The 55,389-nt window shown below is 69.0% G+C and carries 52 protein-coding genes and 4 pseudogenes; 35 read left to right on the top strand and 21 right to left on the bottom strand.

Features of this window, described 5'->3' with window-relative positions:
- The first annotated feature begins 136 nt into the window (after positions 1–136).
- Positions 137–838 carry a response regulator transcription factor CtrA gene (gene ctrA / locus ACWPV3_RS00280; RefSeq protein ID WP_292086794.1) on the top strand — a complete coding sequence of 234 codons (702 nt, stop codon included), beginning with the start codon at positions 137–139 and terminating at the stop codon, positions 836–838.
- A 58-nt stretch (positions 839–896) separates the two neighbouring features.
- Here the strand turns inward: ctrA and ACWPV3_RS00275 are convergent, their stop codons facing one another.
- The 3 genes and pseudogenes from ACWPV3_RS00275 to fliI all read right to left on the bottom strand — a co-directional run bounded on the left by ACWPV3_RS00275 (position 897) and on the right by fliI (position 3,765).
- Entirely contained in the window at positions 897–1,961 is a 1,065-nt protein-coding gene (locus ACWPV3_RS00275; protein ID WP_453976402.1) for an endo-1,4-beta-xylanase, read from the bottom strand.
- 43 nt (positions 1,962–2,004) lie between these two features.
- On the bottom strand, positions 2,005–2,415 hold the full coding sequence (locus ACWPV3_RS00270; protein ID WP_292086796.1) for a flagellar export protein FliJ: 411 nt from the start codon (positions 2,413–2,415) through the stop codon (positions 2,005–2,007).
- Positions 2,416–2,422: 7 nt separating this feature from the next.
- Positions 2,423–3,765 (bottom strand): annotated as a pseudogene (gene fliI, locus ACWPV3_RS00265) (flagellar protein export ATPase FliI).
- 208 nt (positions 3,766–3,973) lie between these two features.
- Here fliI and ACWPV3_RS00260 point away from each other — a divergent pair.
- Positions 3,974–5,460 (top strand): annotated as a pseudogene (locus ACWPV3_RS00260) (methyl-accepting chemotaxis protein).
- Between the two features lie 25 nt (positions 5,461–5,485).
- On the opposite strand, the gene ACWPV3_RS00255 reads toward ACWPV3_RS00260, so the two are convergent.
- Positions 5,486–6,388, bottom strand: a complete 903-nt coding sequence (locus ACWPV3_RS00255; protein ID WP_453976400.1) for an EamA family transporter — start codon at positions 6,386–6,388, stop codon at positions 5,486–5,488.
- An 84-nt stretch (positions 6,389–6,472) separates the two neighbouring features.
- Between ACWPV3_RS00255 and ACWPV3_RS00250 the strand changes: the two genes are divergently transcribed.
- From ACWPV3_RS00250 to ACWPV3_RS00220, 7 genes are all read left to right on the top strand, one after another.
- The gene (locus ACWPV3_RS00250) at positions 6,473–6,955 is read left to right on the top strand and encodes an Lrp/AsnC family transcriptional regulator (protein WP_292086801.1); all 483 of its coding nucleotides are present in this window, start codon (positions 6,473–6,475) and stop codon (positions 6,953–6,955) included.
- 138 nt (positions 6,956–7,093) lie between these two features.
- A complete protein-coding gene (cysK, locus tag ACWPV3_RS00245) occupies positions 7,094–8,074 on the top strand; it encodes a cysteine synthase A (RefSeq protein WP_453976399.1) in 981 nt (326 codons plus the stop codon).
- A 105-nt stretch (positions 8,075–8,179) separates the two neighbouring features.
- The gene (locus tag ACWPV3_RS00240; protein WP_453976397.1) at positions 8,180–8,737 is read left to right on the top strand and encodes a hypothetical protein; all 558 of its coding nucleotides are present in this window, start codon (positions 8,180–8,182) and stop codon (positions 8,735–8,737) included.
- Positions 8,734–9,402, top strand: coding sequence for an OmpA family protein (locus tag ACWPV3_RS00235; RefSeq protein WP_453976396.1), 669 nt, complete (start codon positions 8,734–8,736; stop codon positions 9,400–9,402). The genes ACWPV3_RS00240 and ACWPV3_RS00235 overlap by 4 nt, the downstream gene beginning before the upstream one ends.
- A 2-nt stretch (positions 9,403–9,404) precedes the next feature.
- Positions 9,405–9,665 carry a zinc ribbon domain-containing protein gene (locus tag ACWPV3_RS00230; RefSeq protein ID WP_292086805.1) on the top strand — a complete coding sequence of 87 codons (261 nt, stop codon included), beginning with the start codon at positions 9,405–9,407 and terminating at the stop codon, positions 9,663–9,665.
- A 46-nt stretch (positions 9,666–9,711) separates the two neighbouring features.
- The gene (locus tag ACWPV3_RS00225) at positions 9,712–10,932 is read left to right on the top strand and encodes a DUF2336 domain-containing protein (protein ID WP_453976395.1); all 1,221 of its coding nucleotides are present in this window, start codon (positions 9,712–9,714) and stop codon (positions 10,930–10,932) included.
- A 150-nt stretch (positions 10,933–11,082) separates the two neighbouring features.
- Positions 11,083–11,511: a MucR family transcriptional regulator gene (locus ACWPV3_RS00220; protein WP_292181494.1), complete on the top strand. Its 429-nt coding sequence runs from the start codon at positions 11,083–11,085 to the stop codon at positions 11,509–11,511.
- Positions 11,512–11,721: 210 nt separating this feature from the next.
- Here the strand turns inward: ACWPV3_RS00220 and ACWPV3_RS00215 are convergent, their stop codons facing one another.
- The 3 genes from ACWPV3_RS00215 to ACWPV3_RS00205 all read right to left on the bottom strand — a co-directional run bounded on the left by ACWPV3_RS00215 (position 11,722) and on the right by ACWPV3_RS00205 (position 14,703).
- Positions 11,722–12,837, bottom strand: a complete 1,116-nt coding sequence (locus tag ACWPV3_RS00215; RefSeq protein ID WP_453976394.1) for a DUF2336 domain-containing protein — start codon at positions 12,835–12,837, stop codon at positions 11,722–11,724.
- Positions 12,834–13,544 (bottom strand): hypothetical protein, encoded by a 711-nt coding sequence (locus tag ACWPV3_RS00210; protein ID WP_453976393.1) that lies wholly within the window; start codon positions 13,542–13,544, stop codon positions 12,834–12,836. The genes ACWPV3_RS00215 and ACWPV3_RS00210 overlap by 4 nt, the downstream gene beginning before the upstream one ends.
- Positions 13,545–13,656: 112 nt before the next feature.
- Positions 13,657–14,703, bottom strand: coding sequence for an ABC transporter substrate-binding protein (locus ACWPV3_RS00205; protein WP_453976392.1), 1,047 nt, complete (start codon positions 14,701–14,703; stop codon positions 13,657–13,659).
- Between the two features lie 707 nt (positions 14,704–15,410).
- Between ACWPV3_RS00205 and ACWPV3_RS00200 the strand changes: the two genes are divergently transcribed.
- Positions 15,411–18,308, top strand: coding sequence for a PAS domain S-box protein (locus ACWPV3_RS00200; RefSeq protein ID WP_453976390.1), 2,898 nt, complete (start codon positions 15,411–15,413; stop codon positions 18,306–18,308).
- A gap of 21 nt (positions 18,309–18,329) precedes the next feature.
- Here ACWPV3_RS00200 and ACWPV3_RS00195 read toward each other — a convergent pair whose 3' ends face one another.
- Entirely contained in the window at positions 18,330–19,310 is a 981-nt protein-coding gene (locus ACWPV3_RS00195; protein ID WP_453976389.1) for an alpha/beta hydrolase, read from the bottom strand.
- 66 nt (positions 19,311–19,376) lie between these two features.
- Here ACWPV3_RS00195 and ACWPV3_RS00190 point away from each other — a divergent pair, with 66 nt between their 5' ends.
- Entirely contained in the window at positions 19,377–19,550 is a 174-nt protein-coding gene (locus tag ACWPV3_RS00190; protein WP_292086815.1) for a hypothetical protein, read from the top strand.
- Positions 19,551–19,559: 9 nt separating this feature from the next.
- On the opposite strand, the gene ACWPV3_RS00185 is transcribed toward ACWPV3_RS00190, so the two are convergent.
- Positions 19,560–21,383 carry an ABC-F family ATP-binding cassette domain-containing protein gene (locus ACWPV3_RS00185; RefSeq protein WP_453976388.1) on the bottom strand — a complete coding sequence of 608 codons (1,824 nt, stop codon included), beginning with the start codon at positions 21,381–21,383 and terminating at the stop codon, positions 19,560–19,562.
- Positions 21,384–21,579: 196 nt separating this feature from the next.
- Between ACWPV3_RS00185 and ACWPV3_RS00180 the strand changes: the two genes are divergently transcribed.
- From ACWPV3_RS00180 to ACWPV3_RS00150, 7 genes and pseudogenes are all read left to right on the top strand, one after another.
- A complete protein-coding gene (locus tag ACWPV3_RS00180) occupies positions 21,580–23,973 on the top strand; it encodes an ATP-binding protein (RefSeq protein ID WP_453976387.1) in 2,394 nt (797 codons plus the stop codon).
- Between the two features lie 9 nt (positions 23,974–23,982).
- Entirely contained in the window at positions 23,983–24,444 is a 462-nt protein-coding gene (locus tag ACWPV3_RS00175) for a YcgN family cysteine cluster protein (RefSeq protein WP_453976385.1), read from the top strand.
- Positions 24,445–24,577: 133 nt separating this feature from the next.
- Positions 24,578–24,991 (top strand): hypothetical protein, encoded by a 414-nt coding sequence (locus ACWPV3_RS00170; RefSeq protein ID WP_453976384.1) that lies wholly within the window; start codon positions 24,578–24,580, stop codon positions 24,989–24,991.
- Positions 24,933–26,132, top strand: a complete 1,200-nt coding sequence (locus tag ACWPV3_RS00165; protein ID WP_453976383.1) for a DNA-packaging protein — start codon at positions 24,933–24,935, stop codon at positions 26,130–26,132. Before ACWPV3_RS00170 ends, ACWPV3_RS00165 begins: the two co-directional genes overlap by 59 nt.
- A 26-nt stretch (positions 26,133–26,158) precedes the next feature.
- The gene (locus ACWPV3_RS00160; protein WP_453976382.1) at positions 26,159–27,331 is read left to right on the top strand and encodes a phage portal protein; all 1,173 of its coding nucleotides are present in this window, start codon (positions 26,159–26,161) and stop codon (positions 27,329–27,331) included.
- Positions 27,328–27,561: a hypothetical protein gene (locus ACWPV3_RS00155; protein WP_292086822.1), complete on the top strand. Its 234-nt coding sequence runs from the start codon at positions 27,328–27,330 to the stop codon at positions 27,559–27,561. The genes ACWPV3_RS00160 and ACWPV3_RS00155 overlap by 4 nt, the downstream gene beginning before the upstream one ends.
- A gap of 191 nt (positions 27,562–27,752) precedes the next feature.
- Positions 27,753–28,151, top strand: a pseudogene (locus ACWPV3_RS00150) (HK97 family phage prohead protease); the annotation flags it as partial.
- A gap of 870 nt (positions 28,152–29,021) precedes the next feature.
- On the opposite strand, the gene ACWPV3_RS00145 reads toward ACWPV3_RS00150, so the two are convergent.
- Together ACWPV3_RS00145 and ACWPV3_RS00140 are read right to left on the bottom strand one after the other, a co-directional pair.
- Positions 29,022–29,825 (bottom strand): hypothetical protein, encoded by an 804-nt coding sequence (locus ACWPV3_RS00145; protein WP_453976381.1) that lies wholly within the window; start codon positions 29,823–29,825, stop codon positions 29,022–29,024.
- 10 nt (positions 29,826–29,835) lie between these two features.
- Entirely contained in the window at positions 29,836–30,474 is a 639-nt protein-coding gene (locus tag ACWPV3_RS00140; protein WP_453976380.1) for a hypothetical protein, read from the bottom strand.
- 45 nt (positions 30,475–30,519) lie between these two features.
- Here ACWPV3_RS00140 and ACWPV3_RS00135 point away from each other — a divergent pair, with 45 nt between their 5' ends.
- The 8 genes from ACWPV3_RS00135 to ACWPV3_RS00100 all read left to right on the top strand — a co-directional run bounded on the left by ACWPV3_RS00135 (position 30,520) and on the right by ACWPV3_RS00100 (position 34,178).
- Positions 30,520–31,746, top strand: coding sequence for a phage major capsid protein (locus ACWPV3_RS00135; protein ID WP_453976379.1), 1,227 nt, complete (start codon positions 30,520–30,522; stop codon positions 31,744–31,746).
- Between the two features lie 69 nt (positions 31,747–31,815).
- The gene (locus ACWPV3_RS00130) at positions 31,816–32,082 is read left to right on the top strand and encodes a head-tail connector protein (protein WP_312735862.1); all 267 of its coding nucleotides are present in this window, start codon (positions 31,816–31,818) and stop codon (positions 32,080–32,082) included.
- Positions 32,079–32,387 carry a head-tail adaptor protein gene (locus ACWPV3_RS00125; protein ID WP_312735864.1) on the top strand — a complete coding sequence of 103 codons (309 nt, stop codon included), beginning with the start codon at positions 32,079–32,081 and terminating at the stop codon, positions 32,385–32,387. The genes ACWPV3_RS00130 and ACWPV3_RS00125 overlap by 4 nt, the downstream gene beginning before the upstream one ends.
- Positions 32,384–32,797, top strand: a complete 414-nt coding sequence (locus tag ACWPV3_RS00120; RefSeq protein WP_313453218.1) for a DUF3168 domain-containing protein — start codon at positions 32,384–32,386, stop codon at positions 32,795–32,797. Before ACWPV3_RS00125 ends, ACWPV3_RS00120 begins: the two co-directional genes overlap by 4 nt.
- Positions 32,794–33,216, top strand: a complete 423-nt coding sequence (locus ACWPV3_RS00115) for a phage major tail protein, TP901-1 family (protein WP_292086829.1) — start codon at positions 32,794–32,796, stop codon at positions 33,214–33,216. The genes ACWPV3_RS00120 and ACWPV3_RS00115 overlap by 4 nt, the downstream gene beginning before the upstream one ends.
- The gene (locus ACWPV3_RS00110) at positions 33,213–33,500 is read left to right on the top strand and encodes a GTA-gp10 family protein (RefSeq protein WP_312735869.1); all 288 of its coding nucleotides are present in this window, start codon (positions 33,213–33,215) and stop codon (positions 33,498–33,500) included. The genes ACWPV3_RS00115 and ACWPV3_RS00110 overlap by 4 nt, the downstream gene beginning before the upstream one ends.
- Complete coding sequence (locus tag ACWPV3_RS00105) at positions 33,497–33,673, top strand: phage tail assembly chaperone (RefSeq protein ID WP_292086831.1); 177 nt, start codon at positions 33,497–33,499, stop codon at positions 33,671–33,673. The genes ACWPV3_RS00110 and ACWPV3_RS00105 overlap by 4 nt, the downstream gene beginning before the upstream one ends.
- Positions 33,663–34,178 (top strand): phage tail tape measure protein, encoded by a 516-nt coding sequence (locus tag ACWPV3_RS00100; protein ID WP_292086832.1) that lies wholly within the window; start codon positions 33,663–33,665, stop codon positions 34,176–34,178. The genes ACWPV3_RS00105 and ACWPV3_RS00100 overlap by 11 nt, the downstream gene beginning before the upstream one ends.
- Before the next feature lie 54 nt (positions 34,179–34,232).
- Here the strand turns inward: ACWPV3_RS00100 and ACWPV3_RS00095 are convergent, their stop codons facing one another.
- A complete protein-coding gene (locus ACWPV3_RS00095) occupies positions 34,233–34,934 on the bottom strand; it encodes a DUF805 domain-containing protein (protein WP_313453221.1) in 702 nt (233 codons plus the stop codon).
- Between the two features lie 95 nt (positions 34,935–35,029).
- Here ACWPV3_RS00095 and ACWPV3_RS00090 point away from each other — a divergent pair, with 95 nt between their 5' ends.
- From ACWPV3_RS00090 to ACWPV3_RS00055, 8 genes and pseudogenes are all read left to right on the top strand, one after another.
- Positions 35,030–35,641, top strand: a complete 612-nt coding sequence (locus ACWPV3_RS00090; protein ID WP_453976378.1) for a phage distal tail protein, Rcc01695 family — start codon at positions 35,030–35,032, stop codon at positions 35,639–35,641.
- A 3-nt stretch (positions 35,642–35,644) separates the two neighbouring features.
- On the top strand, positions 35,645–36,292 hold the full coding sequence (locus tag ACWPV3_RS00085; protein ID WP_453976377.1) for a baseplate hub domain-containing protein: 648 nt from the start codon (positions 35,645–35,647) through the stop codon (positions 36,290–36,292).
- 408 nt (positions 36,293–36,700) lie between these two features.
- Positions 36,701–36,883 (top strand): hypothetical protein, encoded by a 183-nt coding sequence (locus ACWPV3_RS00080; protein WP_453976376.1) that lies wholly within the window; start codon positions 36,701–36,703, stop codon positions 36,881–36,883.
- Positions 36,884–40,565 (top strand): annotated as a pseudogene (locus ACWPV3_RS00075) (baseplate multidomain protein megatron).
- Positions 40,566–40,662: 97 nt separating this feature from the next.
- Complete coding sequence (locus ACWPV3_RS00070) at positions 40,663–41,601, top strand: DnaJ C-terminal domain-containing protein (protein ID WP_453976375.1); 939 nt, start codon at positions 40,663–40,665, stop codon at positions 41,599–41,601.
- A gap of 44 nt (positions 41,602–41,645) precedes the next feature.
- Entirely contained in the window at positions 41,646–42,803 is a 1,158-nt protein-coding gene (locus ACWPV3_RS00065) for a phosphoserine transaminase (RefSeq protein ID WP_453976374.1), read from the top strand.
- 72 nt (positions 42,804–42,875) lie between these two features.
- Positions 42,876–44,171, top strand: a complete 1,296-nt coding sequence (locus ACWPV3_RS00060; RefSeq protein ID WP_453976373.1) for an adenylosuccinate synthase — start codon at positions 42,876–42,878, stop codon at positions 44,169–44,171.
- A gap of 69 nt (positions 44,172–44,240) precedes the next feature.
- On the top strand, positions 44,241–45,044 hold the full coding sequence (locus ACWPV3_RS00055) for a response regulator (RefSeq protein ID WP_453976372.1): 804 nt from the start codon (positions 44,241–44,243) through the stop codon (positions 45,042–45,044).
- Positions 45,045–45,066: 22 nt separating this feature from the next.
- On the opposite strand, the gene rpoH is transcribed toward ACWPV3_RS00055, so the two are convergent.
- From rpoH to ACWPV3_RS00040, 3 genes are all read right to left on the bottom strand, one after another.
- Complete coding sequence (gene rpoH / locus ACWPV3_RS00050) at positions 45,067–45,954, bottom strand: RNA polymerase sigma factor RpoH (RefSeq protein ID WP_292086844.1); 888 nt, start codon at positions 45,952–45,954, stop codon at positions 45,067–45,069.
- A gap of 213 nt (positions 45,955–46,167) precedes the next feature.
- Positions 46,168–46,473, bottom strand: coding sequence for a GNAT family N-acetyltransferase (locus ACWPV3_RS00045; RefSeq protein ID WP_292086845.1), 306 nt, complete (start codon positions 46,471–46,473; stop codon positions 46,168–46,170).
- Between the two features lie 8 nt (positions 46,474–46,481).
- Positions 46,482–47,513: an RluA family pseudouridine synthase gene (locus ACWPV3_RS00040; RefSeq protein WP_453976371.1), complete on the bottom strand. Its 1,032-nt coding sequence runs from the start codon at positions 47,511–47,513 to the stop codon at positions 46,482–46,484.
- 79 nt (positions 47,514–47,592) lie between these two features.
- Between ACWPV3_RS00040 and ACWPV3_RS00035 the strand changes: the two genes are divergently transcribed.
- Entirely contained in the window at positions 47,593–48,228 is a 636-nt protein-coding gene (locus tag ACWPV3_RS00035) for a DUF2799 domain-containing protein (RefSeq protein ID WP_453976370.1), read from the top strand.
- Positions 48,229–48,345: 117 nt separating this feature from the next.
- Here ACWPV3_RS00035 and gyrB read toward each other — a convergent pair whose 3' ends face one another.
- From gyrB to dnaA, 6 genes are all read right to left on the bottom strand, one after another.
- On the bottom strand, positions 48,346–50,781 hold the full coding sequence (gyrB, locus tag ACWPV3_RS00030; RefSeq protein ID WP_453976369.1) for a DNA topoisomerase (ATP-hydrolyzing) subunit B: 2,436 nt from the start codon (positions 50,779–50,781) through the stop codon (positions 48,346–48,348).
- Between the two features lie 156 nt (positions 50,782–50,937).
- Complete coding sequence (gene recF / locus ACWPV3_RS00025; protein WP_453976368.1) at positions 50,938–52,074, bottom strand: DNA replication/repair protein RecF; 1,137 nt, start codon at positions 52,072–52,074, stop codon at positions 50,938–50,940.
- A gap of 54 nt (positions 52,075–52,128) precedes the next feature.
- On the bottom strand, positions 52,129–52,416 hold the full coding sequence (locus ACWPV3_RS00020) for a GIY-YIG nuclease family protein (protein WP_453976367.1): 288 nt from the start codon (positions 52,414–52,416) through the stop codon (positions 52,129–52,131).
- A 59-nt stretch (positions 52,417–52,475) separates the two neighbouring features.
- Positions 52,476–52,682, bottom strand: coding sequence for a hypothetical protein (locus ACWPV3_RS00015; protein ID WP_453976366.1), 207 nt, complete (start codon positions 52,680–52,682; stop codon positions 52,476–52,478).
- A 17-nt stretch (positions 52,683–52,699) separates the two neighbouring features.
- The gene (gene dnaN / locus ACWPV3_RS00010; RefSeq protein ID WP_087120757.1) at positions 52,700–53,818 is read right to left on the bottom strand and encodes a DNA polymerase III subunit beta; all 1,119 of its coding nucleotides are present in this window, start codon (positions 53,816–53,818) and stop codon (positions 52,700–52,702) included.
- Positions 53,819–53,961: 143 nt separating this feature from the next.
- A partial coding sequence (dnaA, locus tag ACWPV3_RS00005; protein ID WP_453976365.1) for a chromosomal replication initiator protein DnaA occupies positions 53,962–55,389 on the bottom strand: 1,428 nt, incomplete at its 5' end.

The following is a 55,389-nucleotide window of genomic DNA, read 5'->3' as shown; positions in this document are numbered from 1 at the left end:
CGCAAATCAGCCTAGGATTCGACTCAATCGAATGGCGTTAACCCTTCTTAAGGTTTTCACCTCTTAACCTGCGAACAAGGTTACTCGGCCGTGTGCCTGGGTGCTTAACGCAAAGCTATGGCCTGGAGGGGCACGAATGCGCGTCCTGTTGATTGAAGACGATCACGCAACTGCCCAAAGCATCGAGCTGATGCTGAAGTCCGAAGGCTTCAACGTCTACACGACCGACCTGGGCGAAGAAGGCATCGATCTGGGCAAGATCTATGACTACGACCTTATTCTGCTGGACCTGAACCTGCCGGACATGAGCGGCCTGGAAGTGCTGCGTCAGCTGCGCGTGGGCAAGATCAACACCCCGGTCATGATCCTGTCGGGCAGCCACGAGATCGAAACCAAGGTCAAGACCTTCGGCGGCGGCGCCGACGACTATCTGACCAAGCCCTTCCACAAGGACGAGCTGATCGCCCGCACCCATGCGGTGGTCCGTCGCTCCAAGGGTCACGCACAGGCCATCATCCACACCGGCGACATCGCGGTGAACCTGGACGCCAAGACGGTGGAGGTGCACGGCCACCGCGTCCACCTGACCGGCAAGGAATACCAGATGCTGGAGCTGCTCTCGCTCCGCAAGGGCACGACCCTGACCAAGGAAATGTTCCTGAACCACCTTTACGGCGGCATGGACGAGCCCGAGCTGAAGATCATCGACGTCTTCATCTGCAAGCTGCGCAAGAAGCTGGCCACCGCCGCCGACGGCAAACACTATATCGAAACCGTCTGGGGCCGCGGCTACGTCCTGCGCGACCCGGCCGAGGCGGGGCAGAGCGTCGCCGCCTGATCGGTCTTTCGATCCAAGGATCACGAAACAAACGCCCGCCGGAAACGGCGGGCGTTTTTTATTGGCCTTCGAACCCCGCCGCCAGGGCCGCCGCCATCGGATTGGGGCGGCCGAAGCTGTCGAAGGGCAGGGGCTTGTCCTTGCCGTCGTCCTTGTCGCCCTGGCGATACGAGCTGTCGGTGTCGCGCAGGCCCCAGACGGTGAAGGCGAACTGCTGGGCCCTGGGCAGGGCGGCGAAGGCCTGGGCCAGTTCCGTCACGCGCGCGGACTGGGCGGTCAGGCGCTGGGCCTGGCTGCGGAAATCCAGCCGGTCTTCGGTGCGCAGGGTGCAGTCCAGTTCGGACACATGGATCGGCAGGCCGAACTGGGCGGCCTCGCGCATGAAGGCGGCGATGACGCCGGGCTGGATGTCGATCCACAGGTGGGATTGCAGCCCCAGCCCCTGTAGCGGACAGCCGGCCTTCAGCAGCCGTTCGACCAGTTTCAGGAACTGGGCGCCCTTGGCCGGCACGCTTTCCTGATTGTATTCGTTCAGGAACAGGACGGCCTCGGGATCGGCGGCGCGCGCCTGTTCGAAGGCGCGCAGGATGTAGCCGTCCTGGCCGTAGCGGGCGCTCCAGTGGCAGTCGCGCATCCCCGACCCGTCGTCCAGGATCGGTTCGTTGACCACGTCCCAGCTGCGGACCTTGCCGCGATAACGGCCGGCGACCGTGGCGATATAGCCGTCGAAGGCGCGGTCGAAGGCGGCGCCGGACAGGCCGGCGAACGCCTCTTTCCCCTGCGAATACCAGATCAGGGTGTGGCCGTGCATCGCCATGTCGTTCGCCTGGCCGAAGGCGGCGATGCGGTCCGAACGGTCGAAGTTGGGGCGGTCCAGGCCGTCGGCCAGGATGTATTCCATCTTCATCTCCCACTCGGGCGTCAGCTGGGAGACGTTGGCGCGGGCTAGGGCGACCCAGTCGGGATCGTCGATCTGGAGCGCCTTGATCGCCGTGCCGAAGGGGGCGGGCGAGACGGATTTCAGCGGTGGCGCATCCGGCGGCGTCGGCTCGGCCGAGGCGAAACGGTCGCAGGCGGCGAGGGCGAGGGGCGCGGCGAGGAGGGCGCGGCGGGTCGGCGTCAAAGGTCTCCCTGCCTCGCAGGGGGAGGGAGGCGTCTGTCGGTCGTCAGACTGCACGTTTCCGCAGGCCCAGTTCGTCGAAGGCGGCGGTTTCGCGCTTGGCGAGGGCGATCAACTGGTTCAGGCGGGTGGTCTCGGCGACGTGTTCGAACTTCTTCAGCTCTTCGAAGGCGCCGGTCAGGGCGTCGCGGGCGCCGGCCTCCTCGGCGTCCAGCACCGACAGGTCGCCCTCGGCCTGGGCCTTCCTGGCCTTCCAGCCGTTCAGATAGGCGCCCAGCATCATGCCGGCCTCGGCGTCCAGACGGGCGCGGTCGCGTTCGGCCTCGGCCTCGGCGTCCAGAACGGCGATGCGGACCTGGGCGCCGGCGCGGCGTTCGGCGATCTCGGCCAGACGCTTCTGCAGCGTCTCGACCTCGTAGTTGGAGATGCGGATCAGGGATTGAGCCCAAGCGGTCATTTCGTCGTCACTCTCTGATCATGCCTTGGTTCAGGATTGCTTCCAGCCGGGTAAAGGAATCGGAAAGACGCGTCGCATCGTCCTTGTCCTGACCCAGAAAATCTTCCAGCGCCGGGTTCAGGGCGATGGCCCGGTCCACGATGGGGTCGGCGCCGGTGCGGTAGGCGCCGATCTTGATCAGCTCTTCCATGTTGGCGTAGGCGCTCAGGCACTGGCGGGCGCGCTTGTTCAGCTCGCGCTCGGGCGGGGTCTGGCAGCCGGGCAGGGTGCGGCTGACGGATTTCAGCACGTCGATGGCGGGGAAGCGTCCGCGCTCGGCGATCTTGCGGTCCATGACGATGTGCCCGTCCAGAATACCGCGCACGGCGTCGGCGATCGGCTCGTCATGGTCGCCGCCGTCCACCAGCACGGTGAACAGGGCGGTGATGGGCGCCGCCGTCGTGCCGTCGGGGCGGATCGGGCCGGGTAAGCGCGCTCCAGCAGTTTGGGCAGTTCGGTGAAGACGGTGGGGGTATAGCCCTTGGTCGTCGGCGGTTCGCCCGCCGCCAGCCCGATCTCGCGCTGGGCCATCGCAAAGCGGGTGACGCTGTCCATCAGGCACAGGACCTCCAGGTCCTGGTCGCGCAGATATTCGGCGATGGCCATGGTCATATAGGCCGACTGACGGCGTTTCAGGGCCGGCTCGTCACTGGTGGCGACCACGACGACGGCGCGTTTAAGCCCCTCTTCGCCCAGGGTTTCCTCCACGAACTCGCGCACCTCGCGGCCCCGTTCGCCGATCAGGCCGACGACCACGGCGTCGCAGGTCGCCTCCTTGGCCAGCATGGACAGCAGCACCGACTTGCCCACGCCCGATCCGGCGAAGATGCCCAGGCGCTGGCCCCGGCAGGTGGTGGTGAAGACGTCCATCGCCCGCACGCCCAGGTCCAGCCTCTCGCCGACCCGGCCGCGCGAATGGGCGGGCGGCGGGGGCGCGCGCAAGGGGTAGGGGGCGGGGCCTTGCGGTAACGGCCCCTTGCCGTCGATCGGCTGGCCGAAGGCGTCGATGATGCGGCCCAGCCAGGCGGTGGGGGGGCGCACGCTGGCGGCCTGTTCGATGATGCGGATGTCGGCGCCGGGGGCCACGCCTTCGACCGGGCCGAAGGGCATCAGCAGGGCCTTGGAGTCGCGAAAGCCGACGACCTCGGCCGGCAGGGGATCGTGGCCGCGCCGCCCGATCTCGGCCCGGGCGCCGACCGCCAGACGCGACAGGCCGCCGCGCGATTCGATCAGCAGGCCCGACACGCCCGCCACCTTGCCGGTGACGACCAGCGGGTCGATCGCTTCGACGGCGGCGACGAGATTGCGCAAGCGGACGACCCCAGGAACAGGCCTCAATCCATCGCACATCGTGGTTAACGAGCGATGAAGCCGGCCCTGGGCCAGAGCGTATCGAGTGCAATCTAAGGGCGTTTCCTTACGCAGTTATGCGTAGTGTTTGCAACCTCTGGGTGAAAGACTCTGGAAAGGAATTCGGGCGAATGGTTCGGGTAACAATGGCTCTCGACGGGGGTTCGAGATGTTCAACAGGCGTCGCGTTTCAGATCAGGCCGGTCAGCGGCTGATCGACATGGAAGCCAAGATGGCGGCCATCGGCCGATCCCAGGCGTTGATCGAGTTCAATCTCGACGGCACGATCATCGAGGCCAACGAGAACTTCCTGAAAACCATGGGCTATGAGCTGTCCGAGATTGTCGGCGCCCATCACCGTCAGTTCATGAATCCGCAGGAGGCGGCCTCTGCGGAATACGCCGCCTTCTGGCGCGACCTGAACGCCGGCCGCTTCCTGGCCCAAAAGTTCCGTCGCCTGGCCAAGGGCGGACGCGAGGTCTGGCTGCAGGCCTCCTACAATCCGGTGCTGGGGCCTGACGGGCGGCCGGTCAAGGTCGTCAAGCTGGCCGTCGACATCACCGAGGCGGAACAGGCGGCCGCGCGCGCCGAGGTCGAGCGGGTCGCGACCGAACAGGCGCAGCATGCCCTGGTCGAGGCGCTGGGCGCGGCTCTGGCGAAACTGTCGGCCGGCGATCTGACGGCGCGGGTGACGGCCGAGATGCGCGGCGCCCATGTGCGGGTGAAGGACGATTACAACGGCGCGGTCGAGAGCCTGCGCCAGACCCTGGACCAGGTGCTTCAGGCCGTCGCCACGCTGAGGGGCGGGGCGGACGAGATTTCCGGCGCCGCCGACGACCTGTCGCGCCGCACCGAACAGCAGGCGGCCTCGCTGGAGGAAACCGCCGCCGCCCTGGACCAGATCACCGCCACCGTGGCCCGCAGCGCCGAGGGCGCGCGCCAGGCCTCGGCGGCGGCGGCCGGCGCACGGGCCGAGGCCGACCGTTCCGGCGAGGTGGTGCGCCAGACCGTCGCCGCCATGGACGGCATCCGCAAGAGCTCGGGCCAGATCGGCGAGATCATCGGCGTGATCGACGAGATCGCCTTCCAGACCAATCTGCTGGCGCTGAACGCCGGGGTCGAGGCCGCGCGGGCGGGCGAGGCGGGACGCGGCTTCGCCGTCGTCGCTTCCGAGGTGCGGGCCCTGCCCAGCGCTCGGCCGAGGCGGCCAAAGAGATCAAGACCCTGATCGGCGCCTCGACGGCGGACGTGTCGCAGGGCGTCAAACTGGTGGACGAGGCCGGCGCCGCCCTGGGCGCCATCGCCCAGAAGGTCGCCGAGATGGACGCCCTGGTCGGCGAGATCGCCGCCTCGGCCCAGGAGCAGGCCACAGGGCTGAGCCAGGTGAACGGCGCCGTCAACCAGATGGACCAGGTCACACAGCAGAACGCGGCCATGGTCGAGCAGACGACCGCCGCCGCCCTGAACCTGAAGGCCGAGGCCGACCAGCTGGCCACCCTGGTGGAACGGTTCGAGACGGGCGGGGACCGCATTCCGGTCGCGATGACGCGCGCGGGCGCGCCGCCCATTCCCCTGGCTCGGGAACGATCACGCATCCGCGCCTTTGCAGGCGGCGGCGTCACCGCGGCCGCGACGGACGACTGGCAGGAGTTCTGACGCTAAGAACCCGTCAGCAGCGCGGTCAGGGCGTTTCGGTCGGGATGCGTTCGGGCCGGGTCGTGGCGATGGCCCCGACCGAGGCGACGACGATGAAGGCGATGGCCAGCCACTGCTGGGCGGTGAGATGCTCGTGCAGTATGGCCAGGGCCGCCAGGGCGCCGACCGCCGGCTCGGCGCTCAGCACCACGCCGAAGGTGCGCTTGGGGATCGAGCGCATGGCGAACATCTCGAACGTATAGGGCAGGGCGCTGGAGAACAGGGCCACCGCCGCCCCGGCCAGCAGCAGGGCGGGGTTCAACAGGGCCGCGCCTGCATGGACCAGGCCGAAGGGCACGACCACCAGGGCCGCCACGCTCATGCCCGTCGCCACCGTCTGGCCGGGATGCAGGTGGGACAGCCGCTTGCCGAACACGATGTACAGCGCCCAGAACACGCCCGCCAAAGCCGCCAGGCCCATGCCGCCGGGGTCCAGCGCCCCCGCGCCGCCGCCCAGCGGCAACAGCAGGGCCAGCCCCGCCACCGCAAAGCCGATACAGGCGAAATGGACGGGCTTTCTGGAATGGATCAGGGCCAGAGACAGAGGGCCCATGAATTCGATGGCGATGGCCAGTCCCAGGGGAATGGTGCGCAGGGACATGTAGAAGCTGAGGTTCATCGCCCCCATGACGGCGCCGTACAGGGCGACGCCGATAAGGTCCTGTCGGTTCAGCCGCGCGCGCCAGGGCCGGAACACCAGGACCAGCAACAGGGCCGACAGGCCGACGCGATAGGCCGACACGCCTTGCGCCCCCACCATGGGAAACAGCGTCTTGGCGAAGGAGGTGCCGCACGCCAGCGTCGCCATGCCGGCGAACAGGGCGGCGTATGGGATCAGCCGCCCCATCAAGGGCGAGGTCAGGCGGGACTTCAGGGCCATGGTTGTCATGGGGCTTGAATAGCCGGTTCCGGCTTGCGCTTCTCGCCGATTTCCGGCCTGATTGCGCCTGAAATCGTCATGAAAGGCAATCCAATGACGGAATTCGTCGCCATCGACGATTTCGACCGCAAGCTGCTGGCGCGCGTCCGGCGCAACAATCTGGAGCCCGCCCGTGTGACGGCCGAGGCGGTGGGCCTGTCGGAATCGGCGGTGCTGCGCCGCCTGCGCCGCCTGCGGGCCGAAGGGGTGATCGTGCGCGACGTGGCCGTGATCGACCCCGCCCGCGTCGAGCCGCGCATCGTCCTGCACGTCCTGGTCGAGATGAACACCCAGGACCGCAAGGTGATGGAGGCCTTCCAGCGGGCCATGAAGGCCAGTCCCGAGGTGCAGGGCTGCTGGGACGTGACAGGAGAGACCGACTATCTGGTCATGGTCGCCGTGCGGTCGATGCAGGACTACGAGGCCTTCGGCATCCGCGAAATGGTCCCCGACAAGGGGGTGCGCGGCTTCAAGAGCATGATCGTGATCCGCGAGGTGGTCGGTTTCGACCCGGCCCGCGCCGTGCTGGGGCGTTAGGGTTCGGACGGAGGGGCGGCGAACGCGTCATCAGCCCTTCTATCGGCGCCCTTAGAAATCCTCGCCGACGGCCTCTTGCGGATCGCGGTCCGGCCTTATCTGTTATGCAGGCCGAACAGACGCACCGGAGACCTCCCCATGACCGACTTCAGCTACGACGCTTCCCGCCACCTGAAGAAGGGGCGGGGCAAGGTCTATGACTCCATCGTCGACACCCTGGGCGACACGCCCATCGTGCGCCTGCCGCGTCTGTCGGCCGAATACGGCGCCAAGGCGACGGTCCTGGCCAAGCTGGAGTTCTTCAATCCCATCGCCTCGGTGAAGGACCGGATCGGCGTGGCCATGGTCGAGGCGCTGGAGCAGGCGGGCAAGATCGACAAGGACACCGTCCTGATCGAACCGACCAGCGGCAACACCGGCATCGCCCTGGCCTTCGTCGCCGCCGCCAAGGGGTTGAAGCTGATCCTGTGCATGCCCGAGAGCATGTCGATCGAGCGGCGCAAGATGCTGGCTCTCCTGGGCGCCCAGCTGGAGCTGACGCCGGCAGAAAAGGGCATGAAGGGCGCCATCGCCCGCGCCCAGGAACTGCTGGAGACGACGCCGAACGCCGTCAGCCCCTCGCAGTTCGAGAACGTGGCCAACCCCGCCATCCACCGGGTCACGACGGCCGAGGAGATCTGGAACGACACGGACGGGGCGGTGGACATCGTCGTCGCGGGGGTCGGCACGGGCGGCACCATCTCGGGCGTCGGCCAGGCGCTGAAGGCCAGGAAGCCTTCGGTCCGGATGATCGCGGTGGAGCCGGAGGCGTCGCCGGTCCTGTCGGGCGGCCAGCCGGGTCCGCACAAGATCCAGGGCATCGGCGCGGGCTTCGTGCCGGCCGTCTACGACGCCTCGGTGGTGGACGGGGTGGAGCAGGTCTCCAACGACGACAGTTTCGACATGGCCAGGAAGGCCGCCCGCGTCGAAGGCATCCCGGTCGGCATCAGCTCGGGCGCGGCCCTGACGGCGGCCTTCCGCCTGGCCGCGCGTGAGGAGAACGCGGGCAAGACCATCGTGGTCATCATCCCGTCCTTCGCCGAACGCTATCTGTCGACGGCCCTGTTCGAAGGGCTGTAAGCGGAGCCTTTCTCCGGCTCGGGTGTTTCGCCTTCGACGCGCGTGGGGCTCCGCCTGTCCATGGCGGAGACCGCGCGCGGCGGATCAACAACGCCGGAGCGTTCCATGTCCACCGCCGCCCTTCGTCTGACCGTCCTCGCCGGGGTTTCGGCCCTGGCGCTGGCCGCCTGTTCGAACAACGACGCAAAGCCCGACGCCGCCATGACGCCGGAACAGCAGGCCGCCGCCGCCGCCGGCGCCCCTGTCACGGCCCAGCCGCGCCAGACGCGCAGCATCCCCGTCGATGTCCAGGGCGTGACCGAGGTGGGCGCGACCGTGCGGGTCAAGAACGTGGACCTGGCCGAGGACGCTACCGTGGTGGACGTCAGCATCTCCTTCGGCGGCGACAAGACCAACAACGTCGAGATGGCCTCGACCGAGACCTATATCGAACTGCCCAACGGCCAGAAGCTGCGGTTGAAGCCGCCCGAGGGCAATCCGAACATGAACATCGTTCGCGGCGACACGATGAACGGCCGTCTGGTCTTCATGGGCGCCGTGCCGCGCGACGTGCAGAAGATTTCGCTGGTGTTCAACGAAGGCTCCACCTCCGACAGCATCATCGGCCCCTTCCTGCGGATCGACGTGCCCCTGACCGCCCAGGCGGCGGGAGGCGCGGGATGACGGGGCGGCACGGGGCCGCGCACGCCCCCGTCCTGGCGGCCGCCCTGCTGGCCGCGGGCCTGGCGCCCGATGTAGCCTCGGCCCTCACGGTGCGGCTGATGTCCGGCAGCGCCATCGGCATGGCCTCCACCTTCGAAAAGGATCCGAACGCGCCGCGCACGGTGTTCGAAAAGGCTGGGCCGGACAGCAGCCTGGAGAGCGTCTTCGTCGCCTCCGAAGTCGCGCCGGATCGGATCGAGACCACGCGCGGCCTGCTGACCGAACTGAAGGCGCGGCGCAGCGACGGGGCCATCGTCGTCGATCTGCCGGCCGACGTGCTGTTCGACTTCGACAAGGCGACCATCCGACCCGACGCCGAACCCGCCCTGGCCCGCGCGGCCGAACTGCTGAAAAGCTATCCCGGCGCCCAGATCACGATCGGGGGCCATACGGACGCCAAGGGCGACGACGCCTACAACGAGGCCTTGTCGCTGCGCCGCGCGCGGTCGGTGGCGGATCGATTGCAGTCCCCCGCCGCCGGTCGATCGATCAAGGCCGAGGGCTTCGGCGAGCGGCGGCCCGTCGCCCCCAACACCCGGCCCGACGGCGCCGACGACCCCGACGGCCGCCAGAAGAACCGCCGCGTCGAGATCCGCATCACGCCGCGCGCCAGCGGAGGAGGTTGAACATGGCCCTGATCCCCTGTCCCGCCTGTGGTCGCCAGGTATCCCCCGCCGCCCCGACCTGTCCGAACTGCGGACATCCCATCGCGGCCGATACGGCGACGTCGCGCGGCGGCACGTTCAAGGAGGCCCTGACCCGACCCGAGGCGGTCAAGAGCGGCTTCACCGTTCTGGGCGTCTTCGTCGCCGCCCCCTGGATCGCGCGTATCCTGGCGCTGCTGCTGTTCGTGATCCTGGCCATCGTGGTGGTGATCTACAGACACTGAGCCGGCGGCTCACGCCCGGTTAACCCTGGCGGTCTAGGATGGCGGCATGAGCGAAGCCTCGGCCATGATCGTGGATGACGCCCTCCCGGACACGCCGGCGAAGGCGCGTCAGGCCTTGCTGAAACGGCTGGCCGACGTGGTCTCCCTGCCCGGCAGCCGGATCAACGCCTTCGAGCGGGCGGTGACGGGCGATCTTCTGGTCGAGATGCTGCGTCTGGCCTCGCCGCAGGAGCGTCGTCGCGTGGCGAACCGCCTGGCGCCGCTGGCCGAACTGCCCAACAGCGTGACGCGGCTGCTGCTGCGCGACGAGCCCGAGATCGCGGGCCTTCTTATCGAGCATTGCGCCGCCCTGACCGACGCCGATCTGGTGGCCTGCGCCCGCGACGCCGGGACCGAACACAGGCGGTTGATCGCTGTGCGCCGGGGCCTGAGCGAGATCGTCACCGAGGCGCTGACGGCCTCCGAAGAGCTGGCGGTCATCGAGGCCGTGCTGCGCAACGCGACCGCGCGCCTGTCCCAGGTCGGGATCGAGGAGGCGGTGGGTCTCAGCCGCCAGCATCCCCCGCTGTGCGCCCCGTTGCTGAAGCGGCCGGAACTGCGTCCGTCCGGGGCCTATGTGATGTTCTGGTGGTGCGGCCCCGACGAGCGCCGCACGATCCTGCAACGGTTCGCCGTCTCGCGCGAAGTGATGCAGGAGGTGTCCGAAGACGTCTTCGCCCTGGCCGCGCGTGAGGACTGGGCCGATCCTGTCGTGCGCAAGGCGTTGCAGTTCATCGAGCGACGCCAGCGCAGCCGCGCCGCCATAGACAAGAGCCCGTTCGACAGCCTGGAGCAGGCGATCGCGGTCGCGGCGCGCGACGGCCTGACCCGCGAGACGGCCTCGGAGATCGCCTTCCTGGCGGGGCTGAAACCGCTGACGGGCGCCAAGCTGCTGGGCGATCCTGGCGGCGAGCCGCTGGCGATCCTGTGCAAGGCGACCGGGCTGTCGCGCAGCGATCTGCTGAACCTGTGGCGGTCGATGCGGCGCCCGGAGACGACGCCGGACGGCGCTATACATCCCGATTGGGAACGGGTTCAGATCACCTATGAGATGCTGGCGGTCGATCGCGCCCAGACCGTATTGCGTTACTGGAATTGGACTTTGTCGTCGGCGTTGACGCCGATGCTTCTGCGCGCGATCCGAGACGGCGATGAAGAGGCGGTGGACGAGTATTCCGCCCCGGCGCGCGCGGCGATGATGGTTCTGTCCGAAGACTTTCGCCGCTAAGATCATGCAATCCCAAATAGGGATTTCACACGTTTGATTACGCGTGACGATGCTGTGTTGCCATTGTGGGCGAACAACACTATCAACTCTGTTCCAGGGAATCGGCTGGCGTTTCAGTCGAACTGAATATAGCCGAAGGCGAAGCCGAGAATGGACGAGAATCCCCAACTGCTCGAAATGACCGCTGACATCGTGTCGGCCTATGTCGGCAACAACACCGTGGCCGCCGAGACCCTGCCGTCGCTGATCGCCAGTATTCACGCCGCGCTGTCGGGCGTCACCGCCGGTCCGGTGGAGCCCGAGCCCGAACCCAAGGAACCGGCTGTTCCGATCCGCAAGTCGATCAATCCCGACTTCCTGATCTGTCTGGAAGACGGCCGCAAGTTCAAGTCATTGAAGCGTCACCTGCGCACCAAATACGACATGAGCCCCGAAGAATACCGCGCCAAGTGGAACCTGCCCAAGGATTACCCCATGGTCGCCCCGAACTACGCCAAGGCGCGTTCGGAACTGGCCAAGCAGATGGGGCTGGGCCAGGGCGGCCGTAAACCGGCCCGCGCCCCGCGCGCCAAGAAGTAAGCCGGTCCTTTCCGACCTGACGACGCCCGTTTCCGAAAGGAGGCGGGCGTTTTGCTTTGGGGGCTCAAGTCTCCGCTCATCCCTGCGAAAGCGGGGACCCAGACCTTAAGCATCGCCTGGCGCTAGACCACCATTCGTTCCGGCCTAAACGCCTATCGCCAAAGCACTGGGTCCCCGCTTTCGCAGGGATGAGCGGAGAGGGCCGGGTGTCTACGCCGCCTGGGCGCCGCGGCGCATCCGCCAGAAGCGCAGGGTGCGCAGCGCGGCGTCGCGGGTCAGTTCGCCGTACATCCGGCCATAGGCGGCGGCCTTGCCCATCGGATTGTCCTCGGACCCCAGGACCGCCACGGCGTAGGTCAGATAGATGGCGCGGTCCATGTCCGCCGCCTTGCAGACCACCGACAGGGCGTCCAGGTCCTTGCGTTCGACGATGCCGCGCGCGGTATGGAAATCCACGTCCGCCAGCTTTGACAGGGCGATCAGGAACGGCGTGCGGCCGCCCGCCCGCAGGAAGCGGATCAGCACCTCGGGCGTCAGCTGGCCGGCGGCCTGCAGTTCGTCGACATAGGCCAGGTTCTCGGCGTAGTCGGCCGGCAGCGCCCCGTCCTCGGCGGCGACCCGCGCGCGGCCGGCGGCCAGGGCCGCCTCCAGCAGTTCGGGGTCCATACGGGCGTTCTGCTCCAGGATCTGCTGACGCAGCCGGGCCTCGACGGCGAAATACATCTCGTTCAGCAGGTCGGCGGGCAGGCTCTTGCGCTCGACCGTGGCGGCGTGAAGGGCGGGGTTGACCTTGGCCCGTTCCACCGCCGTCTCGGACGCGGCGCGCGACAGGCGGGCGCCGTCGTTGCGCAGCAGCGCGTTCAGGGTGTCGTCGTCCCCGTGTTCGACGATGACGTCCGACACCGCCTCGGAGACCACGGCGCGGCCCGAGACGGCGCGCAGATGGGCCTGGCCGCGCTTGCGCGCCACCTGGATCAGGTCGTCGTCGGTCAGCACCGGGGAGACGCGCAGCACCGGTTCGGCGACCTCGACCGCGTCATGGGCGAAGCGGCGGATCAGGCTGTGCGGCGCGTTGGGGGCCGGGGCGAAACGGGCGGCCAGTTCGGCGCGCACCACCACCTCCATGTCGTCGCACAGCCGCGCCAGGACATCGCCGTAGAGGGCGTTCTCGTTGGCGTTGTGTTCGGCGGCGCCGAAGAAGTGGTCGGTCAGTTCGCGCAGCAGCAGGCGACGCTTCTCGCTGGACTCCTCGCCGGCGAGGGCGATCAGGTCGGGCAGGCGCGAAGCTTGGATGGTGGCGGACTCGACGGCGGAAGAGGCGTTCATGGCAGGGCGTCGGGCTCGGTCTGGGGCATGGGCCGCACCTTGCCGGAGGCGTCGCGCATCAGGGCGGGCGGGGCGTCGGGCTGGGCAAGGTCGGTGGAGGATGGGGTCTGGCTCATCTCGACCGGCAGGGCGTCGAGATAGGTCTGCTGCGGGGCCGGGATCGCGTCCGGATGGCGGCCCGCCTGACGGTGGACGGAATAGTAGCGCACGCCCTGGGCCTGGGTTTGAGGCTGAAGGGCGGCTATCTGGTTCGGAGCGGCAGCGGCCGGCGGGGCCGGCTCCACGCCTTGGGGCCGCTGCAGGCGGAAGATGGCGGCGTCGCGTCGCGGCGCCATCGGATCGACCATGGCCGGGACGGGCTCGGCGGCGGCGGTCGGCGCGCTCCACGCGGTCGCTGGCGTCAGGCCGCGATGCGGCGACGCCACAGCGTTCGGCGCGGTCGCTGCGGGGCCGGCCGGCGCCGGGGCGTCGAGGCGGGCCAGCGGCGGCAGGGCGGGGTCGCGCGTCGCGCCGCCGCCGGCCAGGGCCACCGTCGTCGGGCGCCGGGTCGGGCTCGCCGCGACGGCGGGCTTTCCGGGCCAGGAGAGGTAGCGCAGGCCCGCGCCGTTGGTCGGCGCCTGTTGCGCGGCGGCGGGCCCGGCGATGACGCAGGCGAGCGTCATGGCGGACAACAGGATCACGAACGGCTGGGCGATCAGATGGCGCAAGGCGGCGCTCCCGCGGAGAAGGGTCGCCCACAGCTTAGGCGTCACCGCTTAATCGCGCGCTAACGCGGCGACCGACGATAGGCGAGGGCGCCAGGCGGGGCGGGGGCGGGGCTCAGCCTCGGCCGGGCAGATAGGCGTTGGTGAAGGCCTCGCGCCAGTTCAGGCCGGGGTCGTAGACGCCCGTCTGGCTGGTCGCCTCGAAGAAGGCGCGCCAGCGGTCCTCGGTCATGGCGCCCAGGCCGTAGAGGGCCGCGTCCCCCCCGTCGACGACGGCGTTGTCGCGCAGCTTGTCGCGCGCCTGGTCCAGCATGGCCTGGGTCATGTCGGGGTTGTCCTTGCGGATCAGGGCGTCGGCGGCCGAGGCGTCGCCTCTCAGATAGTCGCGCCACCCTTCCGCCGAGGCGGCGATGAAGCTGCGCAGGGCGGCGGCGTTGTCCCGGGCGAAGGCGTTGGGCGCCAGCACCATGGCGGCGTAGGACGGGTAGCCGTCGTCGGCCAGCAGGAAGACCTTGGGCTCGAACCCGCCCTCCTGCTCGACGCGATAGGGTTCGGACGTCAGATAGCCCTGCTGCACCGCGCGGCGGTCCTCCAGAAACGCCTTCAGGTCGCCGGCGTAGGGGCGGACCTGGGCGTCGGTGAAGCCGTATTTGGCCTTCAGCCAGACCCAGAAGCCGTTCAGCGACGACTCGGCCAGAAGGAAGGGCCGGGTCTTCAGCTCGGCGATGGTCTTCAAGGCCGGATCGGGATGGGCGATCAGAATCTGCGGGTCCTTCTGGAAGAAGGCCGCGACCGCCTTCACCGGCGCGCCGGATGCGACCAGATTCATCGGCACGAAACTGTTGGACCCCATGCCCAGTTCGACCGCGCCGGACGCCAGCAACTGGGGCATGTTCACCCCGGGTCCGCCCTGCACGATCTGGACGTTCAGCCCGCGCTTCTCATAGGCCCCCGACGCCAGGGCCTGATAGAAGCCGCCATGTTCGGCCTGGGCGCGCCAGTCGGTGGCGAAGCGCAGCCGCACGCGTCCCTGTTCGTCCACCGGCGCCTCGGCGCGGTCGCAAGCCTTCAGACTCAGGCCCGCGCCGCCCAGAACGGCGACGGCCCCCGCCATCAAGGCGTTGCGGCGGGTCAGGAGGGTGCGATTCCCACGCTGGAACATGTCCCTGCTTTACGGGGCGACGACGGCGATGGAAAGGCGGCAGGTTGCATCGGCGCCCCCGAGGAACGTCGCGCCCAGAATTGAGCGAGGGGACGAAGTCTTCGGGCGGACCCATCGACTTCGTCCCCTCGCCAAGTCCGGGTTGGACTTGGCCGTTCGGGTCTGGACCTCGGCCTGGGCGTCGTCGCGGGGCGAACCCTTCGAGGACGGTCGGCTGTATCCTGTCGCGCTCCGGGTCTCCGGCGTTCCGCGGATTGCGTCCGCGCCGTCCTTCGATCCCGATCCGGTTCCTCTGACGCCGCCGATCCGAGGATCGTTCGAAGTCCGAAGCCTTGATCCCGCCCGTCGCCCGTTACGGTCCGAAAACCGCCCGAAACGTCGGGTCGTAGAGCCGGGCCGGTTCGCTTGAGGTCCGGGTCTCCCCGGATTTCCGCGCCGCCGTGTCCCTTGGCCCGTTGACGTTCCGACGAAATCGGCTATGAGGCAAGCGCCCCGAGCGGCGTCCGTGTGCATCACCGGGCCCGTCGCGGTGGACAAGCCTGTGAATATCGGTGGACGGATCAAATTCGCGCTGGCGGATCAGGCCGTTGCCTTGTCCACAAGAAGACGCGAAATCGCTGCTGCGTGCGGTTTCGCACCGTTCGGCCTGCAACGAGTTCGCCCCATCCGGGTTGTGAGGTTCAGCCGTACGTCCTTGGGGGATCCGCTTGTCCAAAACCGTTTCCGGGTCGGCCGTCCAGACCGCCTTCGATCCCGTTCAACTGGGCGAGATGTTCGCCCAGGCGCCGGGGTTCATGGCGCTGCTGGTCGGGCCCGAGCATCGGTTCGAACTGACCAATCCCGACTATCAGCAGCTGATCGGCGGGCGCGAGGTGATCGGCCGCACGGTGGCCGAGGCCCTGACCGAGGCGGCCGAGCAGGGCTATGTCGACCTGCTGGATCAGGTCTATCGCACAGGGGTGGCGCACCGGGCCGAAAGCGCCCTGTTCGCCGTCCAGCCGGAGCCCGGCGGCACGCCTGTCGATCGCTATCTGGACTTCGTCTATCAGCCGTTGAAGGACGCGGCGGGCCAGGTCTGGGGCATCTTCGTCCAGGGCGTGGACGTCACCGACCTGCGCCAGGCGGACCAGGTGCTGGCGGCCAGCGAGGCGCGCTATCGGGCCATGCTGTCCGCCATGGCGACCGGCTTCTGCATCGTCGAGATGAAGTTCGACGCCGACGATCGGCCGATCGACTATCGCATCGTGGAGGGCAATCCGGCGTTCGAGGAGATGACCGGCCTGGTCGATCCCTATGGCCGATGGGTCAGCGAGATCGCGCCGGGGCTGGAGCGGCACTGGTTCGATCTGTATGGCGCGGTGGCGCGCACCGGCGAGCCGGCAAGGTTCGAGAACCCCGCCGACGTCTTCGGGCGCTGGTACGACGTGCAGGCGCTGCGGATCGGCCAGCCGGGCGCCTATCGCGTCGCCATACTGTTCAACGACATCACCGAGCGCAAACAGGCCGAGGCGCGCCAGAGGGCGCTAGTGGAGTTGGGCGACGCCATCCGCGACCTGACCGACGCCGGCGACATCGCCCACGCCTCGGCCGAGGTTCTGGCGCGCGCCCTGGGCGTCAGCCGCGCCGGCTACGGCACGATCGACACGACGTCCGAGACCATCACCATCGAGCGCGACTTCAACCAGCCGGGCGTGAAAAGCATCGCCGGGGTGCTGAGCTTTCGCGACTACGGCTCCTATATCGACGACATCAAGGCGGGGGAGACGGTGGCCATCGCCGATGTGACCCTGGACCCGCGCACGGCGGCGACGGCCGACCAGTTGAAGGCCATCAGCGCCGGGTCTTTCATCAACATGCCGCTGATGGAACAGGGGCGGGTCGTCGCCCTGGTCTTCGTCAACAACGCCACGCCCCGGGCCTGGAGCGACGACGATCTGAAACTGATGCGCGACGTGGCCGAGCGGGTGCGGATGGCCAGCGAACGCGCCCGCGGCAGCGCCGCCCTGCGCGACAGCGAGGCCCAGTTCCGGGTCCTGGCCCAGGCCACGCCGAACCAGATCTGGGCCAGTTGGCCCGACGGATCCCTGTATTGGTGCAACCCCCAGGTCTATGCCTATACGGGCGGGACGCCGGGTGATCTGGACGGGTCGGAGGGGTGGCTGAGGAACGTGCACCCGGACGACGTGGGCGCCGCGACCGAGGCCTGGACGCGGGCCCTGGCCAGCGGCCAGATCTATGAGACCGAGTTCCGCATCCGCCGCCACGACGGCGTCTATCGCACCTTCATGGTCCGGGCCGAACCGGTCCACGACGAGGACAGCCGGATCACGCGCTGGGTCGGCTCCAACACCGACATCGAGGATCTGCGCCGCCAGGCGGCCGAACTGGCGCGGTTCAACGAGACGCTGGAAGAGCAGGTCGCCCAGCGCACCAGCGCCCTGATGCAGGCCGAGGAGGCCGTGCGTCAGAGCCAGAAGATGGAGGCGGTCGGTCAACTGACCGGCGGCATCGCCCACGACTTCAACAATCTGCTGGCGGGTATCACCGGCAGTCTGGAGATAATCGTCAGCCGGATCGCTCAGGGGCGGCACAACGACGTCGAGCGGTTCGCCGCAGCCGCTCAGGGCGCCGCGAAACGGGCCGCGTCCCTGACGCACCGCCTGCTGGCCTTTTCCCGCCGCCAGACGCTGGACCCGCGCCCGACCGATCCGAACCGACTGATCCGGGGGATGGAAGATCTGATCCGCCGCACGACGGGACCGGCCATCCATCTGGAGGTGGTGGCCAGCGCCGGCCTCTGGCCCGTCATGATCGACGCGCACCAGCTGGAGAACGCGGTCCTGAACCTGTGCATCAATGCGCGCGACGCCATGCCCGAGGGCGGTCGGCTGACCATCGAGACGGCCAATCGCTGGATCGACGCGCGCATGGCCAAGGCCCAGGACCTGGAGCCGGGGCAGTATGTCTCCATCTGCGTCAGCGACACGGGCGGCGGCATGACGCCCGAGGTGGCGGCCCGCGCCTTCGAACCCTTCTTCACCACCAAGCCGCTGGGTCAGGGGACGGGGCTGGGCCTATCGATGATCTATGGCTTCGTGCGTCAGTCGGGCGGGCAGGTGCGGATCTATTCCGAGCCCGGCGACGGGGCGATGGTGTGCCTGTATCTGCCCCGCCATCTGGGCGCGGTGGAGACGGACGAGCCGGTCCTGGAGGTCGAGCAGCCGCCCCGCGCCCAGGCCGGCGAGACGGTCATGATCGTGGACGACGAGCCGACGGTGCGGATGCTGGTCGCCGAGATTCTGCACGACCTGGGCTATCACTGCATCGAGGCGTCGGACGGGGCGACGGGTTTGAAGCTGCTCCAGTCCGAGGCGCGGATCGACCTTTTGGTCACGGACGTCGGCTTGCCCGGCGGCATGAACGGCCGCCAGATGGCCGATGCGGCGCGGGCGGCGCGCCCCGATCTGAAGGTGCTGTTCATCACCGGCTACGCCGAGAACGCGGTGGTCGGCAACGGCCAGCTGGATCCCGGCATGCACGTCATGACCAAGCCCTTCGCCATGGAGGCCCTGGGCGGGCGCATCCGCGAACTGATCGAGAGCTGAACGGCCCCGAACGAAGAGGGGCTAGTCTTGCGATCCAATCCGCGCGTCCAGCCAGCGGCGGATGGCGGTGCGGGCGCCGCGCGCGGCCGGCCCCCCGAAATGCAGGAAGCCGTGCGGCGCCTCGGGCACGCGGATCAGGTCGGCGTCGGACGCCTGCCCCCAGCGGGTCGCCATCAGCAGGCTGTCCTCGAACAGGGGATCGTATTCGCCGGCCAGGAACAGGGCGGGCGGCAGGCCCGTCAGGTCCGCGTAGAGGGGGGAGACGTCGGGCGCGCGAAGGGCCGTCTCGTCCCGATCCGGCGCCAGGCGCGCCAGGTCGGCCCGCATGGTGGGACCGTTGAACAGCAGGGTCTCGGGCCCCGCCGCGCGCACCGACGGCGTCCCCGACAGGTCGAAGACCCCATAGGTGAAGACGCAGCCCCGAACCCGGTCGATCAGGCCCAGGTCGCGCAGGGCGACGGCGGTCAGGGCCGCCAGATGGCCGCCGGCGGATTCGCCCGCGATGAAGACCGGCGCCGCGCCCAGTCGATCCACATGGGTCAGGGTCCACAGGGCGCCGGCCAAGCAGTCGGCGATGGCGGCGTCGATATAGATTCCGCGCCGTTCGGACAGCAGGCGGTAGTCGACCGAGACGACGCAGAAGCCATGGTGCGCCAGATGGGCGTTCAGCCGGTCGTTCAGCCCCGCGCTGCCCAAAACCCAGCCGCCTCCGTGGATGTCCAACACGATCGCGCGCGGCGTCTCGGCCGGATGCAGGATGCGCAAGGGGACCGGGTGGTCGCCTTCGGTCTGGACGATCTCGACCGTCACGCCGCGCTTTTTCAGGCGGGGGACCGTGACCCGACCCGCCGCCGCGTCCAGCCAGACCGACAGTCGCTGGCCCGCCTCGACCCGCCACGGATCGGTGCGCAGGCGCGGCGCGCGAGCCAAGACGGCGTCGATGCGCCGCTGGGCCGCCAACTGGGCGGGCGGAAACTCGACGGTGTGGACACGCAGGGTCATGCCTGAGCAGTGGGTGAGCAGGCCAAGAGTTTCAAGAGCCGGCCGTGCTGCGCTAGGCTGGTCCCCATGAAAAAGCTGACCCCTTTTGGCGTGGTGCTGGTTTTCGGCCTGATCGGCCTGCTGACCGGAAAATTTGGCCTGTGGTTCCCGTTGGGCCTGGGCGCGGCGGTGATCGTCGCCGTGACTCAGACCTACGCCGCCAAGGGAAAGGCGAAGGATCACGCGAAGGGGCCGGACTGAGCCCCGTCGTCAGCCCGCCAGGGCCGCCTTCTTCTCTTCCAGTTCAAGCCACTCCATCTCGGCGGCGTCCAGGTCGGCGCGGGCCTTTTCGGCGGCCTTCATGGCGGCGTCGAAGGCTTTGGGGTCGCGGGCGTAGAGGGTGGGATCGGCCAGGCTCGCGTCGTGTCTGGCGATGGTCGCCGGAAGGGTGTCGATCAGGGTTTCGAGTTCCTTCAGCCGGTGGGCGTCCTTGAAGGTCAGCTTGCCGGCCTTCTTAACCGTGGCGGGCGCGGGGTTGGCGGCGGCGCGCTCGGCGGCGGCCTTGTCCTGAGGGCGGGGGTTGGCGCCGGGCTGGAGGAAGCCGGGGTTCTGGCGGATGAAGTCGGTCCAGCCGCCGGGGGTCTCGACGATGTCGCCGCGCCCGTTCAGGGCCAGGGTCGAGGTGGACAGGCGGTCGATGAAATCGCGGTCGTGCGACACCAGGATCAGGGTGCCGTCATAGCCCTCAAGCAACTCCTCCAGCTTGTCCAGCGTGTCCATGTCCAGGTCGTTGGTCGGTTCGTCCAGGATCAGCAGATTGGCGGGCTTGGCCAGGGCGCGGGCTAGCAGCAGGCGGTTGCGCTCGCCCCCCGACAGGGTCGAGATCGGCTGGCGCAACTGGGCCTCGGAGAAGAGGAAGTCCTTGGCGTAGGCGGCGACGTGTTTGGAGACGCCGCGCACGATGATGCTGTCGCCGCCGCCGGGCGTCAGGGCGTCCCACAGGGTCATGTCCGACTTCAGCCCCTCGCGCGACTGGTCCAGATAGACGGGTTCGAGGTTCGCGCCCATGCGGACGGTTCCCTCGTCCGGCGCCAGTTCGCCCAGCAGTGTCTTGACCAGGGTGGTCTTGCCCGCACCATTGGGTCCGACGATGCCCAGCCGGTCGCCGCGCATGATGCGGGTGGTGAGGTTCTTGAACAGGGTGCGGCCGTCGTAGCCCTTGGACACCCCCTTGATCTCGGCGACCAGCTTGCCCGAGGTGGCGCCGGAATCGACGCCGAGGGACAGTTCGCGCGGCACGTCCTTCATCTTTTCGGCGCGTTCGGCGCGCAGCGCCTGGAGCGAGCGGGCGCGGCCTTCGTTGCGGCTGCGGCGGGCGGTGATGGAGGAGTAGAAGGTGGCGGTCTCGCGCTCGATGGTCTTGGTCAGGCGACGCAGGGATTCGGCCTCTTCCTCCAGCACCTTGGTCGACCATTCGTCGAACTGGACGAAGCCCTTGTTCAGGGTGCGGACGCGGCGGCCCTCAAGCCAGTGGACGGTGTCGGTGACGCGGTTCAGGAAGGCGCGGTCGTGGCTGACGACCAGCAGGGCGAACCGGGCCGAGATCAGCTCGTTCTCCAGAAGCTCGATGGCCAGGATGTCGAGGTGGTTGGTCGGCTCGTCCAGCAGCAGCAGGTCGGGCTCTTCGGCGAAGGCCTTGGCCAGCGCCGCGCGGCGGATCTCGCCGCCCGACAGGCCCTTGGTGGACTTGGCGGGGTCGAGGCCGAAGGTGGTCAGCCAGGCCTCGGCGGTCCAGCTCTCGGCCTCGCCGGACGAGGCGTAGTCCAGCAAGGTTTCGCCGGTGATCAGCGGCTCCTGCGGCACATAGGCGAAACGGGTCGCGGACTGGACCGAACGGTCGCCGCTGTCCGGCTCGATCAGGCCCATGACCACCTTCATCAGGGTGGATTTGCCCGCGCCGTTGCGGCCCACCAGGGCGGCGCGGCTGCGCGGTTCGACTGCAAGATCGACGCCGTCGAACAGGGGGCGCTGGCCGTCCTGAAGGCGGACGTCCTTGAGCGCGACGAGAGGGGGTCTGGCTGCCATCGCGGCCATATAGAGGAGGGGCCGGCGATCCGCCATGACCTTGGACGAAACCGGCGATCTCGCCGGACCAAACGCCCTAAGATTGCGAGGTTGGCAACCTTAGGGGCGGCCCCGGCAGACTGCGACGAAGCCTCTCATCAGTAACTGAAAATTTCAGATGTTGGGCTTTGATGGAGCCATGTCACAGCCGCGTTCCCGTGTCCCAATGCGAGAGGCCCGCCAGACGCTGGACCTGGACAGCCCGTTCGACCGCCTGACCAATCTGGCCTGCAACATCTTCGGCATGCCGCATGCGATGGTGTCGCTGGTCGATGGGGAGCAGACGGTGTTCCATTCCCGCATCGGCCTGGGCTACGACGTCCTGCCGCGCGCGTCGACGATCAGCCACTATATGATCGCCCAGGGCCCCGACGCCGTGACGATCATCGAGGACGGGCGGACGGATCCGCGCACCAGGGACCATCCGATGGTCGTGGGGCCGCCCTATCTGCGCTTCTTCGCCGGGGTGACGATTGTGGACCGGTTCAACCGGGCGGTCGGGGCCATCGGGGTGATGGACAGCCGGCCGCGCAAGGCCCTGTCGCGGCGCGAGGTCGAGACGCTGCGCATGCTGGGGCAGATGGCGTCGGAGGTCTTCATCCAGGCGGATTCGGTCCGGCGTCAGGGCGAGCAGCTGGAGCTGCTGCGACTGACCGAGGAAATGGCGGGCGTCGGCCAGTGGTGGATCGATGTGAAGACGCGTCAGGTCGGTTGGAGCGACGAGATCTATCGCATCTTCGGCCTGGACCGGGCGACCTTCGACCCGACCGTGGACGACGCCGTGGCCCTGTACCTCGAAGAAGATCGGGGCGTGCTGGAGGCGGCGCTGGAGCGGTGTTTCGTCGAGGGCGTCGGCTACAAGCTGCGGTCCCGCGTCCACCGTGCGGATGGCGAAATCCGCATGGTGGAGGCGCAGGCCGACTGCGAGCGCGGGGCGGACGGGGAGGTGGCCTCGGTGTTCGGCGTCTTCCGCGACATCACCGACGAGGAAGGCTCCAAGCGGCAACTGGCCGATAGCGAGAGCCGGTATCGTCTGCTGGCCGACCGGTCCAGCGATCTGGTCCTGTGTCACCGGGTGGACGGGACCCTGACCTATGTGTCGCCGTCGATCGGCCGCTATGGGCTGGAGCGCGAGGCGGTGGTGGGGCGGTCGCTGCTGGAGTTCGTGCATCCCGACGACCGGCCGATGCTGATGGACCATCTGGTGGCCTATCTGACATCGGGCGCGCAGGGCGACATGCCGCCGGTGCGGTTCCGCGCCCTGGGGCCAGGCGGCCTGATGCGGTGGTTCGAGAGCCGGGTGGCCAGCATCCGCGACGCCAAGGGGCGGGTCGTCGAGTTCCAGAACCAGTGCCGCGACGTGACCGAGACCAAGGGGCTGGAAGACGCCCTGACGCAGGCGCGGGATCGCGCCGAGGCCGGATCACGCGCCAAGTCGGAGTTCCTGGCCAATATGAGCCACGAGCTGCGCACGCCCCTGACCAGCGTGATCGGCTTCGCCGGCCTGTTGAACGACAGCGCCGAGCTGAGCGCCAGGGACCGCGATCGCGTCCGCAAGATCGCGGCGGCGAGCGAGAGCCTGCTGGCGGTCATCAACGACATCCTGGACTATTCCAAGCTGGAAGCGGGGGCGGTGCGGCTGGACCCCGTGCCGTTCCGGCCGCGCGACCTGGCCGAGACCACGGCGGGGATCGTGGAAGGCCAGTGCGAGGCCAAGGGGCTGCGTCTGAAGGTCGAGGTCGATCCGACCGTGCCCGAGGCCTTGAACGGCGACGCGGGGCGGTTGCGCCAGGTGACGCTGAACTTCCTGTCCAATGCGGTGAAGTTCACGGCCGAGGGGGAGGTGGCGCTGCTGATGAGCGTGGCGGACGGTCGGCTGAGGATCGCGGTGCGCGACAGCGGCATCGGCCTGACGCCCGAGGTGGCCAAGACCCTGTTCGACCGGTTCATGCAGGCCGACGCCTCGACCACGCGCCAGTACGGCGGGACCGGCCTGGGCCTGGCGATCAGCCGGCGGCTGGCCGAGGTGATGGGCGGGGCGGTCGGGGTGGACAGCACGCCGGGCCAGGGCTCGGTCTTCTGGATCGAGGTTCCGCTGGAGGTCGCCGATCCGGCGGCCGTGGACGCCCAGGCGCCCGAGGCGGCGCAGGGTCCGACCGGCGCCCTGCGGGTGCTGATGGCCGACGACGTGGCGGCCAATCGCGAACTGATGGCCGCGATCATGGAAAGCCTGGGAGTCAGCCTGGAGACGGCGACGGACGGGGCCGAGGCGGTCGCAGCCGCGCAGACCGGCGCCTACGACCTGATCCTGATGGACGTGCACATGCCCAACATGGACGGGCTGGAGGCGTCGCGACGTATCCGCGCGCTGGAGGGGCCGGTCGGGCGCACGCCGATCATCGCCCTGACGGCCAATGTCCAGCCCGATCAGATCGAGGCTTGCAGCGCGGCGGGGATGGACGCCCACGTCGGCAAGCCGATCCGGCCGACCGAGCTGCTGACGGCCATGAATGCGGTCATGACCGCCCGAGCCGTTGAGACGGACGCCGCCGCGGCGTAAGGACCGCGCATGAGCGCAGTCGCACCCTATTGGGAAACCAAGACCCTGGCCGAGATGTCGTCCGCCGAGTGGGAGGCGCTGTGCGACGGGTGCGGCCTGTGCTGCCTGGTGCGGTTCGAGGATGAGGACACGGGCGAGGTCATCCCGACGCGGGTGCATTGCAAGCTGTTCGATCCCCAGGCCTGCGCCTGTTCCGATTACGCCAACCGCAAGAAGCAGGTGCCGGACTGCATCAAGCTGACGCCCAACAACATCGAGGCGCTGGCGTGGATGCCCAGGTCCTGCGCCTATCGCCGGCTGCAGGAGGGGCGGCCGCTGGCGAAATGGCATCCTCTGATCTCGGGCAGCCGCGAGACGGTGCATACGGCGGGGGTGTCGGTGCGGGGCCAGACCATCTCGGAATTGGCTCTGGCCGAGCCCGAGGACGCGCTGGACTTCGAGGCGCCGGAATGGGCGCTGGAACGCGGCTGAGACGTTTTCGGGCGCCAGGTCGCGACGGCCTGGGCGCACAATGACGCTGGCCTGATCCGTCTTAAAACAAGACCTTAGGTTTTTCTCGCGGGCCTTTGCACGCCTGAGGACGCTGGTCCGCTAGGGTTTGGGCATGGCGGGAAAAGACGAGACGGCGGGCGGCGCGGCGGATTGGCTGGGGCCGCTGTTCGAGCGACTGAAGGCGGCGGTGGAACGGGCCGCCGACGCCGTCTGCACCGACGAGAAATTGGACCCGGACGGGGCGGAGAAGCTGGCGCGGCGCGTCGGCGTGATCGCCCGCGCGGCCAGGCTGGTGGAGGCCGTCCGTCCCCGCCTCGAGGCCGAAGACAGCGAAGAGGACGAAATGGGTGGACGATCCTACGATCCCGAGGAAACCGAGCGCGTCCGCGCCCGACTGGAAGTCAACTGCGAACGGATGGACGCCCTTCTGGAGATCAAGCGATCCGAAGCAGCTGAACGACAGAGACTTGCGACGGCTGGACCGGGCGACGCGCCTGCATCTGCATCAGCTGAATCCTCAGGGTGACGACTGGCGGACCTGGCTGCTGCTGGGCGGGCGCGGGGCGGGAAAGACCTTCGCCGGATCGGTGTGGATCGACGCGATCGCCCGTGATGCGCCGGGCAGTCTGTTCGCCCTGGTGGGGCCGGCCCTTCACGACGTGCGCGAGGTGATGGTGGAGGGAGCGTCGGGGATCAAGGCCCTGGCCGAACCGGGCGACCGGCCGCGCTGGGAGGCGGGGCGCAGGCGGCTGCTGTGGCGAAACGGTTCGGCGGCCTACGCCTTTTCGGCCGAGGATCCCGACAGTCTGAGAGGGCCGCAGTTCCACCATGCCTGGGCCGACGAATTCTGCGCCTGGCGCAAACCCGAGGCGGTGCTGGCGAACCTGAGGTTCGGGCTGCGGCTGGGGGGCGATCCCAAGCTGGCGGTGACGACCACGCCCCGGCCGATCCCGGCGCTGCGGCGGCTGATGGCCGAGGCAGGGACGGTGACGGACCGGGCCGGGACGGCGGAGAACGCCAGGAACCTGGCGCCCGGCTTTCTGGCGCATCTGAAGGCCGTTTATGGCGGGACGCGGCTGGAGGCGCAGGAGCTGGACGGCGTGGTGGTGGAGGGCGAGGGCGCCCTGTTCCGCGCCGCCGAGCTGAAACGGGCGCGCGGCGCGCGGCCGCCGGACCTGGAGCGGGTGGTGGTGGCGGTCGATCCGCCGGCCAGCGCTCACGGCGACGCCTGCGGCATCGTGGCGGCGGGGCGAAAGGACGGGCGGGCCTTCATCCTGGACGACCGGACGGCGCGCGGCCTGTCGCCCAAGGGATGGGCCGAGGCGGCGGTCCGGGCGGCCGAGGATCATGGCGCCCAGGAGGTGGTGGCCGAGGTCAATCAGGGCGGAGAGATGGTGCGGACCATCCTGGCCCAGGCCGGGTGTCGGGCGCCGGTGACGATGGTTCACGCCGCCCGGTCCAAGGCCGCGCGGGCCGAGCCGGTGGCCCTGCTGTACGAACAGGGGCGGGTGATCCATTGCGGCGACTTTCCCGCCCTTGAGGAGGAGATGCTGGCCCTGGGCGGGGAGGGCGGACCCAGCCCCGACCGGGCCGACGCCCTGGTCTGGGCGGTGACGCGGCTGCTGCTTCGGCCTGGAGGCCAGGGGCCGAGCGTGAGACGGCTCTAGCGGCCGCAATCGAGGTGGAGAAGACGATGGTTTCGATCCGATGGCCGTTCGGCCAGGCGGGGCGCGGGCGCGCGCCCGAGGCGAAGGAGAGCCGGGCGGGCGGTGTGATCGCCCTGTCGGGCGTCGGGCGGCCGCGCTGGACGCCTAACGACTACGCCAGCCTGGCGCGCGAGGGGTATCAGAAGAATGCGGTGGCCTATCGCTGCATCCGCATGATCGCGGAGGCGGCGGCGTCTGCGCCGTTCGCGGTGTTCGTGGACGGCGCGCGGGACGACAGTCATCCGCTGGCGAAACTGATCCGCAGGCCCAACCCGGAACAGTCGGGGGCTGAGCTGATGGAGGCGGTCTATGGTGCGCTTCAAGTGTCGGGCAACGCCTATGTCGAGGCCACCGGCGATGCGGACGGGGACGGGGCGCCGGACGAGCTGTGGGCGCTGCGATCCGACCGGGTGAAGGTGGTTCCGGGCCGGTCAGGATGGCCCGAGGCGTGGGATTATTCCGTGGACGGACGGTCGGTTCGGATCGGGCGGGCGGCGGACGGCTGGGCGCCGGTGATGCACCTGAAACTGTGGCACCCGCTGGACGACTGGTACGGGCTGTCGCCGCTGGAGGCGGCGGCGCAGGGGGTGGACGCGCACAATGCGGCGGGCGCCTGGAACAAGGCCCTGCTGGACAATGCGGCGCGGCCGTCGGGGGCGCTGGTTTACGGGGCGAGGAACGGCGAACGGCTGACCGACGGGCAGTTCGAGGCGCTGAAGGATCAGTTGTCGAACGTCTATGCGGGGGCGACGAACGCGGGGCGGCCGATCCTGCTGGAAGGCGGGATGGACTGGAAGCCGCTGAGCCTGACGCCGGCCGAGATGGATTTCACCGCGGGCAAACATGCGGCGGCGCGCGAGATCGCCCTGGCCTTCGGGATTCCGCCGCAGTTGCTGGGGATACCGGGCGACGCGACCTACGCCAACTATCGCGAGGCCAATGCGGCCTTCTGGCGCCAGACGGTGATCCCGCTGGTCAGGAAGGCGGCGGGGGCGATGACCGGCTGGCTGGGCGAACGGTTCGCCGACTGCGAGATCAGGGCCGATCTGGACGCGGTTTCGGCGTTGCAGCCCGAGCGCGACGCTCTGTGGGCGCGGCTGCAAGCGGCCAGTTTTCTGACCGAGGACGAGCGGCGTCGGATGGCGGGGCTGGGCCAATGAGCGAGGAGACGCAGATCCGGCGCGTGCCGACCGCCCTGCTGATCGCCGTGGCGGTGCAGACGCTGGGCGGGCTGATCTGGGCCGGCGGGGCGGCGGCGCGGATCACGACGCTGGAGCAGCGCGTGGGCGAGCAGCGGCTGGTCGCCGAACGTCTGGCGCGGCTGGAGGCCCAGGGCGAGGCGACGCGGGCGGCCGTGGACCGGATCGAACGGCGGCTGGAGGGGAAATGAGGGACGAACGCAATCTTCTCCCTCCCCGCTGCGGGGAGGGTGGTCGCGAAGCGACCGGGTGGGGGCGGCCCAAGAAGGCCGCTCGATTGGAAACAAAACAGGTCGGTAGGATTTTTCCCGGCCGACCCCACCCGGTCTCGCCTGACGGCTCGACCACCCTCCCCCGCGGGGGGAGGGAGAGTTCCGGTGCGCTCCAAATCGAAGGCTACGCCTCCCTGTGGGGCGTGGCGGACCTGAACGGGGACGTGGTGCAGGCGGGGGCCTTCGCCGACAGTCTGGCGCGGACGGGGGCCGCAGGGGTGCGGATGCTGAACCAGCACGACGCCCATGCGCCGGTCGGTGTGTGGGAGCAGATCGTCGAGGACGAGCGCGGCCTGTTCGTCCGTGGACGGATCGAGGACTGGTCGCCCCAGGCCCGTTTCGCCGCCGCCCTGAGCCGGGCAGGGGCGCTGGACGGCCTGTCCATCGGCTATCGCGCCGCCAGGGCCCGGCGCGAGGGGCGGCTGAGGGTGCTGAGCGCGGTGGATTTGTGGGAGGTGTCTCTGGTCGTTTTCCCGGCTCTGGTCGGGGCGCGGTTCTGTTTAACCTGACTTTAGCCGCCGTATTCTCCCAAGCGAATCCAGCACTCGGGGCCGCCGAAGCGGGGCACCAACATATTTGTCGGTCGAGACCTTGCCGTTCGCGTCTTGTACCTCGATGACCACAGAATGGTCTGGCCAGCAACCGGAATATCGGGCCTTTACCCTGTGAAAGTCGGACAACGACACGCCCTGCTTCTCGCAGAAGGCGGGAAGGGCGTCTGAGTATAGCGCGATGGCCTTCGCTAGCGATCTGGACGGCTTACCGCCCTGGGTCGCGCCTGTAAGGAAATCGACCTCGATGAAGCCTTCTTGGGTTCGAGAGGCTTCCCCAAAGATGTCCATTTCGTAGACGCCAATCATTAAGCCGATCCCGCTAGCCAGGGAGTCAGCTATGTTGTGGGCGACGGCGGTCAGCACCTTGTGTTTCACGCCGCGAAGGTAGCGCAAAACTGTTCCGCCGTCCTCTCTCCCGCATGAGAGCCGAGAACGCTGGTAACGTTTCCTATGCTGCCGGGCGGGCGGTTCGGGGTTGCGAGCCCGTGACGGCGTTCGACTCGTTGCGAATCTTAGTCCAGGCGCCGAGCCTGTTCGGCTCGGATCGCGTGACGCTTCTTCAGGAAGAGTTTCGAGAGTCGCGGCGACAGGGGTGTGGCTAACCGGGTCGCTACGCGCGCTGCTTCCTTTTCCAGCTCAGCGTGCGACAAGCCGGAGAGGTTTCCTTCGGAAGGCACTCCGCTGCGATTTCGGGTCGAACGGGTCATCTCGCCACTGTGCACGGCTGAGCTCCGTTTTCCATCCTTGGTCGCCCTGGGCCAAGCCGCTGTCTGCGCCGTGGGGCGCAAACAGGGGTGGCGGTTTGGATACTGTCCAGCGCGCGGTTCAGCGTGACTTGAGGGCCTGGAAGACGCCTTGGCGATCCAGCTGGTCCGCGAGGGCGGCCATCTGAACGCGGCCCTTCTTGCCGTGGATGGAGCGCAGCATCCAGCCCGCCGCGATCAGGGCGAAGACCCAGCTGAAGCGGAAGACGGCGACGGCGAAGAGGACCGCCACGGCCGCCAGGACATAGGCGCCCAGATAGACCAGGAACAGGCGACCCGCGCGCGAGGCGGTCGGGTCGGACAAAGCGGACGCGATCTCGGCGCCCGAAGGCGTCGGCCGGGCGGCGACGGGGGGCGGCGTTTCGGCCGGTTTTGGGGCGGGTTTGGAAACCGACTTCGGCGCCGCCGGCGGGGCGGGGGTCGCGGGAACGGCGGCGCGTGGCCGGGGCGAGGCGGGCTCCGGCGCGGGACGTGCAGGGCGATAGAGGATGGAGCGGCCGGTGTCGTCGACGATGAAGACTTCGTCGAAGGCGGTGTCGGCGAAGTCGATGGCGCGGGTGTCCTGGCCATAGCTCCAGCCGTGCAGGGCGATCAGACGACCCTGGCGCAGCTCGACCTGGAAGCCGATCGGCTGGGCCAGGCCTCCGACCATGGCGTGGACCGTGCCGAACAGGCCGGTGGCGTCGGGATTGGCGGCCGGCCGGTTCGCATCGACGACCATCTGCGAATAGAGGCCGGCGCCGGTGTTGCGGCGCAGGCCCGGAGAACTGGCGGCGACCTGGGCGGCCAGATCGGGCACGCGGTCGCCCATCTGCCAGACCAAGGCGTCCATGACGGCGCTTTCGAGGGGCGTCAGGTGGGACATCAGGCGGCCCTCATAGGGCAGGGAAGGGGCGACGACCGGAAGCTTTCGCCTCGGCGACGTAGTGATCGTTCATCCGGCGCAGTTTTGCTCGGAAAAATAACAAAAAAGCTAGTAAAAACAGGATCGTGAAGACTGGCCAATACGGGATGGTCGGTATACCCAAATGGCGGCTCAGGAAGCCTAGCGGGTCGCGCAAGCCCGCCACTGCACAGAACATGATCCATACGGAAATGGAGACCCCGTCGATGACGTTGTCGGTCCTTTTGGAAGGTGGTGCTCCCCATCGCGCGACGACCGCCTGCATAGTGCGAGGCACGGTTTCGATGGGAGGTTGTTTGGCGATCAACAGGAATTCGCCAAACGGAACTGGGTCGAGTTCGTGCGATGTCTGAAGACGCTGTAGCGGCGACAGGCGACGCGCAAGAGCGCGCCGTTTGCGACGTGCGACGAAGGCGAGGCCATATTGAAGGCCCAAGGCGCCGAACATGGCCAGCACAGGCAGTGCGTAGACGATTTCGGGAACCGACCCTTCATAGTGGTTCATGATGGCGACGGCCGTCAGCGGTACGAACGGCGCCCATATCCAAACGAGCTTGAGCAGCCAGGAGCGCTGCAGGCCGTCCATGAATTTCGAGGTCGTGTCGGTCACGCCTCGACCCTAACCGCAACACGCGGTTCTTCAACCGGAGAGATCATGAAAGAGACCAAACAGGCCTCGGGGCAGTCCGAGGCGGGCGCCGTCGTGCGCGAGATGATGGCGGCGTTCGAGGCGTTCAAGGGGGCGAACGACGCCCGGATGAGCGAGATCGAGAAGAAGGCGGCGGCCGACGTGCTGCTGGAGGAGAAGGTGGCGCGCATCGACCAGGCGGTCGCGGCGGCCCAGGCGCGACTGGATCGGGTGATGAGCCAGACGCGGCGTCCGGCCCTGGGCGGCGAACCGGCCGAACCCGTGTCGGCGCCCGAGGCCAAGGCGGCCTGGGACGGCTATCTGAAGACGGGCCAGTCCCAAGGTCTGGAGACCAAGGCGGGTCTGTCCAGCGGCGCGACCTCGGGCGGCTATGTCGTGCCCTATGAGACCGAGCGGGCCATTGAGCGGCGGCTGATGACGGTGTCGCCGATGCGCGAGATCGCCACGGTGCGGACGGTGGCGGCGGGGGTGTTCAGAAAGCCCGTCTCCACCGCCGGGGTGACGGCCGGTTGGGTGACGGAGACCGCCGCGCGCCCCGAGACGGATCCGGCGACCCTGGCCCTGCTGGAGTTTCCGTCGGCCGACCTCTACGCCAGTCCGGCGGCGACACAGGCCCTGTTGGACGACGCCATGATCGACCTGGACGAATGGCTGGCGGCCGAGGTGGAGGACGCCTTCGCTGCGCAGGAGACCCAGGCCTTCGTCAACGGCGACGGGACGAACAAGCCGCGCGGCTTCCTGACCTATCCGACGGTGGCGGATGCCAGCCAGGCCTGGGGTCAGATCGGTTCTGTCGCCTCGGGCGCGGCGGGCGGTTTTGCGGCCGCCAATCCGACCGACAAGCTGATCGACCTGGTCTATGCGCCCAAGGCCCAGTACCGGCCGAACGGGCGGTTCGTGATGAACCGGCGCACGGTCTCGGCGGTGCGCAAGTTCAAGGACGCGGACGGCAACTATATCTGGCAGCCGCCGGCGCGGCTGGGTGAAACGGCCAGCCTGCTGGGCTATCCGGTCACGGAGATCGAGACGATGCCGGACGTCGCCGCCAACAGCCTGTCCATCGCGTTCGGGGATTTCCAGCGCGGCTATCTGATCGTGGACCGGGCCGGCGTGCGGGTGCTGCGCGATCCGTTCACGGCCAAGCCCTATGTGCTGTTCTACACCACCAAACGGGTCGGCGGCGGGGTGCAGAACTTCGACGCGATCAAGGTGATGAAGTTCGCGGCGAGCTGATCGCGAGGCGCGTTTCTCCCTCTCCCTGCCGGGGGAGGGAGCTTTCTGAATCTGACAACGGAGACGGCCATGGCGCAACCGGTGACGGTGGCTGAGGCGAAGCTGTTCCTGCGCGTGGGGCACGCGGACGAGGACGGGCTGATCGGGATGCTGCTGGAGGCGGCGCAGACCCGAGTGGAGGCGGATGTGGGTCTGAGCCTGACGTCGAGCGCGCCGGCGCCGCTGAGGCTGGCGATCCTGATGTTGACGCTGGCGGCCTATGAGCGCGGCGAGGCGGCGATGGCGACGACGTCGGTCGAGGCCTGGATCGCCCCCTATCGGGTGGCGCGGCTGTGAGCGGGGCGATGCGGATGCTGGCGGGCCTGTACCGGGCGGTCGAGAGCCAGACCCCCTATGGCGGGCGCAGCGTGACGTTCGAGGCGATGGGATCGGCCTGGCTGGCGTGCGGGGCGCGCAGGCGGTCCGAGCGGGGCGAGGGCGACGAACGCCATGCGGTGGAGACGATGAGCGCCGAGACGCGGGACGACCCGCGCCTGGAGACGGGACGGGTGCTGCGCTTCGGCGGGGCGGACTGGGGGATCGTGACCGTCCGGCCGCTGAGACCCGGCCGCGTCGGGCTGGAGCTGGAGCGCAGGCGATGAGGGATCACGAGAGCGCGCTGCAGAAGGCGATGCTGGCGCGGCTGAAGGCCGATCCGGCGCTGGACGCCCTGTTGGCCGGGCGGGTGTTCGACCAGGCGCCCGAGGGAGCCGAGACGCCCAATCTGGTTATCGGCCGGTGCGAGAGCCGGCCGGTGGCGGCCGCGGACTGCGGCGTGGAGCAGCGGCTGACGCTGACGGTCGTGTCGCGCTTTGCGGGGATGGAAGAGGCCAAGGCCGTGGCCGCCGCCGTGCGCGCCTGTCTGGAGGCGGCGGCGCTGGAGGCCGACGGCGTGCGGACAGCGACCTTGAGGACCGTCTTCAGCGACGTGTTCCGGGCAGGCGACGGGCGGCGAACCTATGCGGTCGTGCGGCTGAGGGCCGTGACCGAGGAAACGGGAGAGGACGAATGACCGCACAGGCGGGCAAGGACATATTGCTGAAGATCGAGGGCGCCCCAGTGGCGTCTCCGGGCGTATTCACCACGGTGGCGGGGCTGAGGGCGCGGACGATTTCGCTGAACGCCAAGACGGTGGAAGCGACGGACGGCGACAGCGCCGGGCGGTGGCGCGAGCTGCTGGCCGGGGCGGGGGTGAAGTCGGCGGCGGTGTCGGGGCAGGGGATCTTTCGCGACGCGGCGTCGGACGCCCTGGTGCGCGAGGCCTTCTTCGACCAGGCGGCCAAACGCTGGCGGCTGATCGTGCCGGACTTCGGCGTGCTGGAGGGGCCGTTCCTGGTCGCGGCGCTGGAATACGCCGGCACGCACGAGGGCGAGGCGACCTTCGCCCTGAGCCTGGCCAGCGCCGGGGCGATCGGGTTCAGCGCGACATGATCGGCGCCAATGGCGCGCGGGGCGAGGCCGTCGTGACCCTGGACGGGGCGCCGCGTCGGCTGTGCCTGACGTTGGGGGCGCTGGCGGAGATCGAGACGGGGCTGGGGGTCGAAGGACTGGCGGCGGTCGCGGAGCGGATGAAGGCCCTGTCGGCGCGCGACCTGATGGTGGTTCTGGCGGCCCTGCTGCGCGGCGGCGGGGAGAATGCGCCGGACGTTGCGGCGGTCGATCCGCGCGAGGCGGCCGGGGCCGTGGCGCGGGCCTTTGCAGCGGTCGCCGCATGACGCCCTGGGGCGAGATGCTGCGGACGGCGGCGCTGCTGGGCGTGGCGCCCGAGGCGTTCTGGCGGCTGTCTCTGAAGGAATGGCGGAGCCTGACCCAGGCGCCGGGGGCGGCGACGCCGATGGGGCGTGGAACGCTGGCGCGACTGATGGAGGAATGGCCCGATGGCGGGTGAGGACGAACGGCTGGACGCCGTGCCGATCAAGGCGGCCGAGGCGGCGGCCGCGCTGGAGTCGTTGAAGGCGCCGGCACAGGAGGCTGCGACCGCCATCGAGGACGCCTTCGGGCGGGCGGGCGACAGCCTGACCCGGTCCCTGGCGCGGGCGGCGGCGGACGGAGAGGTGACGCTGGCCGAACTGGCGCGGGCGGTGCTGAACGCGGTCAATTCCGCGGCGGGATCGAACGGGGGCCTGAGCGGCGCGATCCAGGCGGTCCTGTCCAGTTTCGGCGGGGCGCGGGCGGACGGCGGGCCGGTGCTGGGCGGCGGCGCCTATCTGGTCGGAGAGCGTGGGCCGGAGGTGTTCCGACCGACGACGGGGGGCGAGATCGGCCCGGCGGCGGGCGGCGCGGTGACGGTCAATGTGACGGTGGACGGCGGCGCGCAGGGCCTTCTGCGGTCCGAGGCGCAGATCGCCCAGATGCTGGCCCGCGCGGTCAGCCTGGGGGCGCGGCGGATGTAGAAACGCCGCCCCGTCGAGGACGGAGCGGCGCGAAGACGTTCAGGCGAGGGAGCCCTATTCGCCCTTGGGGTTGGGGCCGAAGCGGTTTTCGCCCTTCTGGCTGTCGACCAGGCCGATCCACAGCAGGAAGACGAAGCCCGTCAGCAAGGCCAGGCCGAACAGGCCCATGGCCGGACCCATCAGGGCCAGGGCGGCGGCGGGGTTGCCCTCGTAATAGTCTTCCGAGAAGCCGTTGGCGGCCATGCCGCCGAACATCATCACGACGCCGATGATGCTGAGCGCGATGGAAGCGACGTAGGGCGCCACGACGTACCAGCCGGTCTTGCCCATGTCGTGCAGGCGCTTCACCGAGATGGCGACGTGGCCCCAGATGGAGGCCAGCCAGACGATCAGGCCGATCAGCGGAATCCAGCCCAGCACCACATTGGCGCCGAACAGGATCAGAAAGCCGATCCAGAAATGCGAGCGGCGCAGGCGACCCTCGAACGACAGGAGCGCGGTCTTGAAATCGAAGCCCGAGCCGGGGGCGGCGGTCGCCGTGGCGAAGCCCGCGACGCCGGTGGGCGTCGGGCCGCCGGCCAGGATCAGGATCTGCGTCGCGACCGAGCCTTCGGGCACGAAGTCGACGCGGACGCCGGCGGCGGGCACGGCCGGAGATTGCAGCGCGGCCGAGGTGAAGTCGTAGCGCGCGCCGTCGTCGCCGCTGATCAGACCGGTTCCGGTCGTGCTGTCGTAGCTGAGGATTTCGCCGCGCAAACGTGTCGCTCCCATGCGTGTCCGGCCCAGGCGGCCGAAGCGTCAGCATGGACGAGCGGCGGTCCGTGAACAAGTGAAAGGGAGGAAAGATCGGCATGGCCTTTCATGAGGTGCGGCTGCCGGCGCGGCTGGCGTTCGGATCGACCGGCGGGATCGAGCGCCGGACGGAGATCACGATGCTGGCCTCGGGGTTCGAGCGACGGGCTACGCCCTGGGCCATGGGGCGCAGGCGCTATCTGATCGGGGCGAACCTGAGGTCGCTGGACGACATGGCCGAGCTGACCGCCTTCTTCGAGGCGCGGCGCGGGCGGCTGTACGGGTTCCGGTTCAAGGATTTCGCGGACTTCAAGTCCTGCGCGCCCACGGGGACGGTCGCGGCGACGGACCAGGCGTTGGGCGTCGGCGACGGGGTTCGGACGGTGTTCGCCCTGATCAAACGCTATGGCGACGTGGAGCGGCCGATCATGAAGCCTGTGGCCGGGACGGTGCGGGCGGCGCTGGACGGGGTTGAGACGACGGCCTTCGCGGTCGAGGCGACGACGGGGGCGGTGACGTTCGCCGTCCCGCCGGGCGCGGGCGTGGCAGTCAGCGCGGGCTTCGTCTTCGACACCCCGGTGCGGTTCGACGCGGACCGGATCGAGACGACGCTGGAAAGCTTCGACGCCGGGCGGATGGCGGCGGTCCCGCTGATCGAGGTGCGGGTCTGAACCATGAGGGACATTCCGGACGAAATGGCCGCCCGCATCGAGAGCGGGGCGGCGAGGCTGTGTCATGTCTGGCGGCTGGAACGGGCGGACAGGACGGCGCTGGGCTTCACCGACCATGACCGCGATCTGACGCTGGACGGTCTGGTCTGCCGGGCGGCCAGCGGCTGGACGGCGGGGGCGGTCGAGAGCGCGGTCGGGCTGACGGCCGGGGCGGCGTCGGCGGCCGGGGCGCTGGACGACGACGCGATCACCGAGGCCGATGTGGCGGCGGGCCTTTACGACGGGGCGACGGTCGAGCTGTGGCGGGCGGACTGGGCCGAGCCGACGACGAGGGTGCGGCTGTGGCGGGCGACTTTGACGCGCATCCGGCACGCGGCCGGGGCCTTCGTCGCCGAACTGGAAGGGCCGCTGGCGAAGCTGGAACCGGTGGTCGGGCGGACCTATGGCCGGATGTGCGACGCGCGTCTGGGCGATGCGCGCTGCGGCGTGGCCGCACCGGCTGGCCGGACCTGCGACAAGCGCTGGGAGACCTGCGTCGGGACGTTCGGCAACGGGGCGAACTTTCGCGGCTTTCCCGACGTGCCGGGCGACGATTTCCTGACGGCGTGGCCGGCGGGAAGCGTGCGGAACGACGGCGGGAGCCGGCGGTGAGGGAGGTCGCGATTTCTCCCTCCCCGGAACGGGGAGGGTCGTCGCGTAGCGACGGGGTGGGGACGGCCGCACGATCGGACACGAAATGTCGGGTCGTCCCCACCCGGTCTCGCCTGCGGCTCGACCACCCTCCCCCGCGGGGGGAGGGAGAGGTCGGTGCGCGCGTCGTCGCATCGACCAGAGCCTGGCTGGGCACGCCCTATCGGCATCAGGCCAGCGTGAAGGGGGCGGGGGCGGACTGTCTGGGGCTGGTGCGCGCGGGGTGTGGCGCGAGGTGGTGGGCGAGGAGCCGGAGATCCTGCCGCCCTATTCGGCGGACTGGGCAGAGGTCGGCGGGCGCGAGACCCTGCTGGAGGCTGCGGGGCGGTGGTTGCGGCCGGTTCCCCTGGCGCGGATGCAGGCGGGGACGTGCTGCTGTTTCGGATGTCGCCCGAGGCGGCGGTGAAGCATTGCGCCATCCTGAGCGATGTCGGCGGGCCGGAGCCCCGGGTGATCCACGCCTATTGGGGACGGGCGGTGGTCGAGAGCTGGATGGGCGCGTGGTGGCGAAGGCGGCTGGTCGCGGCTTTTCGGTTTCCCCAGGAGAGATAGATGGCGCAAGTTATTCTGAGCGCGGTCGGACAGCAGGTCGGCGGCGGGGTGGGGCGTGTGATCGGCGCGACCATCGGGCGGACGATCGACGATCGCGCCATCGCCGGTCTGGGACCGGCGCGGCAGATCGGGCCGCGCCTGGAGACGCTGAAGGTGCAGGGCACGGCAGAGGGCGCGCCGATGGCCTGCCTGTTCGGCCGGGCGCGCGTGACGGGGCAGGTGATCTGGGCGGCGCGGTTTCTGGAGGCCAAGAACAAGGGACGGGCTTAAGCAAGGGCGGGCCGAAGACGGTGGACTATGTCTATTCGCGTTTCGCCGTGGCCCTGTGCGAAGGGGAGATCGACGGGATCGGCCGGGTCTGGGCCGACGGACGGGCGATGGACCTGACGGGCGTGGTCATGCGGGTGCATCGCGGAGGCGAGGACCAGACGCCGGACCCCCTGATCGAAGTGGTCGAAGGGGCCGCGCTACTATCGGGGCACAGCCTATGTGGTGTTCGAGGATCTGCCGCTGGGACCGTTCGGCGACCGGGTTCCGCAGCTGAGCTTCGAGGTGGTGTTCCGGCGCCCGCGCGGGGCGAAGCCGCGTCTGGAGGACCGGCTGGAGGGGTGTGCCTGATCCCCGGCGCCGGGGAGTTCGCCTTGGCGACCCAGGCTGTGGTGCGCCGCGAGGGGCTGACGCGGACGACGGTCGAGAACGTGCACAACGGCGAGGGGCGGCCGGACCTGTTGGTCTCTCTGGACCAGTTGCAGGCGCAGTCGCCCAATCTGAAGCGCGTCAGCCTGGTGGTCGGCTGGTTCGGCGACGATCTGAGGGCTGGACATTGTCGGGTGCGACCGGGGGTGGAGCGGGCCGACAAGCCGACCGAACCGATGACTGGTCCGTGGCGGGCGTGGCGCGGCGCGACGCCTATGAGGTCAGCCGGGTGGACGGGGCGCGTAGGCCTATGGCGGAACGCCGTCGGACGAGAGCGTGCGCCAGGCCATCCGTGAACTGAAGGCGCGGGGGCTGGAGGTGACGCTGTATCCTTTCGTCTTCATGGACTGCCCCGGCTATCCCTGGCGGGGACGTGTGGCTGGCGTGGACGGGGCCGGGGCGACGGCGGAGATGGCGGCCGTGTTCGGGGGCGACCGATTGGGGCCTGCGTCGGATGGCGCTGCACTACGCCCGGATCGCGGCCGAGGAGGGGGCGGACGGCCTGTTGATCGGATCGGAGATGCGGGGCCTGACCTGGACGCGCGATGCGGCGGGCGGCTTTCCGGCGGTCGATCAGTTCCGAACGCTGGCGGCGGAATGCCGGGCGGTGGTCGGGCCGGGTGTCGCGCTGTCCTACGCCGCCGACTGGAGCGAATATTTCGGGCGGCAGGCAGAGGGGGAGGTGCTGTTCCACCTGGACCCGCTGTGGGCCGATCCGAACATCGATCATGTGTCTATCGACTGGTATCCGCCGCTGACCGACTGGCGCGAAGGCGAGGGCGGCGTGGACGCCGCCCGGTTCGCGGGGGCGGCCGACCCGGCCTATCTGGCGGCGGGGGTGGCGGGCGGCGAGGGGTTCGACTGGTATTATGCGAGCGAGGCCGACCGGGCGGCCCAAGTGCGGACGCCCATCGCCGACGGGGCGCACGGCGAGGACTGGCTGTTCCGACCCAAGGATCTGAAGGGCTGGTGGTCCAACCTGCATCATGACCGGCCGGGCGGGGTGCGGTCGCCGACGCCGACGGCCTGGGTTCCGGGGATGAAGCCCGTGCGGTTGGCGGAGTTCGGCTGTGCGGCGGTGGACCGGGGCGGCAATGCGCCGAACCTGTTTCAGGACCCCAAGAGCGGCGAGAGCGCCCTGCCGCCCTGTTCGACCGGGGCGCGCGACGATGCGATGCAAAGGGCGGCGCTGGAGGCGGTGCTGGGGCATTTCGCGGAGCCTGAGAACAATCCGGTCTCGAGCGTCTATGGCGGGCCGATGCTGGCGGGGGCGGACGCCTGGTGCTGGGACGCGCGGCCGTTTCCGGCCTTTCCCGCGCGGGGGGAGGTCTGGGCCGATGCGGGGGCGTGGCGGGCCGGACACTGGCTGAACGGGCGGCTGGCCGGCGACGGCGCCGATCTGATCGCGGCGGTGTTGGCGCGCGGCGGCTTGACCGTGGACGAATGGACGGTCGAGGGCGTCGAGGGGGCGGCGGCGGGCTATCTGATCGACCGACCGATGCGGACGCGCGACGCGCTGGAGCCGCTTCTGGCCGCCTTCGACGCCGTGGCGGCCGAGCGGGACGGGCGGGTGGCGGTCCTGGCGCGCAGCACGGAGACTGGGGTGACGATCGACGAGGCGGCGCTGGCCCTGCCGGAGGACTGGGCGTCGGAAACGACGGCGCGCCGGCTGGAGCCCCGGCCGGGCGCGGCGCGGGTGCGCTTCATCGACGAGACGGCGGACTATCAGACCGGGGCCGTGGTCGTGCGGTCGGAGGACGGGGCGGCGACCGGCGGCGGGGTCGATCTGGACCTGCCGGTCGTGTGCGGCGGCGGCCTGGCGCGGGCGACGGCCGAGCGGGCGCTGGACGGTGAAACGGTCGAGAGCCTGACCCTGGCCCTGGGGCCGCTGGAGGCCCTGCGGCTGGAGCCGGGAGACGGGGTGCGGCGGGACGGAACGGACTGGCGCGTGACGCGGCTGGACCTGGACGAGACGCCGAAGGCGGTGCTGGAGCCGCTGCGGGCGCGCCGGTCGGTCATCGAGGACGACGACTGGCGCGGCGGGGAGACGCCGGGGACGGTCGGTGCGCCATTCCTGGCCCTGCTGGACCTGCCGCCGCTGCCGGGACGGGAGACGGAGGCGCGGCCCTTGATGGCGGCGGCGGTCGAGCCCTGGCGGCCGATGCGGCTGCACGCCGGGGCGTCGAGCCAGGCGCTGACGCCGCGCGGGGAGGCGACGACGCCCGCGACGGTCGGGGTGCTGATTCAGCCGCTGGGGCCTGGGGTGCGCCATCGCTGGGACGCGGCGCAGGCCCTGACGGTGCGGGTCGAGGGCGTGTCGCCGCAAAGCGCATCGGAAGCGGCGGTGCTGGGCGGCGCCAACGCCCTGGCCGTGCGGACGGCGGCGGGGTGGGAAGTGCTGCAATATCGCACCGCGACCCTGATCGGCGGCGATGTCTGGCGGCTGGCGGGCCTGTTGCGCGGGCAGCAGGGAACGGAGGCGGAGATGCGGGCGGGCGCCGAGGCGGGCGCGGTCGTGGTGTTTCTGGACGAGGCGCGGGCGCGGGTCGAGATCGGGCCGGGCGAGCGGGGGCTGCCGCTGGTCTGTCGCGCCGGGCCGGTCGGGGCGGCGCCGGGCGGGGCGGGCTTTTCCGAGGTCGCCTTCACCCTGGAGGGGCGGCAAGGGCGGCCCTGGTCGCCCAGCGGCCTGAGGGTCGAGACGGCGGCGGCGGGGCGGGTCGTGCGCTGGACGCCGCGCGTGCGGCTGTACGGCGATCCGTGGGATGGAGAGCCGGGGGCGGTCGATCCCCTGCGGTTCCGCCTGAGGGTGCTGGACGGCGACGCGGTGCGACGCACGATGACGGTCGAGGGGGAAGAAGCCGTGTACGCCGCAGCCGATCTGGCGGCGGACTTTCCGAGCGGGCCGGGGGCTGCGGCGCGGATCGCCGTGAGCCAGTGGGGTGAGGGATGGGGATGGGGCGTCGAGGCGGAAATCGCGCTGGACTGACGATTATGGGCGATTATGGACGTCCGACCCTTTCAGGGCGGCGAGCCATGGCTTAACTGACAGCCTCTTTCCTTATTCAGTCGGAGCGACATCGGACGTGGCAGGCGATCCCTACAAGGAACTGGGCGTTTCCAAGGGCGCGAGCGCGGACGAGATCAAGAAGGCGTTCCGCAAGCTGGCCAAGGACCTGCACCCGGACAAGAATCCGGGGGACAAGGCCGCCGAAGAGCGGTTCAAGCGCATCACGGCCGCCTTCGACATCGTCGGCGACAAGGAGAAGCGCGCCAAATACGACGCGGGCGAGATCGACGCCGACGGCAAGGAACAGTTTCGCGGCTTCGGCGGCGGCGGGCGTCCCGGCGGCAATCCGTTCGGTCAGGGCGGCGGCTTCGGCGGCTTCTCGAGCGGCGGCGGCGGCGGGCCGGGCGGACGGGCCAGTTTCGACGGCGTCGATCTGGACGATCTATTCGGCATGTTCGGCGGGGCGGGACGGCAGCGCGGCGCGCGCGACTTCACCGCGCGCGGCCAGGACGTGAAGGCGACGCTGGACATCAGCCTGGAGGACGCCATCGCCGGTGCGACGCGGCGCATCCAGTTTTCGGACGGGCGCACGCTGGACGTGACCATTCCCAAGGGGGCGTCGGACGGCCAGACCATCCGTTTGCGCGGCCAGGGGGCGCCGGGACGGGGCGCGGAGAACGGCGACGCCCTGATCGAACTGCGGATCGAGCCGCACCCGATCTATCGCCGCGAAGGGGCGGACCTGACCATGGACCTGCCGGTGTCGGTTCCCGACGCCGTTCTGGGCGCCAAGGTGCGCGTCCCGACGCCCGAGGGGGCGGTGCAGATGACCATTCCGGCGGGCTCGAACTCGGGCAAGGTGCTGCGGCTGAAAGGACGCGGGGCCTTCGAAAAGGGGCGGCGCGGAGACCTGATGGCGCGGCTGGTCGTGACCCTGCCGGATCAGCCGGACGAGGCCCTGACCCGCTTCGCCGAGGACTGGCGCGCCAATCGGCCCTATACGCCCGGACGCTGAGCGCTCGAGCAGCGCGAAGCGCGGTAGCGCCAAGAGGAATGATCATGATCGCCAAGCCCGACATCAAGCCCGCGCGGCCGTGGTTCTCGTCCGGGCCGACGGCGAAACGGCCGGGGTATGGGCTGGGCGGTCTGCCGCAGGCGCTGCTGGGGCGGGGCATCCGCGCGCCCGAGGTGGTGGAGCGGTTCGCCCATGGCCTGAGGCGCACGCGCGCGGTGCTGCAAGTGCCGGATAGCCACGTCCTGCTCTATACGCCCGGCTCCGACACCGGGGCGGTCGAGGCGGCCCTGTGGGGGATGCTGGGCGAACGGCCCGTGCAGGTCGTGGCCTTCGAGAATTTCGGCCTGACCTGGCTGGCGGACGTGCGCGATCATCTGAAGCTGGCGCCGGAGGCCCTGACGGCGCCGTGGGGCGACCTGCCGGACCTCGGACAGGTGGATTGGTCCAAGGATGTGGTGTTTCCCTGGAACGGCACCACCTCGGGCGTGCGCGTGCCGAACGGCGACTGGATCGCCGACGACCGCGCGGGGCTGGCCATCTGCGACGCGACATCGGCCGCCTTCGCCATGCCGCTGCCGTGGGACAAGCTGGATGTGGTGACGTTCAGCTTCCAGAAGGCGCTGGGCGGCGAGGCCGGGATCGGGGTCATGGCCCTGTCGCCGCGCGCCGTGGCGCGGCTGGATTCCTATCGGCCGGACCGGCCCGTGCCCAAGGTGTTGCGAATCACGGACGGCAAGGGGTTCGACCGGGCCCTGGCCGACGGGGTGGCGATGAACACCTTCTCGATCCTGACCATCGAGGACTGGATCGACGCCCTGGACTGGGCCGAGGGCGTGGGTGGTCTGGATGAACTGATCCGACGCACCGACGCGAACTATGCGGCCCTGGCCGATTGGGTGGCGCGGACCGACTGGATCGACTTCCTGCCCGAACGGCCCGAGATCCGTTCGACCACCTCGGTCTGCCTGAAGTTCGTGGATCCGCGCGTGACCGGCCTGGACGACAAGGGTCAGAAGGCCTTCGTCACCCGCTTCAAGGCCCTGCTGGAGGGCGAGGGCGCCGTGTTCGACATGGAGCCGCACAGGAATGCCCCGCCGGGCCTGAGGCTGTGGTGCGGATGTACGGTCGAGACGGCGGACGTGGTCGCCGCGACGCCGTGGCTGGAGTGGGCGTTCGAGACGGCGGTCGCCGGAGTCGGATAAATCCGACTGACGGGACGACACCGGACGATTCCCCGGCTATAGGCTGCGCCCGCATTCAGCGGAGACAGTGCTTTGGCGAACGTGGCGGTGGTCGGCGCCCAGTGGGGCGACGAGGGCAAGGGCAAGATCGTGGATTGGCTGTCCAACCGCGCCGACATGGTGGTGCGGTTCCAGGGCGGCCACAATGCAGGTCACACCCTGGTCGTGGACGGCAAGGTCTACAAGCTGGCGCTGCTGCCCAGCGGCGTGGTGCAGGGCAAGCCGTCGATCATCGGCAACGGCGTGGTGGTCGATCCCTGGCATCTGGTCGGGGAGATCGAGAAGATTCAGGCGCAGGGCGTGGCGATCACGCCCGACATCCTGACCATCGCCGACAACGCCTGTCTGATCCTGCCCATCCACCCCGCGCTGGACGTGGCGCGGGAAGCGGCGGCCAGCGCGCCGGGCGCCAAGATCGGCACGACCGGACGCGGCATCGGCCCGGCCTATGAGGACAAGGTGGGACGTCGCGCCATTCGCGTCTGCGACCTGGCCAACGAAGACGACTTGAAGGTCAAGATCGACCGGCTGCGCTCGCACCACGATCCATTGCGGGCAGGTCTGGGCCTGGAGCCGATCGATCCGGATGCGCTGCTGGCGCAGTTGCTGGAGATCGCGCCGAAGATCCTGCCGTATGTGAAGCCGGCCTGGCGGGTGCTGGACCAGGCGCAGAAGGACGGCAAGCGCGTCCTGTTCGAAGGCGCGCAGGGCGCGTTTCTTGACGTCGATCACGGCACCTATCCCTATGTCACCAGCTCCAACACCGTGGCGGGACAGGCGGCGGCGGGCTCGGGCATCGGGCCGCGCGGCGTCGGCTATGTGCTGGGGATCGTGAAGGCCTATACGACCCGGGTGGGCGAGGGACCGTTCGCCTGCGAACTGAACGACGCGGTCGGCGAGCATCTGGCGACCGTGGGGCGCGAGGTCGGGGTGAACACCGGCCGGGCGCGACGCTGCGGCTGGTTCGACGCCGTGCTGGTGCGTCAGTCGGTGGCGATCAACGGCATCGACGGGATCGCGCTCACCAAACTCGACGTGCTGGACGGGCTGAAGACGCTGAAGATCTGCGTCGGCTATCGGGTCAACGGCGAGGTGCTGGACTATCTGCCTTCCAGCCTGAAAGACCAGGCGGCGGCCGAGCCGGTGTTCGAGGAATTGGACGGCTGGGACGAGAGCACGGGCGGCGTGCGCAGTTTCAAGGACCTGAACGCCCATGCGCTGAAATATGTGCGGCGGATCGAGGAGCTGATCGGCGCGCCGGTCGCCCTGCTGTCGACCAGCCCCGAGCGGGACGATACGATCCTGATGCGCGACCCCTTCCTGGGGTGAGGTCGGGATTCAAGGCGTTTTAACCAGATCGATATAAGGGTTTTCGCGTAAAGACGACGGAGCCCTTCCTTGTTCGCCGCTGACCCCAAGACGCTGAGCCGCCTCGAACCTGTCGTGCGGCGGACGATCATCATCGACCCCAACGCCTCGGCGGTGCGGTTGCTGGCGGACGTCATGAAGGGGTTGGGCGCGCGCGAAATCTATTCCGAGAGCGACGAGGAGCGGGCTCTGGAACTGGCGCGTGACGTCGAGCCCGGCATCATCTTCATCGAGCGGTCGGGCGAGACGCTGAATGGCGAGACGCTGGCGCGTCGCATCCGCCGTTCGAACATGGTCTGCCGCATGTCGCCGATCATCATGGTGACGAACGAGGCCACGGCCGCCGCCATCAAGGGCGCGCGCGACGCCGGGGTGCATGAATTCCTGAGAAAGCCGTTCACGACCGGCGACCTGTTCAAGCGGGCCCTGAACGTGGCGACGAAGCCGCGACCCTGGGTCGAGGCGGTGGGGTACGTCGGGCCTGATCGTCGACGCTTCAACTCGGGCGAATATTCGGGAACGCGCAAACGGCGGGGCGACGCGGCGGCCGATTCCGTGGAGGCCACGCGCGATCAGGCGATCCGCATACTGGTCGCGGCCATGACCCAGTTCGACCAGGACCCCGCCCAGGCCACGCGCGCCATCCGCCAACAGGCCGCGACGCTGAAGGCGGTGGCGGTCAAGACATCCGACACGCAGCTTGCGATCGCCGCGGGCGGGCTGGAGGCCTATATGACTGCCGGACCGGCGACCAAGGCCGGGCTGGCCCAGCCGATCGGCGCGATCATGGCCCTGGCGCAACCGTCGGCCGCGCCGATGGCCCGAGCCTCCTGATCCAACCGGTCGGGACGACGCCTCAGGCGTCGACCAGATTCCGCTCCTCGGCCGCCGCACGCATGGCCTTCTGCAGCTTTTCGAAGGCGCGGACCTCGATCTGACGCACGCGTTCGCGCGACACGCCGTACTGGCCGGCAAGCTCCTCCAGGGTGACGGGATCGTCCTTGAGGCGACGCTCGGTCAGGATGTGTTTTTCGCGGTCCGTCAGCTCCTCCATGGCCTCCTGCAGAAGGCTCATGCGGATGCCCTTTTCCTCGTCGTCGGCAAGCTGGGTCTCCTGGGAGACGGCCGTATCGTCGGCCAGCCAGTCCTGCCACTCGCTTTCGCCGTCCGAGCGGAGCGGCGCGTTCAGCGAGGCGTCGCCGCCCAGGCGGCGATTCATGTCGGTGACTTCCTGCTCGGACACGCCCAGCTTGGTGGCGATGGCCGATAGGTGTTCGGGGTGCAGGTCGCCTTCCTCGAAGGCCGAGATCTGGCTCTTGGCCTTGCGCAGGTTGAAGAACAGCTTCTTCTGCGCCGCCGTGGTGCCCATCTTCACAAGCGACCAACTGCGCAGGATGTATTCCTGGATCGACGCGCGAATCCACCACATGGCGTAGGTCGCCAGGCGGAAGCCCTTGTCGGGATCGAATTTCTTGACGGCCTGCATCAGGCCGACGTTGCCCTCGGAAATCACTTCGCCGATCGGCAGGCCGTAGCCGCGATAGCCCATGGCGATCTTGGCCACCAGGCGAAGGTGGGAGGTGACGAGACGGTGGGCGGCCTCGGGGTCCTGGTGCTCTGACCAACGCTTGGCGAGCATGAACTCCTCGTCCTTGGTCAGCATCGGAAATTTGCGGATTTCCGTCAGATAACGCGACAGGCCCTGTTCAGGCGACATCACCGCGAGCGTGTTGTTGGCAGCCATATGGTCCCTCCGACCGTCTAGACGAGCGGGTTCTCCGGTATCGGCCACCGAGCGTGCGCCGACCTCTCACCCCTCAACCGGCAAAGTAGCGATGGGTTGCCGCCTTTTTTAGGGGCGGATCGTCACACGATGGCGTGACCGTGACCCAGGCGCCACTCGCGCCGATCAACGTCCCATATGGGGCATGTCAGTTTTTATTCAAGACTGTGTGCGTCAGAGGCCCAGAATGGTGCGATAGGTCGGGTGGACCACGTCCGCATGCTCGGGATGCTTCTGCACATAGGCCGCGAAGAAGGGGCAGACCGGTAGGATCAGCAGGCCGCGCGCCCGGGCGTCGGCAAGGACATGGCGGGCCAGCCGGCTGGCGATCCCCTGTCCTTCCAGCCGTTCCGGCACCAGGGTTTCGGTGATCATCAGATTGGGCGGGGACAGATTGTAGGTGACGACCGCCGTCTCGCCGTCGACGGCCAGTTCGTAACGGCTGCGGCTGGCGTTGTCGTGGATTTCGGGGTCGAGCATGGGGGGCCTCACAGGTCGGCGAGCAGGGATTGAAGCCGCAGCATATCCGGAGGCGGGGCGGTTTCGAAACGCAGGCGTTCGCCGGTCACGGGGTGAACGAAGCCCAGGACGGCGGCGTGCAGCGCTTGTCGGGTCAGGCCGGCCTCGGCGATAGCGGCGCGAACGGGGGCCGCCGGACTGCCCGATCCATAGACGGCGTCGCCCAGGATCGGAGCGCCCTTCGAGGACAGGTGGACGCGAATCTGATGGGTGCGACCGGTGTGCAGGGTGCAGGCGACCCGCGCGGCCAGGGGCGCGCCGCCTGGGCGCACTGGTTCGCCGAAGGTCTGCTGGACGACATAGTCGGTGACGGCTTCACGGCCGCCGGTCTTCAGCACCGCCATCTTCTTGCGGTCACCGGTGGAGCGGCCGATGCGGGTCGCGATCCGGCCCTGGGCGGGCGAAGGCGCGCCGCGTGTCAGGGCGATGTAGGTGCGCTCAATGTCATGAGCGGCGAACAGGGCGGACAGCCCCGCATGGGCGCGGTCGGTCTTGGCCGCGACCATGACGCCCGAGGTGTCCTTGTCCAGGCGATGGACGATGCCGGGGCGGGCGACGCCGCCGATGCCCGACAGGCTGTCGCCGCAATGGGCCAGAAGCGCATTGACCAGGGTGCCGGTCTCCGAACCCGGCGCCGGATGGGCGGCCATGCCGGCGGGCTTGTCGATCACGATCAGGTCCGCATCCTCGTAGAGGACCGTCAGGGGGATAGCCTCGGCCTGCGGGGTTGCGGGCGTGGGCGGGGGCACCACGACGGTGTAGAGGCCGGGCAGGGCCTTGGCCGAGCCGCCGGTCAGAACCTGGCCGTCACGGCGGACGGCGCTGTCGGCCAGCAGCGCCTGGAGGCGCGCGCGCGACAGGGCGGGAAAAGCGTCCGCCAAGGCCTTGTCCAGGCGGACGCCGGTTGCGTCGATGCGCGCTTCCAGCCGCTCGCCCAGCGAGGCGTTCAGAGCGGCGTCCAGCGGCGCGTCTTCGTCGTCGATCAGATCAGGGTCGGCCACGCCCCTTCCTAGCACGACCGGCCGCTTGCGCGAGGGCGGTATGGCGGTCGATAGTGCGTCGGGGCGTAGGGGGTATTCGATGAGGCGATGGATCATCGCGGGCGGCGTCGTCGCCCTGGCGGCCCTCTCGGGCAGTTGCACGACCATGAGCAAGGACGAATGCCTGGCCGGCGCCTGGGGCGAGAAGGGCTATGCCGACGGGGCGGCGGGTTATCCGATGACGCGTTTGGACGACCACGCCAAGGCCTGCGCCAAGTTTCAGGTCGCGCCCAATCCGGCCGCCTATGAATCGGCGCGCGAGGATGGATTGCGGACCTATTGCACCCTGCGGCGCGGCTGGGAGGAAGGACGGTCGGGGAACACCTACTACGGAGTCTGCCGGCCCGAGGAGGAGGCGGCCTTCCTGCCCGCCTATCAGGACGGGCGGCGGTTGCACGATGTGGAAGAAGCCGTGTCCTCGGCCGAAAGCGCGCTGAACGGCGCCGAGGCCCGCATCGCCGATCGCGAGGACAAGCTGGAGGCCAAGGAGCGCGAACTGCGCGGCGAAGGTTTGACGGACGAACAGAAGGAACGGGTGCGCGACCGCATCAACGAGGTGCGCGGCGAAATCCGCCAGGCGCGTCGCGCCGCGCGGGAGGCGCGCGACGCCCTGGATCAGGCGGAATGGGACCTGCGCCGGGTGCGGCTGGACCTGACCGGCCGCTATCCGATCTGAGCGAGGGCCGATGTCGGTCCGACAAGCATGACACCCCCAGCAGGCCGCGGTGCGGGCGCGCGAAAAAGCCGTTTCCAAACGACATTCAGCGGCGAGAGGCCATAGTCCTCGCGGCCTTCAGACGTCGACGGCGGCGTCCAGGGCGTTTTCCTGGATGAACTCGCGGCGGGGTTCGACGACGTCGCCCATCAGCTTGGCGAACAGGTCGTTGGCGTCCTCTTCGTGTTCGACCGAGACCTGCAGCAGGTTGCGGGCATGAGGGTCCAAGGTGGTTTCCCACAGCTGTTCGGGATTCATCTCGCCCAGACCCTTGTAGCGCTGGATCGACAGGCCCTTCTTGCCGGCGTCCAGAACCGCGTTCAGCAGGTCCAACGGGCCGCGGATAGCCGCGGTCTTGTCCTTGCGGCGATAGACGGCGGGGGCGATGAAAACGCCTTCGAAAGCGACGGCGCGTTCGGCCAGACGGCGGGCGTCCAGCGAGCGGATCAGCGTCTCTTCCAGGACGATGGTTTCCTGCACAGCGCGGCGGGTGCGCGAGAAGACGACCGCCCCTTGCGCGCCGGGCGCGCCCGACCATTCCCCGTCGCCTTCTTCGGCGTAGAGGTTCAGGCGCTGGGCCGTCTCAGCGGCGCGTTGGGCGATGTCGGCGTTGTCGGCGAACAGGCCGGCCAGGGCCGCCTGCTCGATGGCGAAGGCAGGCGCGCGCTGGCTGAGACGATCGACACCAGCGCCGAAGGCCTTAGCCTCGCGCACCAGCGACTGCAGGTCCAGACCCAGGCGGCGCTCGCCGGTCGACAGGTCCAACTCGGCCTCGGACGAGCCTTCCTCGATCAGATAGGCGTCCATTTCGGCCTGATCCTTGAGGTAGCGCGACTGCTTGCCCTTGGAGACCTTGTAGAGCGGCGGCTGGGCGATATAGACGTGCCCCCGCTCGATCAACTCGGGCATCTGGCGATAGAAGAAGGTCAGCAACAGGGTGCGGATGTGGGCGCCGTCGACGTCGGCGTCGGCCATCAGGATGATCTTGTGATAGCGCAGTTTGTCGGCGTTGAAGTCGTCGCGCCCGATGCCGGTGCCCAGCGCCAGGATCAGGGTGCCGATCAGGTCCGATGACAGCATCCGGTCGAAGCGGGCGCGCTCGACGTTCAGGATCTTGCCGCGCAGGGGCAGGACGGCCTGGTTCTCGCGGTTGCGCGCCTGTTTGGCCGAGCCGCCGGCGGAATCGCCCTCGACGATGAACAGTTCCGACTTGGCGGGATCGCGCTCCTGACAGTCGGCCAGCTTGCCCGGCAGACTGCTGATTTCCAGCGCCGACTTGCGCCGCGTCAGGTCGCGCGCCTTGCGGGCGGCCTCGCGCGCCGAGGCGGCTTCGATGATCTTGGCCACGATCATCTTGGCCTCGACCGGGTGTTCCTCGAACCAGGTGGACAGCCCCTCGCTGCACAGGCTCTCGACTGCCGGCCGCACCTCGGACGAGACCAGCTTGTCCTTGGTCTGGGAACTGAACTTGGGGTCCGGCACCTTGACCGACAGCACGCAGGTCAGGCCTTCGCGGGCGTCCTCGCCGGTCGGCGCGACCTTCTCCTTCTTGGCCAGGCCCGAGCTTTCGATATAGCCCCCCATCACGCGGGTCAGGCTGGCGCGGAAGGCCGACAGGTGGGTGCCTCCATCCCGCTGCGGGATGTTGTTGGTGAAGCACAGCATGGTCTCGTGGTAGCTGTCGTTCCACCACAGGGCCAGGTCCAGCTCGATCCCGTCCTTCTTGCCGCGAATGACGATGACGTCCTTCAGCAGGGGCTGTTTGGACTTGTCCAGGTGACGCACGAAGGCTTCGACCCCGCCCTCGTAATGCAGGGTCACGTCGATGGGTTCGGCGTGGCGCATATCGGCCAGGCGGATGACGACGCCGGAGTTCAGGAAGGCCAGCTCCCTGAGGCGGTGCTCCAGCGTCTTGAAGTCGAAATCGATGTGGCTGAAGGTCGTGATCGACGGGAAGAAGGTGACTTCCGTGCCGCTCTGGGGCTGACCGGCCTTGTCGCCGGTGGTGCGGGTGGGGGCTGTGCCCGTGACTTCCAGCGACTTGACCGTGTCGCCGCGCTCGAAGCGCATTTCGTGCTGCTTGCCGTCGCGATAGATCTTCAGCTGCAGCCAGTCGGACAGGGCGTTCACGACCGACACGCCCACGCCGTGCAGACCGCCCGACACCTTGTAGGAGTTCTGGTCGAACTTCCCGCCCGCGTGCAGCTGGGTCATGATGACCTCGGCCGCCGACACGCCTTCCTCGGCGTGGATGTCGGTGGGAATGCCCCGGCCGTTGTCGGTCACTGTGACCGAGCCGTCGGCGTTCAGAATGACCTGGACCAGATCGGCGTGACCGGCCAGGGCCTCGTCGATGGCGTTGTCCACCACCTCATAGACCATGTGGTGCAGGCCCGAACCGTCGTCGGTGTCGCCGATATACATGCCGGGGCGTTTGCGCACGGCGTCCAGGCCCTTGAGAACCTTGATGGAATCGGCGCCGTATTCAGGCTGGTCGGCAATCGGATCGGTCATGAAGTCATTGGCTCTGAAGTCCCGACCGGGACAGGGATGGAGCGCCGCGAACAACGCTCGAATCGACGGCGGGATCGCACCGCGACGAAGTCCGCAACATATAGGAAATTCCGGCGAAAAAGCGAGACCTGACCGTCTCTCCGAGGCGTCTGTCGGCTAGTCCGTCTCCAGCGCCCCGCCCGCGACGCGCACGAACTGGGCGCGGCCCTCCAGACCGGCGAACAGACCGCGTTCGGTGCCGGTCATGAAGGCCTGCAGATCAAGGGCGGCAATCTCGTCGAAAAGGGCGTCGCGACGGCGTTCATCCAGATGCGCCGGGGCCTCGTCCAGCAGCAGGACGGGCCGCGCCGACCCGGCGACGGCGGGGTCAGACAGGCGCGCGATCTGGGCCAGGATCAGGTTCAGCACCAGCGCCTTCTGCTCGCCCGACGACCCCTCGGCCGCCGGGCGGTTCTTCTCGCGGTGCAGGGCGGTCAGGTCGGTGCGGTGCGGCCCGAACAGGGAGCGACCGGCGGCGCCGTCACGGGCGCGGGCGCGGGCCAGACCCTCGCGGATCGCGGCGGCGATCTCATCCTCCTCGGCGCCCGCCTCGGCCATCTGCTCGGCGGCCCCGTCCAGCCCCAGGTCCGCCTGCGGGAAAGGCCGGTCGCCACGGGCGTCGATGGCGGCCTGCAGGGCGTGCAGCGCCGCGACACGGGCCATCGCCGCACGGGCCCCCGCCTCGCCCAGACGCGCCTCCAGCGCATCCAGCCAGACCGGATCGGCCTCCCGGCCGTCGGCGGCGTCGTTCAGCAGCCGCAGCCGCTCACGTAGCGCCTTGTCATAGGCCGATATGCTGGCGGCGTGATCGGGATCGGCGGCGAAGACCAGCCGGTCGAAGAACTTCAGCCGTTCGGCCCGCGCGTCCGAGAACAGCCGATCCTGTTCCGGCGTGGCCCAGACGGGACGCAGATAGTCGAGCAGCCGCCCCGGCTGAGCCGTCTCGCCGTCGATCCGCACGATGCGCCGCGCCGCGCCCACCGTCTGGACGCCGGTGCCCAGCCGCGTCTCGTTGTCCAGTTCGACCATGACGGCCCAGGCGCGCCCGACCGCCTCGCCCGGTTCGCGCCGCCCCATCTCGGCGGCGGTGGCGCCGCGCAGCCCCTTGCCGGGGGTCAAGAGGCTGATCGCCTCCAAGAGATTGGTCTTTCCCGCCCCGTTCGGCCCATGCAGCACCACAGGACCGGAGGTCATCTCCAGCCGCGCGCCCGCATATGAGCGGAAGTCGGTGAGGGTGAGGGAGGTGAGGCTCAATCTATCCGCTCATCCCGGCGGAAGCCGGGACCCAGTGCTTTCGCTCGGCACGATCTAACCGAGCAGCGCCGGAAACAGATCCGCCCATACCGGGTTCTTCCGCTCGATAAGTTCCAGCTTCCAGATCCGTTTCCATTCCTTGATCTGGCGTTCGCGTCTGAAAGCCGCTTCACGCGTCTCGTGGATTTCATACCATACCAGGGTGGCTACACCGTAGTTCCGGGTGAATCCTGCGCGCAGCTTGTCCCGATGTTCGGCGACCCGCTTAACCAAGTCGTCCGTCGATCCTGTGTATAGCGTCCCGTTTCGACGGCTTGCGAGGATGTAGGTGAAAAACGCCAACGCCAGCCTCCGATGCGACACGAAAGAACTGGGTCCCGGCTTTCGCCGGGATGAGCGGACTATATATTGGCCTTCGCTAAATCAGCTTTGAAATGGTCAAGAATTTCCCATGTGGTTACGTCCACATCGACCGAAACTCTGGCCATGTTTGCAATGCCCTTTATTTCTTCGAAATAGCCGGGCTGATCCATTTCACCCTTAAGCAGCATCGCTTTCACGATCTGTTGGAGCGCGAGATATTCTTTGTGCGTGAACACAGCGTTCAAGTCAGTGTCTGACATAATCACACCCTCAGCGGCATCAGCACATACTGAACGCCCGGATCGCCCGGATCGAGCACCAGGGTCGGGGAGGCCGGGTCGGCGAAGCGGAAGGCGGCGTTTTCGCCGGTGATCTGGCCCGCGACGTCCAGCAGATAGCGGGCGTTGAAGCCGATCTCGAACGGTTCGTCGGAATAGCCGATCTCGACCTCTTCCTCGGCCTGGCCGGCTTCCATGTTGCGCACGGTCAGCTTCACCCGGTCATTGTCGAAGGCCAGCTTCACCGAGCGGCTCTTCTCGGCCGAGATGGTGGCCACCCGGTCGACGGCCTTGGCGAACAGGGCGTTGTCGATGTCGGCCTGTTTGTCGTTGCCGCGCGGGATGACGCGCAGATAGTCGGGGAAGGCGCCGTCGATGACCTTGGAGGTCAGGGACGCCTCGCCCATCTGGAAGCGAATCTTCTGGGCCGAGACCTGGACCTCGACCGGGCCGCTGGCGTCGTCCAGCAGACGACGGACCTGATCGACGGTCTTGCGCGGCACGATCACGCCGGGACCGCCTGCAGCCCCTTCCGGCGCCGGGGTTTCGGCCAGGGCCAGGCGGTGGCCGTCGGTGGCCACGGCGCGCAGCAGGGGAATGCCCTGTTCGGCGACCGTGTGCAGATAGAGGCCGTTCAGATAGTAGCGGGTTTCCTCCGTCGAGACGGCGAACCGGGTCTTGTCGATCAGCCGGGCCAGGTCTTCCTTGGGCAGGACATAGGCGGCCCCGGCGCTGTCGGTGGACATGACGGGGAAGTCGCCCGCCGGCAGGACCGGCAGGTTGAAGCGCGACCGACCGGCCGAGACGACCAGACGCGGATCGTCGCCCGAATAGAGTAGCGAGACCTCGGCGCCTTCCGGCAGCTTCCTGACGATCTCGTACAGGGTGTGGGCGGGAGCGGTGATCTGGCCCTCGACCTGCACCTGGGCCTCGGCCTCGTCCACCATCTCCATGTCCAGATCGGTGGCGGCGAAGGCCAGCCGGTCGCGTCCGGCGCTGAGCAGGACGTTGGACAGGATCGGAATCGTGTTTCGACGTTCGACGACGCTCTGCACATGGCCCAGGGCCTTCAGAAGCGCGGATCGTTCGATGGTCAGTTGCATGTGTCTCGCCCGGCTGCGGCGACTCCCCAGAGAGGCCACGATAGAGGGTCTAGGACACTAACGGATCAGGCGGCGAGAGCAAGGAAGGCCGCCAAAGCCGTTCACAGTTTTCTCCTTCCCCGCTCGGGGGGGCATCGTGCGTTTTAGCCCCGCAGCTTGCGCGTCAGGGCCTCGACGTCGCGGGCGATCTGATCGTCCTGCGGCATCAGCTCCTCGATCTTGCGCACGCCGTGCAGGACGGTGGTGTGATCGCGCCCGCCGAAGCGACGGCCGATGTCGGGATACGACCGGGTCGTGTGCTGCTTGCACAGATACATGGCGATCTGGCGCGGACGGGCCACCGAACGGGTGCGGCGTTCCGACAGCAGATCGGCCTGTTTCAGGTTGAAGTGGTCGGCGACCGTCTTCTGGATTTCGTCGACCGTGATGCGGCGCTCGGGCCCGCCGCGCAGGGCGGCGCCCAACAGGACCGAAGCCTCGTCCACCGACACCGATGACAGGCGCGCGCCGGCGGCGGCGGCCAGGGTGTTCACGGCGCCCTCCAGTTCGCGCATCGAGCCGGGGGTGCGGTCCACCAGCTGGGCCAAGACCTCGGGCGCGGCCTCGCCCTGGACGACGCCGAGGGCCGAGAGGGCCTTCAAGCGATTGCGGGCCACGGCGATCTTCAGCTCGCGGTCGCCCGCCTCGACCGGGCAGGTCAGGCCGGCGGCGAGGTGGCTGCGCAGGCGCGGCTCGACCTCGGTCAGGGCCATGGGCGCGCGGTCGGCCGAGAAGACGATGCGTTTGCCGTCCTCGATCAGGGCGGTCAGGGTCGAGAGCAGTTCTTCCTGCGTCGAGGTCTTGCCGCCCACGAACTGGACGTCGTCCAGCAGCAGCATGTCGGCCGAGCGCAGGCTCTCCTTGAAGGCGGCGGTCGAGCGGTCCTGCATCGCCTTGACGAAGGTCGACAGGAAGCGCTCGGCGGTCAGATAGACGACCTTGGCCTCGGGCCGCAGGCGCTGGGCCTCCCAGGCGATGGCGTTCAGCAGGTGGGTCTTGCCGTAGCCATAGGGGCCGCAGAAGAAGACGGGGTTGAAGTGACCGTCGGCCCAGCTGGCGACCTGTTTGGCGATGGCCAGGGCGAAGGCGTTGCCCTGACCCTCGACGAAGCTGTCGAACGTCAGGCGTTCTTGCAGACCGGCGGCGCGCACGGCGCGGGCGCCGTCGGCGATGGGCGCCACGGTCGGCGCCGACAGATGGGCCGAAGAGGAGAGGGCGGCCAGACGCGGGCCGGCGTCCACCACATTGCCGCCCACGGCGGTCGCCGGCGGGACCGAGCCGACCTCGGCGCGGCAACGCACGTCCAGGCGACGGTTCAGCCCGTCCAGGCCCAGCCACAGCTCGTTCATGCGACGCAGGGCGTTCTTGCGCACCCAGTCGCGGGCGTAGGCGGTGGGCGTGACCAGGATCAGATGACCGGCGCTGTCCACGCGCACGGCCGAAGGGGCGATGTAGGACGAGAAGGGACCGTCGCCGATCTCGGCGCGCAGGCGCACCGAAGCCTCGTTCCAGATGCGGTCCGGATCCGTCAT

It is taken from the genome of Brevundimonas sp. Marseille-Q4549 (assembly GCF_976940555.1).
The sequence above is the reverse complement of the archived record's forward strand: the minus strand, read 5'-3'. Positions and strand labels throughout refer to the sequence as shown.

What these genes read in the sequence shown, in the direction of transcription:
- ACWPV3_RS00090 (WP_453976378.1), top strand. Translation starts at nt 35,030, where the DNA reads ATGGCCTTTCATGAGGTGCGGCTGCCGGCGCGGCTGGCGTTCGGATCG.
- cysK (WP_453976399.1), top strand. Translation starts at nt 7,094, where the DNA reads ATGACCGACTTCAGCTACGACGCTTCCCGCCACCTGAAGAAGGGGCGG.
- ACWPV3_RS00175 (WP_453976385.1), top strand. Translation starts at nt 23,983, where the DNA reads ATGAGCGCAGTCGCACCCTATTGGGAAACCAAGACCCTGGCCGAGATG.
- ACWPV3_RS00135 (WP_453976379.1), top strand. Translation starts at nt 30,520, where the DNA reads ATGAAAGAGACCAAACAGGCCTCGGGGCAGTCCGAGGCGGGCGCCGTC.
- ACWPV3_RS00115 (WP_292086829.1), top strand. Translation starts at nt 32,794, where the DNA reads ATGACCGCACAGGCGGGCAAGGACATATTGCTGAAGATCGAGGGCGCC.
- gyrB (WP_453976369.1), bottom strand. Translation starts at nt 50,781, where the DNA reads ATGACCGATCCGATTGCCGACCAGCCTGAATACGGCGCCGATTCCATC.
- ACWPV3_RS00225 (WP_453976395.1), top strand. Translation starts at nt 9,712, where the DNA reads ATGAGCGAAGCCTCGGCCATGATCGTGGATGACGCCCTCCCGGACACG.
- ACWPV3_RS00170 (WP_453976384.1), top strand. Translation starts at nt 24,578, where the DNA reads ATGGCGGGAAAAGACGAGACGGCGGGCGGCGCGGCGGATTGGCTGGGG.
- ACWPV3_RS00255 (WP_453976400.1), bottom strand. Translation starts at nt 6,388, where the DNA reads ATGACAACCATGGCCCTGAAGTCCCGCCTGACCTCGCCCTTGATGGGG.
- ACWPV3_RS00160 (WP_453976382.1), top strand. Translation starts at nt 26,159, where the DNA reads ATGGTTTCGATCCGATGGCCGTTCGGCCAGGCGGGGCGCGGGCGCGCG.
- ACWPV3_RS00235 (WP_453976396.1), top strand. Translation starts at nt 8,734, where the DNA reads ATGACGGGGCGGCACGGGGCCGCGCACGCCCCCGTCCTGGCGGCCGCC.
- ACWPV3_RS00270 (WP_292086796.1), bottom strand. Translation starts at nt 2,415, where the DNA reads ATGACCGCTTGGGCTCAATCCCTGATCCGCATCTCCAACTACGAGGTC.
- ACWPV3_RS00100 (WP_292086832.1), top strand. Translation starts at nt 33,663, where the DNA reads ATGGCGGGTGAGGACGAACGGCTGGACGCCGTGCCGATCAAGGCGGCC.
- ACWPV3_RS00230 (WP_292086805.1), top strand. Translation starts at nt 9,405, where the DNA reads ATGGCCCTGATCCCCTGTCCCGCCTGTGGTCGCCAGGTATCCCCCGCC.
- ACWPV3_RS00130 (WP_312735862.1), top strand. Translation starts at nt 31,816, where the DNA reads ATGGCGCAACCGGTGACGGTGGCTGAGGCGAAGCTGTTCCTGCGCGTG.
- dnaN (WP_087120757.1), bottom strand. Translation starts at nt 53,818, where the DNA reads ATGCAACTGACCATCGAACGATCCGCGCTTCTGAAGGCCCTGGGCCAT.
- ACWPV3_RS00195 (WP_453976389.1), bottom strand. Translation starts at nt 19,310, where the DNA reads ATGACCCTGCGTGTCCACACCGTCGAGTTTCCGCCCGCCCAGTTGGCG.
- ACWPV3_RS00105 (WP_292086831.1), top strand. Translation starts at nt 33,497, where the DNA reads ATGACGCCCTGGGGCGAGATGCTGCGGACGGCGGCGCTGCTGGGCGTG.
- ACWPV3_RS00145 (WP_453976381.1), bottom strand. Translation starts at nt 29,825, where the DNA reads ATGTCCCACCTGACGCCCCTCGAAAGCGCCGTCATGGACGCCTTGGTC.
- ACWPV3_RS00180 (WP_453976387.1), top strand. Translation starts at nt 21,580, where the DNA reads ATGCGAGAGGCCCGCCAGACGCTGGACCTGGACAGCCCGTTCGACCGC.
- ACWPV3_RS00220 (WP_292181494.1), top strand. Translation starts at nt 11,083, where the DNA reads ATGGACGAGAATCCCCAACTGCTCGAAATGACCGCTGACATCGTGTCG.
- ACWPV3_RS00185 (WP_453976388.1), bottom strand. Translation starts at nt 21,383, where the DNA reads ATGGCCGCGATGGCAGCCAGACCCCCTCTCGTCGCGCTCAAGGACGTC.
- ACWPV3_RS00190 (WP_292086815.1), top strand. Translation starts at nt 19,377, where the DNA reads ATGAAAAAGCTGACCCCTTTTGGCGTGGTGCTGGTTTTCGGCCTGATC.
- ACWPV3_RS00155 (WP_292086822.1), top strand. Translation starts at nt 27,328, where the DNA reads ATGAGCGAGGAGACGCAGATCCGGCGCGTGCCGACCGCCCTGCTGATC.
- ACWPV3_RS00205 (WP_453976392.1), bottom strand. Translation starts at nt 14,703, where the DNA reads ATGTTCCAGCGTGGGAATCGCACCCTCCTGACCCGCCGCAACGCCTTG.
- rpoH (WP_292086844.1), bottom strand. Translation starts at nt 45,954, where the DNA reads ATGGCTGCCAACAACACGCTCGCGGTGATGTCGCCTGAACAGGGCCTG.
- ACWPV3_RS00065 (WP_453976374.1), top strand. Translation starts at nt 41,646, where the DNA reads ATGATCGCCAAGCCCGACATCAAGCCCGCGCGGCCGTGGTTCTCGTCC.
- ACWPV3_RS00240 (WP_453976397.1), top strand. Translation starts at nt 8,180, where the DNA reads ATGTCCACCGCCGCCCTTCGTCTGACCGTCCTCGCCGGGGTTTCGGCC.
- ACWPV3_RS00045 (WP_292086845.1), bottom strand. Translation starts at nt 46,473, where the DNA reads ATGCTCGACCCCGAAATCCACGACAACGCCAGCCGCAGCCGTTACGAA.
- ACWPV3_RS00035 (WP_453976370.1), top strand. Translation starts at nt 47,593, where the DNA reads ATGAGGCGATGGATCATCGCGGGCGGCGTCGTCGCCCTGGCGGCCCTC.
- ACWPV3_RS00250 (WP_292086801.1), top strand. Translation starts at nt 6,473, where the DNA reads ATGACGGAATTCGTCGCCATCGACGATTTCGACCGCAAGCTGCTGGCG.
- ACWPV3_RS00120 (WP_313453218.1), top strand. Translation starts at nt 32,384, where the DNA reads ATGAGGGATCACGAGAGCGCGCTGCAGAAGGCGATGCTGGCGCGGCTG.
- ACWPV3_RS00110 (WP_312735869.1), top strand. Translation starts at nt 33,213, where the DNA reads ATGATCGGCGCCAATGGCGCGCGGGGCGAGGCCGTCGTGACCCTGGAC.
- ACWPV3_RS00085 (WP_453976377.1), top strand. Translation starts at nt 35,645, where the DNA reads ATGAGGGACATTCCGGACGAAATGGCCGCCCGCATCGAGAGCGGGGCG.
- ctrA (WP_292086794.1), top strand. Translation starts at nt 137, where the DNA reads ATGCGCGTCCTGTTGATTGAAGACGATCACGCAACTGCCCAAAGCATC.
- ACWPV3_RS00215 (WP_453976394.1), bottom strand. Translation starts at nt 12,837, where the DNA reads ATGAACGCCTCTTCCGCCGTCGAGTCCGCCACCATCCAAGCTTCGCGC.